The 57329-nt window shown below is 65.2% G+C and carries 46 protein-coding genes, 1 tRNA gene and 1 pseudogene (1 of these 48 running past the window's edge); 23 read left to right on the forward strand and 25 right to left on the reverse strand.

Going from position 1 to position 57329, the window contains the following annotated elements; all coding sequences use genetic code 11:
- Positions 1-20 precede the first annotated feature (20 nt).
- Entirely contained in the window at positions 21-1625 is a 1605-nt protein-coding gene (rtcR, locus tag OXR00_RS18020) for an RNA repair transcriptional activator RtcR (protein WP_267389608.1), read from the reverse strand.
- Between the two features lie 256 nt (positions 1626-1881).
- Here rtcR and OXR00_RS18025 point away from each other — a divergent pair, with 256 nt between their 5' ends.
- Entirely contained in the window at positions 1882-3105 is a 1224-nt protein-coding gene (locus tag OXR00_RS18025; RefSeq protein WP_267389609.1) for an RtcB family protein, read from the forward strand.
- A 27-nt stretch (positions 3106-3132) separates the two neighbouring features.
- Positions 3133-4149: an RNA 3'-terminal phosphate cyclase gene (gene rtcA, locus OXR00_RS18030; RefSeq protein ID WP_267389610.1), complete on the forward strand. Its 1017-nt coding sequence runs from the start codon at positions 3133-3135 to the stop codon at positions 4147-4149.
- Positions 4150-4268: 119 nt separating this feature from the next.
- On the opposite strand, the gene OXR00_RS18035 is transcribed toward rtcA, so the two are convergent.
- The 6 genes from OXR00_RS18035 to OXR00_RS18060 all read right to left on the reverse strand — a co-directional run bounded on the left by OXR00_RS18035 (position 4269) and on the right by OXR00_RS18060 (position 10346).
- Positions 4269-5264 carry a nuclease gene (locus OXR00_RS18035; RefSeq protein WP_267389611.1) on the reverse strand — a complete coding sequence of 332 codons (996 nt, stop codon included), beginning with the start codon at positions 5262-5264 and terminating at the stop codon, positions 4269-4271.
- A gap of 40 nt (positions 5265-5304) precedes the next feature.
- On the reverse strand, positions 5305-6405 hold the full coding sequence (locus OXR00_RS18040) for a YdcF family protein (RefSeq protein ID WP_267389612.1): 1101 nt from the start codon (positions 6403-6405) through the stop codon (positions 5305-5307).
- Between the two features lie 35 nt (positions 6406-6440).
- The gene (locus OXR00_RS18045; protein WP_267389613.1) at positions 6441-9074 is read right to left on the reverse strand and encodes a TonB-dependent receptor; all 2634 of its coding nucleotides are present in this window, start codon (positions 9072-9074) and stop codon (positions 6441-6443) included.
- 180 nt (positions 9075-9254) lie between these two features.
- Complete coding sequence (locus tag OXR00_RS18050; protein ID WP_267389614.1) at positions 9255-9500, reverse strand: hypothetical protein; 246 nt, start codon at positions 9498-9500, stop codon at positions 9255-9257.
- Between the two features lie 24 nt (positions 9501-9524).
- Entirely contained in the window at positions 9525-9818 is a 294-nt protein-coding gene (locus tag OXR00_RS18055) for a hypothetical protein (protein WP_267389615.1), read from the reverse strand.
- Positions 9819-9833: 15 nt separating this feature from the next.
- A complete protein-coding gene (locus OXR00_RS18060; protein WP_267389616.1) occupies positions 9834-10346 on the reverse strand; it encodes an inorganic phosphate transporter in 513 nt (170 codons plus the stop codon).
- Positions 10347-10697: 351 nt separating this feature from the next.
- Here OXR00_RS18060 and OXR00_RS18065 point away from each other — a divergent pair, with 351 nt between their 5' ends.
- The 3 genes from OXR00_RS18065 (at position 10698) to OXR00_RS18075 (ending at position 15624) form a co-directional block, all read left to right on the forward strand.
- Entirely contained in the window at positions 10698-10979 is a 282-nt protein-coding gene (locus OXR00_RS18065; RefSeq protein WP_267389617.1) for a DNA/RNA non-specific endonuclease, read from the forward strand.
- A 932-nt stretch (positions 10980-11911) separates the two neighbouring features.
- Entirely contained in the window at positions 11912-14296 is a 2385-nt protein-coding gene (locus OXR00_RS18070) for a TonB-dependent receptor (RefSeq protein ID WP_267389618.1), read from the forward strand.
- Positions 14297-14298: 2 nt separating this feature from the next.
- Complete coding sequence (locus tag OXR00_RS18075) at positions 14299-15624, forward strand: ectonucleotide pyrophosphatase/phosphodiesterase (RefSeq protein ID WP_267389619.1); 1326 nt, start codon at positions 14299-14301, stop codon at positions 15622-15624.
- A gap of 288 nt (positions 15625-15912) precedes the next feature.
- Here OXR00_RS18075 and OXR00_RS18080 read toward each other — a convergent pair whose 3' ends face one another.
- Both OXR00_RS18080 and OXR00_RS18085 read right to left on the reverse strand, forming a co-directional pair.
- Positions 15913-17244: a glycoside-pentoside-hexuronide (GPH):cation symporter gene (locus tag OXR00_RS18080; protein ID WP_242153415.1), complete on the reverse strand. Its 1332-nt coding sequence runs from the start codon at positions 17242-17244 to the stop codon at positions 15913-15915.
- Positions 17245-17258: 14 nt separating this feature from the next.
- On the reverse strand, positions 17259-18281 hold the full coding sequence (locus OXR00_RS18085; protein ID WP_267389620.1) for an aromatic ring-hydroxylating dioxygenase subunit alpha: 1023 nt from the start codon (positions 18279-18281) through the stop codon (positions 17259-17261).
- Between the two features lie 52 nt (positions 18282-18333).
- On the opposite strand from OXR00_RS18085, the gene OXR00_RS18090 reads away from it, so the two are divergent.
- The gene (locus OXR00_RS18090; protein WP_267389621.1) at positions 18334-18966 is read left to right on the forward strand and encodes a TetR/AcrR family transcriptional regulator; all 633 of its coding nucleotides are present in this window, start codon (positions 18334-18336) and stop codon (positions 18964-18966) included.
- Positions 18967-19182: 216 nt separating this feature from the next.
- Here the strand turns inward: OXR00_RS18090 and OXR00_RS18095 are convergent, their stop codons facing one another.
- Positions 19183-19569: a hypothetical protein gene (locus OXR00_RS18095; protein WP_267389623.1), complete on the reverse strand. Its 387-nt coding sequence runs from the start codon at positions 19567-19569 to the stop codon at positions 19183-19185.
- A gap of 10 nt (positions 19570-19579) precedes the next feature.
- Between OXR00_RS18095 and OXR00_RS18100 the strand changes: the two are divergent.
- Together OXR00_RS18100 and OXR00_RS18105 are read left to right on the forward strand one after the other, a co-directional pair.
- Positions 19580-20521: pseudogene (locus OXR00_RS18100) on the forward strand (OB-fold nucleic acid binding domain-containing protein); the annotation flags it as partial.
- Positions 20518-20805, forward strand: a complete 288-nt coding sequence (locus OXR00_RS18105; protein WP_267389624.1) for a hypothetical protein — start codon at positions 20518-20520, stop codon at positions 20803-20805. The pseudogene OXR00_RS18100 and the gene OXR00_RS18105, both read left to right, overlap by 4 nt.
- Positions 20806-21151: 346 nt before the next feature.
- On the opposite strand, the gene OXR00_RS18110 is transcribed toward OXR00_RS18105, so the two are convergent.
- From OXR00_RS18110 to OXR00_RS18125, 4 genes are all read right to left on the reverse strand, one after another.
- Positions 21152-22036 carry an alpha/beta hydrolase gene (locus tag OXR00_RS18110; RefSeq protein WP_267389625.1) on the reverse strand — a complete coding sequence of 295 codons (885 nt, stop codon included), beginning with the start codon at positions 22034-22036 and terminating at the stop codon, positions 21152-21154.
- A gap of 132 nt (positions 22037-22168) precedes the next feature.
- Positions 22169-24919, reverse strand: coding sequence for a [protein-PII] uridylyltransferase (locus OXR00_RS18115; protein ID WP_267389626.1), 2751 nt, complete (start codon positions 24917-24919; stop codon positions 22169-22171).
- Positions 24920-24971: 52 nt separating this feature from the next.
- Complete coding sequence (gene mutS, locus OXR00_RS18120) at positions 24972-27542, reverse strand: DNA mismatch repair protein MutS (RefSeq protein WP_267389656.1); 2571 nt, start codon at positions 27540-27542, stop codon at positions 24972-24974.
- A gap of 59 nt (positions 27543-27601) precedes the next feature.
- Complete coding sequence (locus OXR00_RS18125; RefSeq protein WP_267389627.1) at positions 27602-28354, reverse strand: SDR family oxidoreductase; 753 nt, start codon at positions 28352-28354, stop codon at positions 27602-27604.
- A 94-nt stretch (positions 28355-28448) separates the two neighbouring features.
- Between OXR00_RS18125 and OXR00_RS18130 the strand changes: the two genes are divergently transcribed.
- Both OXR00_RS18130 and OXR00_RS18135 read left to right on the forward strand, forming a co-directional pair.
- Positions 28449-28832: a helix-turn-helix domain-containing protein gene (locus OXR00_RS18130; RefSeq protein WP_267389628.1), complete on the forward strand. Its 384-nt coding sequence runs from the start codon at positions 28449-28451 to the stop codon at positions 28830-28832.
- A 60-nt stretch (positions 28833-28892) separates the two neighbouring features.
- Positions 28893-31151, forward strand: coding sequence for an NADP-dependent malic enzyme (locus OXR00_RS18135; RefSeq protein ID WP_267389629.1), 2259 nt, complete (start codon positions 28893-28895; stop codon positions 31149-31151).
- 89 nt (positions 31152-31240) lie between these two features.
- Here the strand turns inward: OXR00_RS18135 and OXR00_RS18140 are convergent, their stop codons facing one another.
- Entirely contained in the window at positions 31241-31699 is a 459-nt protein-coding gene (locus tag OXR00_RS18140) for a hypothetical protein (protein WP_267389630.1), read from the reverse strand.
- Positions 31700-31902: 203 nt separating this feature from the next.
- Between OXR00_RS18140 and OXR00_RS18145 the strand changes: the two genes are divergently transcribed.
- Positions 31903-32451, forward strand: coding sequence for a CHAP domain-containing protein (locus tag OXR00_RS18145; protein WP_242153382.1), 549 nt, complete (start codon positions 31903-31905; stop codon positions 32449-32451).
- A gap of 79 nt (positions 32452-32530) precedes the next feature.
- On the opposite strand, the gene msrB is transcribed toward OXR00_RS18145, so the two are convergent.
- The 3 genes from msrB to OXR00_RS18160 form a co-directional block, all read right to left on the reverse strand.
- The gene (gene msrB / locus OXR00_RS18150) at positions 32531-33016 is read right to left on the reverse strand and encodes a peptide-methionine (R)-S-oxide reductase MsrB (protein WP_242153379.1); all 486 of its coding nucleotides are present in this window, start codon (positions 33014-33016) and stop codon (positions 32531-32533) included.
- Positions 33017-33088: 72 nt separating this feature from the next.
- Positions 33089-34351, reverse strand: coding sequence for an ABC transporter permease (locus tag OXR00_RS18155; RefSeq protein WP_267389632.1), 1263 nt, complete (start codon positions 34349-34351; stop codon positions 33089-33091).
- The gene (locus tag OXR00_RS18160) at positions 34348-35283 is read right to left on the reverse strand and encodes an ATP-binding cassette domain-containing protein (RefSeq protein WP_267389633.1); all 936 of its coding nucleotides are present in this window, start codon (positions 35281-35283) and stop codon (positions 34348-34350) included. The genes OXR00_RS18155 and OXR00_RS18160 overlap by 4 nt, the downstream gene beginning before the upstream one ends.
- A 54-nt stretch (positions 35284-35337) precedes the next feature.
- Between OXR00_RS18160 and queG the strand changes: the two genes are divergently transcribed.
- A complete protein-coding gene (gene queG / locus OXR00_RS18165; RefSeq protein WP_267389634.1) occupies positions 35338-36462 on the forward strand; it encodes a tRNA epoxyqueuosine(34) reductase QueG in 1125 nt (374 codons plus the stop codon).
- Between the two features lie 13 nt (positions 36463-36475).
- On the opposite strand, the gene OXR00_RS18170 is transcribed toward queG, so the two are convergent.
- Entirely contained in the window at positions 36476-36901 is a 426-nt protein-coding gene (locus tag OXR00_RS18170) for a hypothetical protein (protein WP_267389635.1), read from the reverse strand.
- A gap of 50 nt (positions 36902-36951) precedes the next feature.
- Here OXR00_RS18170 and OXR00_RS18175 point away from each other — a divergent pair, with 50 nt between their 5' ends.
- Both OXR00_RS18175 and OXR00_RS18180 read left to right on the forward strand, forming a co-directional pair.
- Positions 36952-37230, forward strand: a complete 279-nt coding sequence (locus tag OXR00_RS18175) for a hypothetical protein (RefSeq protein WP_242153364.1) — start codon at positions 36952-36954, stop codon at positions 37228-37230.
- Positions 37227-38984: a hypothetical protein gene (locus OXR00_RS18180; protein WP_267389636.1), complete on the forward strand. Its 1758-nt coding sequence runs from the start codon at positions 37227-37229 to the stop codon at positions 38982-38984. The genes OXR00_RS18175 and OXR00_RS18180 overlap by 4 nt, the downstream gene beginning before the upstream one ends.
- An 18-nt stretch (positions 38985-39002) precedes the next feature.
- Here the strand turns inward: OXR00_RS18180 and OXR00_RS18185 are convergent, their stop codons facing one another.
- Positions 39003-40220, reverse strand: a complete 1218-nt coding sequence (locus OXR00_RS18185) for a UbiH/UbiF/VisC/COQ6 family ubiquinone biosynthesis hydroxylase (protein WP_267389637.1) — start codon at positions 40218-40220, stop codon at positions 39003-39005.
- A 123-nt stretch (positions 40221-40343) separates the two neighbouring features.
- Between OXR00_RS18185 and OXR00_RS18190 the strand changes: the two genes are divergently transcribed.
- From OXR00_RS18190 to aguB, 6 genes are all read left to right on the forward strand, one after another.
- Positions 40344-42683, forward strand: coding sequence for a DNA translocase FtsK (locus tag OXR00_RS18190; protein WP_267389638.1), 2340 nt, complete (start codon positions 40344-40346; stop codon positions 42681-42683).
- 85 nt (positions 42684-42768) lie between these two features.
- On the forward strand, positions 42769-43377 hold the full coding sequence (locus OXR00_RS18195) for an outer membrane lipoprotein carrier protein LolA (protein WP_267389639.1): 609 nt from the start codon (positions 42769-42771) through the stop codon (positions 43375-43377).
- Positions 43378-43645: 268 nt separating this feature from the next.
- The gene (locus OXR00_RS18200; RefSeq protein ID WP_267389640.1) at positions 43646-44452 is read left to right on the forward strand and encodes an exodeoxyribonuclease III; all 807 of its coding nucleotides are present in this window, start codon (positions 43646-43648) and stop codon (positions 44450-44452) included.
- Entirely contained in the window at positions 44449-45510 is a 1062-nt protein-coding gene (gene ribA, locus OXR00_RS18205; protein WP_267389641.1) for a GTP cyclohydrolase II, read from the forward strand. The genes OXR00_RS18200 and ribA overlap by 4 nt, the downstream gene beginning before the upstream one ends.
- Positions 45511-45570: 60 nt before the next feature.
- Positions 45571-46365 (forward strand): EcsC family protein, encoded by a 795-nt coding sequence (locus tag OXR00_RS18210; RefSeq protein WP_267389642.1) that lies wholly within the window; start codon positions 45571-45573, stop codon positions 46363-46365.
- A 68-nt stretch (positions 46366-46433) separates the two neighbouring features.
- Positions 46434-47282 carry an N-carbamoylputrescine amidase gene (gene aguB, locus OXR00_RS18215; RefSeq protein ID WP_267389643.1) on the forward strand — a complete coding sequence of 283 codons (849 nt, stop codon included), beginning with the start codon at positions 46434-46436 and terminating at the stop codon, positions 47280-47282.
- A 293-nt stretch (positions 47283-47575) separates the two neighbouring features.
- Here aguB and OXR00_RS18220 read toward each other — a convergent pair whose 3' ends face one another.
- Positions 47576-48274, reverse strand: coding sequence for a uracil-DNA glycosylase (locus OXR00_RS18220; protein WP_267389657.1), 699 nt, complete (start codon positions 48272-48274; stop codon positions 47576-47578).
- 25 nt (positions 48275-48299) lie between these two features.
- Between OXR00_RS18220 and folK the strand changes: the two genes are divergently transcribed.
- The 3 genes from folK to OXR00_RS18235 all read left to right on the forward strand — a co-directional run bounded on the left by folK (position 48300) and on the right by OXR00_RS18235 (position 51159).
- Positions 48300-48791 (forward strand): 2-amino-4-hydroxy-6-hydroxymethyldihydropteridine diphosphokinase, encoded by a 492-nt coding sequence (gene folK, locus OXR00_RS18225; protein WP_267389644.1) that lies wholly within the window; start codon positions 48300-48302, stop codon positions 48789-48791.
- Between the two features lie 16 nt (positions 48792-48807).
- A tRNA-Lys gene (locus OXR00_RS18230) sits at positions 48808-48883 on the forward strand.
- Positions 48884-49026: 143 nt separating this feature from the next.
- The gene (locus tag OXR00_RS18235; RefSeq protein WP_267389645.1) at positions 49027-51159 is read left to right on the forward strand and encodes a TonB-dependent receptor; all 2133 of its coding nucleotides are present in this window, start codon (positions 49027-49029) and stop codon (positions 51157-51159) included.
- On the opposite strand, the gene OXR00_RS18240 is transcribed toward OXR00_RS18235, so the two are convergent.
- The 4 genes in view from OXR00_RS18240 to OXR00_RS18255 are tightly spaced (at most 44 nt apart) and all read right to left on the reverse strand, a layout consistent with a single transcriptional unit that may run on beyond the window.
- Positions 51156-51527 carry a tRNA-binding protein gene (locus OXR00_RS18240; RefSeq protein WP_267389646.1) on the reverse strand — a complete coding sequence of 124 codons (372 nt, stop codon included), beginning with the start codon at positions 51525-51527 and terminating at the stop codon, positions 51156-51158. The genes OXR00_RS18235 and OXR00_RS18240 overlap by 4 nt on opposite strands.
- Positions 51527-52198: a glutathione S-transferase family protein gene (locus tag OXR00_RS18245; protein ID WP_242153331.1), complete on the reverse strand. Its 672-nt coding sequence runs from the start codon at positions 52196-52198 to the stop codon at positions 51527-51529. The genes OXR00_RS18240 and OXR00_RS18245 overlap by 1 nt, the downstream gene beginning before the upstream one ends.
- A gap of 44 nt (positions 52199-52242) precedes the next feature.
- Complete coding sequence (gene gltB, locus OXR00_RS18250) at positions 52243-56754, reverse strand: glutamate synthase large subunit (RefSeq protein ID WP_267389647.1); 4512 nt, start codon at positions 56752-56754, stop codon at positions 52243-52245.
- Positions 56751-57329, reverse strand: the 3' portion of a protein-coding gene (locus tag OXR00_RS18255; protein ID WP_267389648.1) for a DUF2059 domain-containing protein. The gene runs 63 nt beyond the window's last position; only the last 579 of its 642 coding nucleotides appear in the window; the start codon falls outside the window, past its right edge — the gene reads right to left on this strand; its stop codon occupies positions 56751-56753. The genes gltB and OXR00_RS18255 overlap by 4 nt, the downstream gene beginning before the upstream one ends.

A 57329-nucleotide genomic window follows, 5' to 3' on the forward strand; every position in this document is an offset into this window, starting at 1 on the left:
CGAGTGGCCGCGTCTGATGCTTATTGGCGAACTTGCGCTCGATCACGCAGTTCCTGCCATGTCAGGTTAAACCGCTGAAGGTACTTGCGCAGGCGGTCGGCATCGTTGGAGGACGCGCGCTTCGCCAGCGACGCGGCGAACAGCGTGCGGCCGGCTTCGGAGAGCGAGCGGCTGCGTCGGCAGATCTCCACGACGTGGGCCAGCTGAACACGGTCGAACGGATCAAGCGTCCCGACGCGGTCTGGCGACAGTACTTCGACCAACCCGTCGTCCGGTGCCGATCCAACCGACCACAGCCGCTTCAGGCGGATAACCTCCGCCTCGACGCAAGTGGCGTCGATGCGGCCTTTCGGGCTGAACGTTGCCATGCGGGTCACGCTGGAGGCGAGATCGCGAAAGTTGCCGGTCCAGCGCGCGTCGGGGCCTCCCGCAAAGGCGAGATAGCGATCGCGTGCCTCTTTATTGAAGGTGACGCGTGTGCCCTCGCGCTCAGCGAAGCGGTCGAGTTCGTAATCGAGATTGGGCGCGATATCCTCACGCCGATCGACGAGGCCTGGCAGCGTGAAGGTCCATAGGTTGAGGCGGGCGTAGAGGTCGTCACGAAAACGGCCCTCCGCGACGGCCTGCGAGAGGTCGCGATTGGTGCCCGCGATGAGCTGGAAGTCGGACCCGGCCTCCTTGTCGGCACCGACTGGTAGAAATCTCTTGTCCTCGATCGCGCGCAGAATGGTGGCTTGCTCGTCCAGCCCGAGCTCGCCGATCTCGTCGAGGAACAGCATGCCACCGTCCGCCGTGCGCAGCAGCCCGGCGCGGTCGGCGGCGGCGCCGGTGAACGCGCCTCGCTTGTGCCCGAAGAGCGCCGACATAGCGCTGTCGCCACGCAGCGTCGCGCAGTTCACCTCGACGAAGGCGCCTTTTACCTGATGCTTCAGCCGCTTCAGATCATAGATGCGCCGGGCCAGCTGGCTCTTCCCAGCACCCGTCGGTCCCATCAGCAGCACCGGTGAGCGGCTGCGGGTCGCGACCTGCTCGATCTCGTCAATCATGGCGTTGAACACGGCGCTTCGCGTCTCAATGCCGGACTTTAGAAACGATGTGCTCTCCGCGCTCGCGGCGGCGAAGCGCGTCGCGATGCTGTCGTAGCGCGACAGGTCGAGGTCGATCGCGTTCCACGTCCCTGCCGGCTCGGCCGTTCCTCGTCGGGGCTGCGTCTGGAGCAGACGGCCGGGCAGGTAATGCGCCTCGGTCAGGAGGAAGAGGCAGATTTGGGCGACGTGAGTGCCGGTGGTGATGTGGACGAGATAGTCCTCCGCCTCAGGATCGAACGGCCAGCCGCGAGCGAAGTCGAGCAGCTTGCCGTAAACCTCCTCGAAATCCCATGGATCGGCGAAGTCGATCAGGTGCGGCTCGACGCGCGTTTCGGGAGAGACCGACGCAATGTCCCGCGCGACGAAGTCGGCAAGCCGCTGGTGCGGGGTGCCGTGGATGAGGACGAAACGATCGATCCGCAGATCCTCATGCATGGCGAGGCCCACGGACGGCCGCCACTTGTTCCAGCGGGAGGCGTCGTGCTTGCTGCCATCCAGCGTGGAACCAAGGAATCCGATCACTACCAGCGGCTTCATGGTTATACGATAGGATAAGTCGATATCCCTGTCACTCATATTTATTATCGGCCAAAGAATAGCAGTATGCTGGTCCCAAAAACAATGTGGATAAATTACAGGCTCTTAGTCAAAATTTGGTGCAGACACCGGAAGTTGGCACAACCGATGCTGTGGAGATCGCGTCGGATCGAATGGTATCGAGCAGTCCGACAACGCGGCCGGGGCGGCTGGAATCAGCCAGTCGCCCCAAACGCAGAGATCACCGGAGGCAAACATGATCGCGAACTATGATGTCCAGACCGTCGAGGGCGGCGTCCCGATCAAGATGTGGACGCGCGGCGTCCCGGTCGATGACAAGGCGCGGGTGCAGCTCGCGTCGGCGGCGAAGATGCCGTTCGTGTTCAAGCACGTCGCCGTCATGCCCGACGTCCATGTCGGCATCGGTGCAACCGTCGGTTCGGTCATCGCGACCAAAGGCGCAGTGATCCCGGCAGCGGTTGGCGTCGACATCGGCTGCGGCATGATGGCGGCGCGGACGAGCCTGATGGCGAGCGACCTGCCCGATAATCTGGAAGGCGTGCGCGCCGCGATCGAGCGGGCGGTGCCCGTCGGCCGCGATGTGAAGATGGGCAAGCGCGATCCCGGGTCGTGGGGTGATCCGCCCGTCGAGATCGTAGAGGCCTGGGCGACGCTCGCTGGCCGGTTTGGGCAGATCGTCGCCAAGTATCCGAAGCTGGCCAAGACCAACAACCTGGTCCATCTCGGCACGCTGGGGACAGGCAATCACTTCATTGAGGTTTGCCTAGATACCGAGCAGCGCGTTTGGGTGATGCTTCACTCGGGTTCGCGCGGCGTCGGCAACGCGATCGGCACCTTTTTCATCGAGCTGGCGAAGCAGGATATGCGCAAGTGGTTCCTGAACCTTCCCGACGAGGATCTCGCCTATTTCCCGGAAGGAACCGAACACTTCGACGACTATGTCGAGGCGGTCGGCTGGGCGCAGGACTATGCGGCGCTAAACCGGCGGATGATGATGACAAACGTGATACGCGCCATACGCGGCGTCATCGCCAAGCCGTTCGACGCGGAGCTTGAGGCCATCAACTGCCATCACAACTACGTTCGCCGGGAGAACCACTTCGGCCAGAACGTGCTCGTCACCCGCAAGGGTGCGGTGCGCGCGGCGGAAGGCGTGATGGGGATCATCCCGGGCTCGATGGGCGCCAAGTCGTTCATCGTGCGCGGCCTTGGCAACAGGGAGTCGTTCGACAGTTGCTCGCACGGCGCTGGTCGGGTGATGAGCCGGACGCAGGCGAAGCGCGAAGTCACGGTGGCGGAGCACGTCGCCGCGACCGCAGGCGTAGCCTGCCGCAAGGACGAGGGGGTGATCGACGAGAGTCCCCGCGCCTACAAGCCGATCGAGGCGGTGATGGCGGCGCAGGCCGATCTCGTCGAGATCGTCCACACACTGAAGCAGGTGGTGTGCGTCAAGGGCTGACGCACACCACCCAATGCGAGACAGAATATGATCGAGATCGATGGTTCGAAAGGGGAAGGCGGCGGACAGGTGGTGCGCAACGCGTGCGCGCTGGCGCTCGTCACGGGTACACCGTTCCGGATCACCAACGTGAGGGGCGGCCGTGAGAAGCCAGGGCTGATGCGCCAGCACGTCACCGCGATCGAGGCGGCATGCGCGATCGGCGGAGCTGAATGCGAAGGGCTGACCGTTGGCGCGTCGGCGGTAACCTTCCGCCCCGGTCCGGTCGCGCCGGGCGAATACCACTTCGCCGTTGGCACTGCGGGATCGACGGGCCTGGTACTTCAGACAGTGCTGATGCCACTGGCGATCTCGAATGCGCCGTCGCGGTTGGTGCTCGAAGGCGGCACGCACAACATGCTGGCACCGCCATTCGATTTCATCGCCCGTAGCTTCTTGCCGATCATCGACCGGATGGGGCCTACCGTTACAGCGCGGTTGGTGCGGCCCGGCTTCTACCCGCGTGGCGGCGGACGGATCGAGGTGGACATCACGCCAGCGCCGCTAAGGTCTATCGACTGCCTCGATCGAGGCGCACCGCTCACCCGGTCAGCGTTGGCAATGTTCGCGGCCATCCCGCCCGGCGTCGCCGATCGCGAGATCGCGACCGCGAAGAAACTGCTCGCCGACTGGTCGGAGGAGGCGTTCGCGGTCCGCGAACTGCCCGAGAGCCAGGGTCCGGGCAACATCCTGCTGCTGGAAGCCGCTTTCGAACAGGTGACGGAGGTGGTCAGCGGCTTTGGTAAGCTCGGCGTATCGGCGGAACGGGTCGCGCAGACGGCAGCGGCCCGAATGGCAGGCTATCTCGCCTCCGACGCGTTCGCCGGGCCGTACCTGGCGGATCAGCTGCTGCTGCCATTCGCCCTCGCCGGCGGCGGCAGCTTTACGACCGTCAAGCCGAGTCAGCACAGCTTGACCGCCGCGGCGGTGATTGAGCTCTTTCTCGAAAAGCGCTGCGTCTTCACGCAGCAGCCCTCAGGCACTCACCTCGTGGAGGTGCGATAAGCTACTTTATAGTCAGCTGAACAAATGGCCGGAGTTGGAACGGCGAGATTCGGCCTCGGGTGTCGGCAATTGGGTCTTCTGCACGAGCGATCTTTCGGAAGATCAACACGCGCACATGATCAGTTCGGATCGACCTTAGCCGGGGCGGAACCCGTCGTAGGATCATACCCAGGTGTTTGTGGATCCAGTGGGTTCGCCAAGTTGGCATCGATGGCCTGAGACTCGCTCCAGGCGCGCGCAATCATATCACGCAGCATTGATGCACCTGCCGCGGTTGTTGCATAGACAAGTGCGCGTGCATCGGGGTCGCTCTGCCTGCTGAATGATCCTCGCTTATCGAGCTGGTACACCGTTTCCATATGATCGCCCGCCGCGTTGAGGTAGGAAAGCACTGCGTCGAATAAGTCTCCTTCTTCGTGCGAGCGCGGCGCCATGTGTTGGCGCACATCACCTTCGGTGAGATCGATCAATTTGACATAAGCCGTTTCGAAGCGAGCGTGTATGCTTCCGTCGGCAGTGTAGCCGTGGGGATTAAGCCCCCGCCATCCGTCGCTGTTCATCGTGTCGTGAAGCGGTTGAGATCCATCTCCGACATAGTGACCAAGTCGGATCACATCGAATGCACAGATCTGTTCCAGAAACTTCGCGTTCTGCGCCTCGCCGTTCGCACGCGCGGTGCGAAGCTGGCGCATGTCGGCGACAAGGTGGCCGTATTGCTCCATGATCGCGAACGGGAGCGTGCCCGTCCAGCGAACGTTGATCCAAGCCGCCGATGCAGGATCACTGTGCAAGAGGCGTTGATTTTCGCGGTAAAGCGCCAGCAGGAAAGCATAGCGTGACCGGGGAAGAGGCTTGAGGAAGGCGAAGCGCTCGCGGAACCAGCCGTGGTTGGGGTCCTCCTCGATTTTGGAAAAGGGCTCTGACGCGTTACGCCAGCCATCCGGGATGGTGGAAGACGCAGCGATATAGTCCGAGTAGGCGCGTAGGAAGATCGGTCCATCAGCCGGCAGCGCAGCGATCGCCGCGCGGTCGATCGCGGAATGCGCCTGATGACCCCAGCCAAAGGCTGGCGATGCTGACAGTGCCGTGAGAAGGAGGGCGAGGCGCTTTATCATGGTTGCTCCTGCGTAAGGGGTCCTTGGCGTTGAGCAGCGCTCACGGATCGAGCGGGTCTAAAGGGTCGACCCGCAGCGAAGCGGTGGAGGGCAGGAACTCCACCTGATTTGGCGATAGACGCGCGCCGATGCGACCGGGCTGGTAGCCGAGTTCTATCTGGTTACGCTGCGCGAACTTTGCGCTCTCGATATAGCGGCTTTGGTCGATATTGGTTGAGATTAGCGCCGGCTGATCAAGCGGAGCGCCCAATGCGGCGAGCCGCCGCGTGGCGTTCCGTAGGTTTGTGGTGGTATGCCGCGCATAGGGCTCGATGATGATCGCTTCCGCTGGCACCCCGAAGCGATCCTGAATGGCGCGGGCCATTTCAACAGCCTCCACCTGACGCGTTCTGCGCGGATGGACCGATCCCCCAGAGAATAGCACAAATGGGGCCAAGCCGCTTCTCCACAGCGTCGCCGCCATCTGGACGTTGAGCTTGCCAAGCGCACTGAGCGGCGTGGAAAGGTCCTCGGGTCCGATACCGGGTACGATGATCGCGGTGTACTTATACCGTGACCAAGTGAGCGTCTTGGCGCGTACCGTTGCCGCAGCGTTGAAGCGTGGCTCAAGCGGCTCGAACGCGGCAGCGTCGTCGCGATCGTTGGCGTCGAGCAGGGCAAGCGCAAGCCCGACGCTAGGATCGAGCATGGTCGCCGAGGCATTGAGCTCGGCTTCGGCAAGCGCAACAGCAGCCGAGGCATTTGCGGTGGCGCGCTCAGGATCGGGTCCATCAATCTCGGGGTAGCGCGGTGCCGCGCCCTGACCGTATACGCTCAAAATAGCGTTGATGCCTGCGACCTCACGCAGAATTGCAAAACGCGCGCTGTCTTCACGGACTGTCCGAATGCCGCTTTGCTCGGCCGCGCTACCGAGAGTATCGCGCTCGGCGTCACTCCAGCGTGCTGCCTGAAGCACGCAGCGCGGATCGCTTTTGCACGCGACGATCCGCTGGCGCCGCTGCGCCAGCATCGCGGTGATCGACTTGGCCCGATGATTGCGCGGCCAGATCGACAGCGTCGGGAAAAGCCGTTCGGAAAGCGCCGCGATCATCCTGTCCGACACGCCGGCGCCATTCGGCGGAGCCGCCGCGATCGTCAGCATCGCGCAAGCGCTTAGGATGTCTTTGTATAGACTGCTTACCATGATTTGGTCAGCACGAAGCGGAAGTTGCGCCCGAACAATGGACGCCCATAGACCGCGACCGCCGTACCTTGGCCGAACGCGTCGCTTCGGGTGTTTCCTTCGGTCAGTCCGTGATTATTGGTGACGTTGTCGCCCACCACCTGGAACTGCCAAGAACCACGAGTGTAGTTGAAACCCACGCCGAGCGTCTGATAGGCGGGCAGTTCGGTGGAGTTCAGATAATCGACATATTCACGACCGACAAAGTTCATTGTGCCATAGAGGTCGAACAGGTTCGGCCCACTCTCAAAGTGAAGCTTCGGCATGACATGACCGTATAGCTTCGGCTCGCGTATGATCTGCTTGCCAGCGACCGCGATGGTCTGGGAGGGTTGGCTGGGATTGTAAAGATTATCATATTGCGGATCGGCGAAGGTGATCGCCCCACTCACCGAGAACCAGCGTACCGGCTCCACGTTCGCGTCAACCTCGACACCCTTGCTTACTGCCTTGCCGATGAAAGGCACGTTTGTGGTGTATTGCGTGGTTGGGTCCGGATAGGAGCCGTTGAGCGGATTGAACTGCGTGTAGTAGCCGGTGGCATACACGTAGTTATGCCCGAATGAAGCCTTCAGGCCGAGCTCGTACTCATTCGCCTTGGTGTAGGTCGGGGTCGGCGTGGTGCTGAAGGCGGTTCCGGCAGTAGGTGGCACCTCGATATGACTGGCGCGGCCATAGGCCCCGAGATGGCGCGTGAAATCGTAGTTGAGACCAGCGGTCCAGTTGGTCACCTGTGGGCTCAGACGGAATTGGTAGGCGTTGCCCGTTAGTGCCATGACAGTGTTGGCCAGCGTTCCGGTCAACAACGTGTTCGTAACCGTTTTTGTGAAGTCTTCAAAGCCATTGTAGCTGTACCATTCATGCCGAATGCCGCCGTCTAGCCTTAGACCGGACGTGATTTCCCAGGTATCGTTGGCGTAGATCGCAAACATTTTCGCATCGACCTTGCCGATACCCAAGGCATTTGTGCCGGGCAATGCGCCGTTGTTCGTGACCTTGCCCAGTATCGCACCGCTTGCCGAATACGCGAGGAGGTCGAGCCGGGCAGGTTGGCCTTGCACTTGGATCAGGTACTGCTGGTAAAGCTGATACTGTGTATCGCCATAGAAGGAGGTGTACGCACCGACTTTCACGTCATGCGTACCGAAGCCGGTGGCGAACTTGTGGGTGACGCTAAGATCGCCCTGCACTGAGTAAAAGCTTGAGTCCGCTGCGCGATACTGCGCTGGCATCACCAGTCCGGATTGGCCGTACGGATTATAGGCGGTGTTCGTCCCGGCGATGACATAGCCAAGATGATCAACAGCGCCGAACGCCTTGGCCGCCGCCGCACGGTAGGTTGCCGCGAAGGCATTCGCATCGCTGGGATTGGTAGTGGAATACAGAGCGTCGAAGGTGTTTTTGCCTTTCGTTGCACCACCTTTGAAGCTGACCAGCCAATCGTCGAAATCACCTTGATACTGAACACCAAGATTGCCGTAAACCATATGCCGGCCATCGGCGAGATCGCGGTTTACACTACGCAATGCGCCATTGGGATCCTGATAGCTAAGCGTTACGTCGCGGAAGGACGGCGAGTTGGTCGTACCCGTGAAGTAGTTGAGCCACGGGTTCAGCGACTGCGATGGGTTGGCGGGGTTTGCGATTGGAATTGGCAAATAGAAGACGTTGTGATCGTTGAGGTAATTGCCCGTCACCTTCACAAAGCCGTTGGCGAAATCATGTTTGATGTTCGCACGGATCTGGCCGCCGCGATCATTGGGGAACCCGTTGTCGCGATATCCGTCGCTGTAGCGCAGAAAGCCGCCGATCGCATAATAGGTGTCGTGGCCAAGCGGGCCGGACTGCATGACATCGCCGCGATACAAACCGATGTCGCCAATCGTCAGTTGTGCCTTGCCGCGTGGCGTGTCGGTGCCGCTGACGGTGATGTTGTTGACGATGCCAGCTGCTTCCGAAGCATAGATCGGCGCTGGGCCACCCTGCACGACCTCGACCCGGTCGGTCATGAGGTCGTAACGATTCATCCCGTCGCCTGCGTTGAAAAAATATCCATCGACCTCATGGTAGAGTGGCAGGCCGTCTTGCTGGAAGATCAACAGGCCACGGTCTGTTGGAATGCCGCGCAGCCGGGTAATGTTCTGCACCTCGCCGCCGGTCGTCTCGACATGGATACCCGGCAGGGTGCCGAGCAGATCCGCAAAGCTTTTCGGAGCGAGCAGCTTCACGTCCGTCTGCGAAAGCGAGTTGATCTCGTATGAAACGCCGAACCGCCGCTGGGCACGGGCCGAACCGGTCACGATGATGTCATTCCCCGCAGCGCCGTTGGGGTCTGCCGCTTGGGGATCGGTCAAGCTGGGCGCGGCCGCAGTGTCAGACGTGGAGGCGGAAACTGATCCGGCAGGCGCCTGCGTCGCGAGCTGTGCTGAAGCAGGCGCGGTAGTAGCAAACACACTCAAAGCGACGCCGCCAGTCCAGATTGTTCTTCGCATTGAATTTTCCCCGCTGGGCAGCGATCCGCTGCTGCTGGTCGCCCCGCTAGGCAGGCTTGGTGACAGTATGAATACTGCCGCGGAAAAAGCGGCCATCCGAATGCCCTCAGTTGGATCGTAGCGGAAGGCGCGGCAGCTAAACCATATGATCACGGAGACGGTTGCGAGCGGCAACCGGCCATAGTGAGGCCGACCGTGCGTATATGAAGCTTTTGCTCTCTGCCGAAGCCCTCAATCAGCTAGGAGGCCAAAACGGCCGCTCCATCTCACACAGCGCTATCGAATTAGGAGATTCGCAGCCCCGATGCCGTCGCTTACCCACCACGGCACATAGTTCACCAGCCCGGTGAGATCCTTCTGAAGTGCCTTCGCGGTCGCTTGCTCAGTCTTGGATGCGTTTCCAGCCTTGTTTTCGCCGACCGTTTTCAGCTCGGCGATGACCCGGTTGGTATCTGCGCGTAGCCGTACGCGCTTGTCATGCGGCACCGCGCTCAAGCGCGTGACGCCCTTCATCAGCACCATCGCATCAGTAGCGGCGTTGAGGCCTTAGGCCTTCTTGCTGCTTCCATCCTTTGCAATGAGCGACGTCGCGCTCGCAAACTGGGGCAGGATGCCAGCAACCTTGCCCGGCGCAAGATCCTCGTTGATTGCAAAGGTGAACGGCGCAAGCCCGATGACGGTCAACATGATCAGGCCGATGCTTTTCTGACCATCGTTGCTGCCGTGGGAGAACGAAACGCCGGTGCAGGTGCCAATCAGAATGGCCCGCATCCACCATACCGGTGGGGTGTCGCCCTCCGGCGGCTCGTAGAGGTGCTGGTCTTTGAACAGGAGCCGCACCAGGCGGAACAGCAGTCACGCAAGCGCAAAGCCAAGCACCGGCGAAACAAGCAATGCTTCGAGCACTTTGAGGATCTGCGACCAATCGACGCCTTCGTGCAGCGGACGCGAGCGTCGCAGGGTGGAGGCGATCGAGACGCGGACAAGAGACCCGATCAATGCATGGCTACTGGAGTTGGGTATGCCCAGCGCCCAGGTGCCGACATTCCAAAGCAGCGACGTTATGAACAAGGCGGCAAGCATTCCGATCGCCGGGTCGCCATTCGGCGGGGTCAACACCTCGGGCGGCAGGATTTCCACAAGGGCGTAAGCGACCGCGGTACCGCCGACCATGACGCCCATAAAGTTCATCAGACCGGACCAAACCACCGCCTGAACCGGCTTGAGGGAGTTGGTGTAGATGACGGTCGCGACGGCGTTCGCGGTATCGTGAAATCCATTCGAAAACTCGAACACAAGCACGAGTACCAGGCAGGCGCCGAGAAGCACCAAAGCAAGCGACGACCCAAGCGGTACGGCAGCGAACATCGGCATGTTCCTTTTGCCGGGTTAGAATGCCTGGCGATCCTCTCTGGGCCGGCAACATGACAGGCTGGTTTCACTCCAGACGATCGCCGTCACCAAGACAGCGGTAGCGGTTCTCATTCTTTTCGCAGAGATGAACAATCGACTGAGATCGAGTAGCGATTAGTCAACTACTTAAGAGGCCGCCTGGACCTTGTCTCTCCGTATAACCAATGCGTCGGGGGCGCCGCAGCGTCCGTCCTCATCATGTCGGGAAATGCTGCTGAGGGCGCACCTTCATTTATGTGTAAATGATAGGAGCGGACCAAAAAAATCTCCAGTCGGGTGACACGCGTGCGTGCATTATCGCGGGACATGCTTGCGCCGGGCGACCCGAGGCAGGACTTTGGTACCGGCGTCGTTCAGTACCCAGAAACGTTCTGGAAAGTCGTCGCGGTCAGCGCAAATGACAGCGTGGGGCATATCCTGCGGATCTATGCTTTCCTGCTTAGTCAAAAAGACGTCATCGATCGCTTCGGAATCGAGTTCGCTCCTGGCGAGTACGCCCGGTACCAGATCCCGCTTGCACATATCTCGGAACTCACTGGCGTGATCTTCGACCCACAGTTGCTCATCGCTGACACGAAGCCCGCTTGAGGAAACCTGCCGCCGGCGGATTGAGGCCGTAGCAATTAGCTCGAATGTCAGTCCCCATGATTAATAGGCGGTTGGGCGCCGGATTGGAGTAGAAGCTTTCACATGATCGAGGATGACGATCATCTCGCGGGCCTCAGCTTCTGTCGCGAAATGAACATCCAGCCAACGTTTGGCTCCGCAGGCGTAGATGCCCTAACGGCCGGCGAGATCTGCTTCAGGTCGTTGATGGGCTTCGTATCGAGTTTTGCTGGCCATGCAGCCGCTTAGACAGCAAGCGTGGGGACATCACAAACGGGTGCAGGAAAACAGTAGAGAGGCCGTAACTTCCGACAGCAAGTGCCGCTTGGGTGTGCTGGCGGAGCAGAGAAACATCGAATATTTCCAGGCGCCGCGCAGATGAGCGATGATGCGGCAAAGTGTCCTACCATCATCATCAGCGTTGCTGCCAAGGGTTGGCATGCGTGTATCAATTGAGGCGGGTGCCGTGCTCGGATTTCCTGTCTGGCGATAATTAGGCCGCCTTAGCTGCTCGGACGCGCTGCACTTTCTCTTGATAAACAGACGTCCGAAGTTGAGAGACTACAAAAGGCTTACAAAAGTCGGTTTGTGGGTCACCTCGCCAGCCGATGTGCACCGTCTTGGCCGCACGCTCCCACGTCATCGCAACGAGGCGGCAGCGATGTTGTAAGCTCTGCAAGCGCGCCGGGTCACTCTGCAAAGGAGTCTGCAAAGCTTGTTGCTATCTGGGAACCGCTAAAGCGTCTTGTTCAAGGCGGCGCTGGCTGGGTTCTTCTATGTACGGTGGGCGCCGCCCTAGCAGCTTCCATTTATCGTGAGACGTGCGTCATCACAGCGTAATATGCCCGTCTCCAGCATGTCATGTCCCGCCGCCAATGGGCCTGCGACGCCGAAGCGGCGCAAAGGGGCTCACCATGAGAATCGCTGTTCGACTTTTGACCGGCATCGCGCTTGCAGCCATCATCGCGCCTCTCTCAGCCGAAGCGCAGGAAAATTCGGTTGTGGGGCCCGTCGTGGCGGCAACGAATGACACAAGTCCCGAACCGGCTGGCACAGCGCCACCGGGTGACGACATCGTCGTGCTCGGCTTTGGGCAAAGCCGTCAGGTGCAGAGCGTAAACGCCGCCGACATCGCGCGGCTGACGCCTGGCTCCAGCCCGCTGAAGGCGATCGAGAAACTGCCTGGCGTCAACTTCCAGGCGGCCGATCCGTTCGGTGCTTATGAATGGGCGGTGCGCATCTCACTGCGCGGGTTCAACCAGAATCAGCTCGGCTTTACGCTCGACGGCGTTCCGCTCGGCGACATGAGCTACGGCAACGTCAACGGCCTACACATCAGCCGCGCGATCATCTCCGAGAACGTCGCGCGCACCGAAGTCGCGCAAGGCGCTGGCGCGCTCGGCACCGCTTCCACCAGCAACCTCGGCGGCACGATCGAGTTCTTCAGCGCGATGCCGCATGCGACGCCCGCGATCACCGGCAGCGGCACCTATGGCTCCGACAACACCTACCGCGCCTACGCACGGCTCGACAGCGGCGACATAGGCCACGGACTGAGTGGTTACGTCAGCTACGGCTATCTCACCACGGACAAGTGGAAGGGCTACGGCACGCAGCGCCAGCATCAGGCAAACGCGAAGATTGTCGAAGATCTCGGTCCGCTCGGCAGCATTTCAGGATTCTTCAATTTTTCAGATCGTCGCGAGCAGGATTATCAGGATCTCAGCTACGACATCATCGCGCGCCGGGGCCTCCGTGACGACAATATCGCCAACGATTACCCGCTCGCGTTACGCATCGCCAAGGTTTACCAGAACCAGGTTGCGGCGGCATCCAAGGCGGCGCTGCCTTGGGCTGGGGTCGGCACGACCTTCCCGACCAGGTTCGGCACAGTGGACGACGCCTATTACGATGCCGGCGGTCTGCGCCGTGATTACCTTGGCGGCGTGACGTTCGACGCGCATCTCACGCCTGCGTTGGCCCTGAAGACCACTACCTATTACCATCAAAACAAGGGGCAGGGTTCGTGGATAACGCCATACTCGCCCACGTCGGTCGGCGCGCTCAACCAGGATGGGTCGGTCATCACCGCGCCGAGCCCACTGGGTTTTCGCACAACGGAGTACAGCATCAAGCGCTTCGGCGGCATCGGCACGCTCTCCTACGAAACAGGCGCGAACCGCATCGAACTGGGCGGCTGGTACGAGAATAACGATTTCACGCAGGCGCGCCGTTTCTACGGAATGACCGACAGCGCGACGCCGAACCGTGATACGCTGGCATTCCAGCGCAACGCGTATGCGACCCAGTGGGATGGGAAATACAATACCGAGACGCTGCAATACCACGTCGAGGATACGCTGCGGCTGTTCGACGACCGGCTTACCGTGAACGGCGGCTGGAAGGGCGTGTACGTCGTCAACCGCGCGGTGATGCTCGGTGACACGACGTCGCCGCTCGCCACCGGGAGGATTACCGCGCGTGATCTCTTTCAGCCACAGGCGGGCGTGGTGTTCAAGGTGACGCCGCAGACAGAAGTGTTCGCCGACTACACTGAGAACATGCGGGCTTTTGTCTCCTCGGCGACGACCGGTCCGTTCTCAACCACACAGGCCGGGTTTAACGCAATTCGTGACCAATTGAAGCCGGAACGCTCGAAGACGGCGGAGGGCGGCTTGCGCTTCCGCGAGGGGCCGTTTCAGGCGTCGGCGGTCGGCTACTATGTCGATTTCACCAACCGCCTTCTCGCCTTTGCCAATGGTGCAGGTATCATCGGCAATCCGGCGACGCTAAACAACGTCGGCGCCGTCCACACCTATGGTGCGGAATTGTCGGCAAATTACCGCGTGTTCACGCCGCTGTCGCTGTTCGCCAGCTATTCGTACAATCATTCGACTTACGCCGACGACGTTCGCAGCTCGAGCGGCGCGCTGCTGGTTGCGACCGAGGGCAAGAGAGTCGTCGACACGCCGGAACACATGGTCAAGGGCGAGGTTGTCTATGAGCAATACGGCGTCACCGCGCGCGTCGGCGCGGATTACATGAGCAAGCGCTACTTCACCTATCTCAACGATGAAGCGGTGCCCGCCCGCGTGCTGGTGGATGCGAGCATAGGCTATCGGTTCGCGGGCGAAGGAGTGCTGCACGGCATCGCCATCGAGGGCAGCGTGACCAACCTAACAGACAAGAAATATATCGGTACGGTCGGATCAAACGGCTTCACCGCCAGCGGCGACAACCAGACGTTGCTCGCCGGCGCGCCTCGACAGTTCTTCATCTCCCTGAAGAAAGGTTTCTAGCGATGTTCCGACCCAAATGGACGTGGATATTGGCCTCGCTGCTGTGGTCAGCCAGCAGCGCGCACGCGTCGCCGGTGGTAATGATTTCGCTCGACGGGCTTCGGCCCGACGATGTGACGCAAGCTGAGGCACGTGGGATCAAGGTGCCGCATTTGCGAGCCCTGCTCGCCGAGGGTGCGCACGCTGAAGGCGTCATTGGCGTCCTGCCGACCCTGACATACCCTAGCCACACCACTCTCATCACCGGGGTGGCGCCGCTCGAACACGGCATCTCCAATAACTTGACCTTTGATCCGCAGGCGAAGAACCAGCAAGGCTGGTACTGGTACGGCAGCGACATTCGCGTGACGACACTGTGGCAGGCTGCGCACCAGGCTGGTCTGCGTACCGCCAGTATTCATTGGCCGGTCACAGTCGGCGCATCGGGGATCGACGAAAATCTGCCCCAAATCTGGCGGACGGGCATGCCAGACGACACGAAACTGATGAACGCGCTTGCGACGCCGGGACTTCTCAACCGGTTGGAGGCAACGCTCGGCACGTACGAACCAGGCATCGATGAAAGTGTCGACGGCGACGCTGTGCGTGTTAAATTCGCGCAGGCAATCCTCGCCGATCGTCCGGCTTTCACCACGATCTACTTGGCCGGGATCGATCATGAAGAGCATCGCAGCGGCCCGGGTTCGCCTGCGGCGAACGCGACCATCGAACGTACCGATACGCTGGTCGGCGCGCTCGTCGCCTCCGCGCGCGCTGCGATGCCGGATGTGACGATAGTGGTCGTATCGGACCATGGCTTTCTTCCCGTCGCGACGGACATCAATCTATTCGCGCCCTTTGTGGAAGCGGGGCTGATTACGATCGGCAAGGAGGGCAAGGTCGAGTCGTGGCAGGCAGAGCCATGGATTGCAGGAGGCACCGCAACCATTGTCCTCGCCCATCCCGAGGATGCAGCGACGCGGGCGCGCGTCGCGACACTCGTCAGGCGGCTGGCGGCCGATCCACGCTATCACATCGCGCAGGTGCTCGACGCAGACGAGACGCACCGCCGCGGCGGCCCCGGCGAGGCCGCCTTCATGATTGCAATGCAACCGGGGTACGAAACCGGCCGTGACCCGGCCGCGCCGCTTGCCCAGCCTTCCGTCTACAAAGGGATGCACGGTTATCTTCCCGATGTGCCTGCGATGCGTTCGACGTTGATCGTCGCTGGGCCTTCCTTGATCCGCCATGGCGATCTTGGTGTCATCGACATGCGCGCCGTCGCGCCTTCGATCGCACATGTCCTTGGTGTGACGTTATCGGCGGCACGGTTGCCGTTGGTATTCTAAAGCCGGCCTTTCGGGCCAGGTTTTATCTCCACCACCTCAAACCGTTCCGTGCTGGTTTTTAGAATGCTTGATTCCGGACGTTCAAGCGACATGAACGGGCGACCGGAATTGGGAAGCGAAAATCGTGCCGCCAATGTCTGCAACTGGGTCCGTTGCGCCGGAGGGCAGGGGAAAGGCAGCTACTCTACGTCAGCCGACCAATACCGGACGTTCCGCAGGCGCCCATTATCGGGCGTTCGGACACGAAGACATTCTGCCTGCAACCTGCCGCCTGATCAGAAGCGTGTTTCAAGCATCAGACTGCTTGCCGGTGAGCAGCAGTATGTTGAGGCTGATTGCAAGCGCCGGGCCGCCATAGAACAGCCAAGTAATCGCGGATCGAACGCCCTCGCTCACATCGCCAGGCACATAGCCCGTCCAACCCAAGACATAGGCCGTCAGTGCGCTGCCCAACGCGAGCCCGATCTTCACGCCGAAGCTGACGCTGGCGACCAGAAGCCCGTCATCGCGCGTGCCGAAGCGTAGCGCCTGTCCCTCGGCGGCATCTGCGATGTTGACGAAGATCGCGGTGCTCTGAAAGCCGCTCCAGACGTTACAGAGTAGAAATGCCGCAGTGAATGCCTGAGCCGAACCCTGTACGGCATAGCTTACGCCGAGCAGAACCAGCGCCATGCCCAAACTCGCTATATTGGCAGTGCGCACGCCCCATTTCTGAAAAACCGGTCCGGCCAGCGCGCCGCCCACAAGGATCGCCACCGACAGCAGCGGCAGTAGTATGCCGATCAGCTGCGGTTGTCGCAGCACGTCCTTTGCAAAATAGATCAGGCTGGCGACCGTGACACTGATCCGCACGAACAACAGCACCGCCGATCCGAACGCCCGTCGCCATGCCCGATTGCCGAACATCCGCGCCAGCGAGACGCGCAGCGAAGTAGCGGGTTGCCCAGTATCGAGGGCCGGCCGCTCCCGGCACGACAGGAATGTTGCCAACATCAACAGCACCATCGCGCCGGCCATGACCGCCGCAGCAGTACCGAAGCCACCCTTCTCCGCGCCACCAGCCGCCGTCACGATCGGCAGCGTCGCGCCATATACGACGATCGAACCCAGTGATCCGGCGACCGCGCGGATGCTGCCGAGTTGCACGCGCTCCTTTTGCTCCGCCGTAATCAACGGCATCAGTGCGTTGTAAGGCACGTACACGAGCGAATACAGCAACCCCAGCAGGGTGAACGTGCCGTACGCATACAGCAGTTTGGTACCGAGCGAGGCGGCGGGGACGGTAAAGGTTAGCACCAGGCCGATCGCGAACGGTATGCACGCGAACAAGAGGAACGGCCGCGCCTTTCCCCAGCGGCTGCTCGATCGATCCACGATCAGACCGACGATCGGATCGAATACCGCGTCCAACGTCCGCGTCACCAACATCAGCGTGCCGAGTGCCGCGACCGGCAGCAGCGCGACATCGGTATAATAGACCAGCAGGAAACCGGTGACGAACGTCCATCCGAGGTTTGCGCCGACCTCCCCCGCCCCGTATCCGAGTTTTTCTGACCATGTCAGCGGACGTGGCGCTGCGCCGCCCGTCGCGCCGTGTTTGTTGGGCGGTGAATTCGTCATGGTGGCCACCGCTGCTATTCCGCCGCGAGCGGTTCGGCGCCGGCCTGTTCCGCGCGACGGAGCTTCATCAGACGTCGGCGAGCGCGGATGCCGGCAGCGTCGACGTTGAGGATAACGGGCTTCCAGTCCCAGAAATCCCTGTCGCCCATCGTCCGCTGAATCCATTCCAACATCGGGCGGTCTTCATCCTCGAACACCTGATTGGCGAGCGCTTCGCTTTCGTCTCCAGGGTCGCGGGTATAGAAATAATGCGAGCTGGTCGCGGTTTCGGGGGTGATGATGTGCGGGTTGATCATACCGGGGAACGGCGCGGCTTCGCGCGGCGTGCCGGCGTGGGTGAAGCCGATATGTAGCAGCATCGATGCCGGCGCGTGCCAGCGCATGTCGATCCATTCGTCCAGTCGCGTGTTCGCCGGCAGATGCTCCAGCCACGCGGGGCGAATCGTATTGAACATCGACCATCGCGACCAGATCGCGCCGTCCGCCGTCTCCTCGGCGTCGTACTGGCCGGCGAAGATCTTACCCTCGGTGCGGAAGCTTTCGGGATGGATGAATTCGACGTGGCTGAGGTCGAGCAGGTTGTCGCTGATGATCTCGTAATTGGCGCCGAAGTTCATGCGCCCGCGCACGATCGGCTTGGGGTCATCGAGCGCGGCGAAATTCGGGATCAGGCTATCGTCGGCCTGATCGGCGTCGCCGGGCCAGAACCAGATCACGCCATAGCGGCCGACCGCCGGATAGGTCTTCACACGCGCATGTGGCGGGATCAGGTCCGAAAACGGATTGCGCGTGCACTGCCCAGCCGCGTTGAACTCAAGGCCATGATACGGGCAGGCGATCGTGTCGCCACTGCGTTGCCCCTTGTGCAGCGGAGCAAGGCGGTGCGGGCAGCGATCTGACATCATCACATAGCCGCCATCTTCCTTGCGGTAGATCAGCATCGGCTCGTCGAGCAACGTCCGCGGCAGCCGTGCATCGCCGACGACCTCTTCTTCCCAAGCCGCCATGTACCAAAGGTTGCGTACGTAGTCTGCCATCGCCACTCTCCCAGTTCTTATCGAATCGACACCAGAAGGTTTAGATAGCAGAATGAGCGTTCCAAAAAAAGCGGCGATCAGTCGTAAACCGGAAGTCGTGAAAGCGCGCATTCTCGATGCCGCGCAGGCGGAGTTCATGGCGGCGGGCTATGCAGGCGCCAGCACCAACCGGATTTTGGAACTGTTCGGCGGGTCCAAGCCGACGATGTTCCGGCATTATCCTACCAAGCGGGAGATGTTTCAGGCGGTCGTAGCGCGCATTGCCGCACGCTGGAGCAGTGAAATCGACTGGCAGCATATTGACAGCGAGGTGCCGGCAGAGTGGCTGCGCGGGTTCGGCGGCATGGCACTGCGGTGGATTTTGGGAGAGGACAATATTTTCGTCGGCCGCATGGCAATTGCCGAAGGTGAGGCTTTTCCGGAAGTCGCAGACATCTACCGCAGCCTTGCAGTCGATCCAATCGAAGCGGTTCTGTCTGCACGCCTTGAAACGTGGACCCGGGCGGGAACGCTGGATTGCGCATCGCCGCAACGCGACGCGGTCGCCTTTCTCGATCTCACATTGTCTGGAATGGTAAGCCGTGCGCTTTACGGCGTTTCGAGGCGGCCTGACGACGCATCGCTCGACACGCATGTCGATTTTGCTACCGACCTGTTTCTGCACGGTCGGCTCGCACGATCGTGAAAGCACGAACTATGCCCGGCCGAACCTTTGCGCAAATCCATGACGAAAATTGCAGGAATTGCCGGCTGTCGCGCTGCGGTAGGGCTCAAGGTAAAGGTCCAGCGACGGAGCGGGCGTGCCGATACTTGTTGTTCAGCACGCTATGTCCCGCAGCAATGCGACGTATCGTGTGCCCGCGCCCGAAGCCCGGCGGCCCGCGCTGTCTCGGGCGTCTGGTCACGGTATGATCCTCAGCCCGTGCCGCACGTTGAGAGCGTGCTCGAACAGGGTCCTGCCGGCCGCCTTGCTGTTCGCAGCGAAGTTGTTCTGGAGCGCGAAGTAGATCGCATCTACCGCTGCGGGATCGTCTCGCGCGGCACCGGCTGCCTGCGCGGCCACGGAAAGCCGACGGAGGTCCTCCGACATGCCCTGGCCGATAAGCACTTCGAGAGCGGCACCATCGGGTCCGAGCATCGCCGACAGCGCTGACGAGATATTGGGCGCCTGTATGATCCAGGATACCTGGGACAGATCGAAGGCCGTCCTCAGCCCCGCGTCGTAGAGGCGGCCGTTACGCTCGGCGTCCATCATGTCCGCGAGCGCGAGAAGCGGTTCCGCGGCCAATTCGGCGTCGCCTTGCGTCAACGCCAGCCGCTGGGACTGCACGCTCGAGCGCACGGGTGGGAAGTACCTCGCTGTACGGCTCGGCCTGCGGCAGATCCGCGGCCTCTCCAACAAGGACGGCGCCGCTATGGTGGGTGCACGCGGCACGGGGTCTTTCGAGAGCGTCGAGGACGTCTGGCAACGGTCGGGCGTGCCGCGAGCTTCAATCGAAAAGCTAGCCGATGGCGATGCGTTTCACGCCTTCGGCAACGACCGACGGCAGGGATTGTGGAAGGTGCGCGGCCTGGGCGAGGCACCGCTGCCGCTGTTCGCGGCGGCTGACCGCGCAGCGGACAGCATCAGCGCGGAAGGGATCGAGCCCGACGTGTCATTGCGGCCGCTGACCGACGGTCGAGAGGTCATCGAGGACTATCGCGCGCTCCAGCTCTCGCTGCGTGCGCACCCGCTGACCTTCGTCCGCGACGAGCTCGCGCGCAGGGGTGTCACCCGTTGCGCGGATCTCGCCAACATCCGCGATGGGCGCCATGTCGAGGTCGCCGGGATCATCCTCGTCCGGCAGAAGCCTGGCAGCGCCAAGGGCGTGCTCTTCATCACCATCGAGGACGAGACCGGGATCGCCAACGGCATCCTCTGGCCCGACCGCTTTGAAGCGCAGCGCCGCACCGTGATGTCGGCGTCTATGATCGGGATGAAGGGCCGGGTGCAGAAGGAGGGCGAGGTGATCCACGTCATCTGCGACCGGATCATCGATCATGGCGATCTGCTGCACAGGGTTGGCGAGATGTCGTTCCCGCACCGCACCGGAGGTGGCGACGGTGCGCGCCATGCTGGGGCGCCGGACCGCGGCGACAAGGGCTGGAGCCCGGAGCCGCGCAATTGCTACTGGCCCCCCCACGCCGACGGCCTGGATCCGGAGGAGGTCGTGCGGTTCAAGTCGCACGATTTCCGATGAGCGCGTTGTCGCGGCGCCAGCGCATCGTCATCGCCTGCTCCGTGTTCGTGCTACGTGAAGGCGTTACCCGCTGCGCCGACGGCCGTGTCGACACGATGCATGTGCGACTGGCGCTCTCCTGTCTGCTGCCGCACTGCGCGGAGAGGTGGCCGCTGGCGCTGTACTGGGATGCGGCTGCACAGGAGAACGAAATAGGCCGCGCACAGGGCGTCACCGCCGCCTTAAACGGGATCGTTCGGCAGCTGCGGCGCGCCGGCTGCTACGAGGATGTGGCGCCGGTTTGATCCCGATCGGCGACCGACCCTCGTGCGTTTGCGTGACAATTCTCATGTGCGGCGATGCTAAAGGCAGCAGAGGTATCACTTACGCCGCTTATCCCAGGCGAGGTCAAGCATGCCGGATGCTTACCAAACGAAGGTGCTTCACAAAAACGCATGAGAGAGCGGCGGCGAACGCTCTTCTAACCGTTCTACCCCAAGCTAACATATTGTTTAATAAGGAACGCCAGAGCGGCTCTTAACCGTTTTTCGCAGGTTCGCCGTGATTTAGCTAAGCGAAATCACGTATGCGAACCGCTCGGCCGGCATCGCAAGGCGATGGCCGACGGCGCGGCTTTGCCGCGACGTGTTCTCAGCAAAAACGCCGAAGATGCGCGACGGTCGCGTCGGCGACCGCATCCGGCGCCTCTCGCGCGGGAAAGTGCCCAACCCCTGCCAACACCAACCGCGCGTAGTGGCCCGCAAACCCATCCGCCTGTGCCTCCGACTCACTCGGCGGATCGCAGCGATCGTCACCACCCTGGATCAGCAGCGTCGGCACGCGCAATCGCTCGGTCGCAGCGATCGCCGCGCGTTCGGCGGCGTAGCGCGGGTCGAGCGGTTCGCTGCCCCAGCGGTAGCGATAGCCGTGTAGCGTGATCGCCACCCAGTCCGGATTGCGGAAGCTCTCCGCCGCCGTGGCAAAGGTGGCCTCGTCGAACCAGCCGGGAGGGCTCCACGTGTCCCACTGCGCGCGCGCGAAGCCGATCGGATCGGCGGCGACCTTCGCCGCGCCCGCGTCCGACGTCATCAGCCACTGGTACCACCAGCGTGCACTCTGCGCGAAGTCGGGCACCACGAAGTGGCCGTGCGGCGTGTAGCCGATCGCCAGCACCACGCCGGCGGCGATCCGCTCCGGCGCGATGGCGCTCAGCGCGTAGGCGGTGCGCCCACCCCAATCATGCCCAAGCACCGCGAATCGATCGATGCCAAGCGCATCGGCGAGATCGAGCGCATCGCGGGCAAGCGCGGCGGCGCTACCATCGCGCGGCGCAGCCGCGTCGAGGAAGCGGGTCGGCCCGAAGCCGCGCAACCACGGCGCAATCCAGCGATAGCCCGCCGCCTCGATTGCGGGCGTTACCGCCGCCCAGCCGTCCGGCGCATCGGGCCAGCCGTGTAGCAGCAGGACGGGCAAGCCGCCCGCCGGGCCGCCGCTGGTGTAGGCGATGTCGAGCGTGTCGGTACGGATGCGATCCATGCGGGCTCCTGCTGCCGTTCGGAACGAAAGGCAGGGCGGGCAACGCATGTGTTGCCTGCGCGGTTGCGCCGTGTGCGTCGGCCAAACCCCGGCGCGTAGCAGCGGCTAACGCTTGGCCGGCGGACCGTCCCGTCACGCCGCCGTGCGCAGCGTCTCCCCTTGCGCGGCGGTGAGCAGGCGCCGTTCGATGCCGCGCAGCTTGGTGGTGCTGGCGATCTTGTCCCCGGTCAGATCGGTCAGGTAGAAGGTATCGACCGCGCGCTCTCCATACGTCGCGACGTGCGCGGAGTGGATCGTCACCTTCGAGTCGAACAGTGCGTGGGCAAGCTGGTGCAGCAGCGCCGGCCGGTCGCGCGCGTTGACCTCAATTACGGTGAAGCGGTTCGACGCCTTGTTCTCGATCAGCACGTTGGGTGCGATCGGGAATGCCGACGCACGGGGGCGGGACAGCGGTTTTGCGAGCAGCTTGTCGACCAGCCGCCCGCGTGCCGCCAGCGCGTCCTCGATGCCGTTGCGCAGCCGCTTCAACTGGGTCTCGTCGTCAAACGGCGCGCCCACCGGGTCCTGCACGACGAAATTGTCGAGCGCCATGCCGTCGCGGGTGGTGTGGATCCGCGCGTCGATGATGTTGCCGCCAGCCAGGCTGATCGCGCCGGCGATGCGGTAGAACAGCCCGGGATGATCGGCGGCATAGACGGTGACGAGCGTGGCGCCGCGCGCGATGTCAGGCCGCGTATCGATCGAAAGCTGCGCCGTGCCGGCGCGTTCGATCAGCCGCGCGTTCTGGACGAGCACCTCGTCCGGCTCGGCCACCCAATAGGGATCGGGCATGCGCTTGAGCAGCGTGGCGAAACGCGTCTCGTCCCAGCCGAGCGCCTCGCGCAGCGCGGCCTGTTTGGCGGCGATGCGTTCCTCGCGGCCCTTCTGCTTATGCCCGAGCCGCAGCACTTCCTCGGCGGACTCATACAAAGCGGTCAGCAATTGCCGCTTCCAGCTGTTCCACACCCCCGGCCCGACCGCGCGGATATCGACCACCGTCAGCAGCAGCAGCAGCCGCAGCCGCTCCGCGCTCTGCACCGTCTCGGCATAATCGAGGATGGTCTTGAAGTCGGACAGGTCGCGTTTGAAGGCGGTCGCGCTCATCAGCAGATGGTGACGCACCAGCCACGCCACCGTCTCGGTCTCCGCCTCGGTGAGGCCGAAACGCGGGCATAGCCGGTGCGCGACCTCGGCACCCAGCACCGAATGGTCGCCGCCGCGCCCCTTGGCGATGTCGTGCAGCAGCACCGCGACGTACAGCGCGCGCCGCGACACGATCTGCGCGAACACCGCGCTGGCGAGCGGGTGATCCTCGTCGAGCGTCTTGTTCTCGATGCGCGACAGCAGGCCGATTGCACGGATGGTATGCTCGTCGACGGTGTAATGGTGGTACATGTCGAACTGCATCTGCGCGACGACGCGGCCGAAATCGGGAATGAAGCGGCCGAACACGCCCGCCTCGTTCATCCAGCGCAGCACCGTCTCCGGATCGCGCGGGGAGGTCAGCACGTCGAGGAACAGCGCGTTGGCGCGTGGGGCGGCGCGAAAGTCATCGACCAGCTTGGCGTCGCGCGCGGCGACGCGCATCGTCAGCGGGTGGACCTCCATGCCGTGCAGGTCGGCGAGTGCGAACAACTCGATCAGCCGCACCGGATCGGCCTGGAAGAAGTCGTCGGCGGGGATCGCCAGCCGCCCGCGATCGACGGTGAAGCCGTGCAGCTTGCGCGGGGACCGGCGGCCCAGCATCGGCAGCCCGAAGCGTTTGCCGCGTGCCGCGAACTTCTCGTCGAGATGCGCGAGGAACACCCCGGTCAGATCGCCGACGCGCTTCGCCTGGATGAAGTAATATTGCATGAACCGCTCGACCTTGGATTTGCCCGGCCGGTCAGCGAACCGCATCCGCCGCGCGATCTCGGTCTGCATGTCGAAGGTAAGGCGATCCTCGGCGCGGCGTGCGATGCTGTGCAGGTGGCAACGCACCGCCCACAGGAAATTCTCGGCGCGGTTGAACTGGCGGTACTCGGCGCGGCTGAGCAGCCCGGCCTCGACCAGTTCGCCCGGCTCGGACACATTATAGGCGTATTTGCCGATCCAGAAGAGCGTGTGGAGGTCGCGTAGCCCCCCCTTGGCCTCCTTTACGTTGGGCTCGACCGCGTAGCGGGTGTCGCCCATCCGCTTGTGGCGGGCGTTGCGCTCATCGAGCTTCTCGGTGATGAAGGTGCGCACCGTATCGGCCTGCACCTCGGTCTTGAAGCGGTGCGCGGCCTCGTCATACAGCGTTTGATCGCCCCACACGTAGCGCGCCTCCAGCAGCGCGGTACGGATCGTCACGTCGGCCTTGGCCTGGCGCACCATTTCGTCGAGCGAGCGGCTGGAATGGCCGACCTTCAGCCCGAGATCCCACAGCGCATACAGCATCGTCTCGATCACCCGCTCGGCCCAGGCAGTCTGCTTCCAGGGGGTAAGAAAGCCGATATCGACGTCCGAGTAGGGCGCCATCTCGCCGCGGCCATAGCCGCCGACCGCGATGATGGTGAGCCGCTCGGCTGCCGTCGGGTTATGCGCCGGGTAGAGCCGCTGCGTGGTGAAATCATGCAGCAGGCGGACGATCTGATCGACCAGGAACGCCTGCGCGGCGGCGATCTCCAGTCCGCGTGAGGGATGTTCGATCAGCCGCCGACCGATCTCCGCGCGGCCCGCGTCGAGCGCCGCCTTGAGAAGGGCGGTGGCGGTGCCGCGTAGAGCGATCGGTTCGGTCCCCTCCAGGGCGGCGAGCGCATCGGCGAGCGCGCGTCGATCGATGATCGCGCGGCGTTGCGGCAGAGAGTCGAAACGGCTGGGCATGGGCAGGAGATAGGGCAGGCGCGGGCGCGCGTCATCTCCCCATCGTCCGCGCTCAGAGCAGCCCTTTGAGGCGGTAGAGCTGCTCCAGCGCCTCGCGCGGGGTGAGCGCGTCGGTGTCGATCGCGGCGAGCGCCTCGCGCAAGGTGTCGGCAGGCGGTGCCTCCTCGATGCGGGCGGCGGCGAATAGCGGCAGGTCGTCCAGCCCCGCCGCGATGCCGCCGGTCTTCGCGCGACCCGCCTCCAGCTTCGCCAGCACCGCCTTCGCGCGCGACAGCGTGGCCGGCGAGAGGCCCGCCAGCCGCGCCACCGCAAGGCCGTAGCTGCGATCAGCCGGCCCCTCGCTTACCTCGTGCAGCAGGACGAGGTCGCCCTTCCACTCGCGCGCGCGGACGTGGTGGAGCGTCAGCGCGTCGCAGCGTTCCGCCAGCCGGGTCAGTTCGTGGTAATGCGTCGCGAACAGGCAGCGGCAGCGATTGTCCTCATGGATCGCCTCCACCACCGCCCAGGCGATCGCGAGGCCATCATAGGTCGAGGTGCCGCGACCCACTTCGTCGAGAATCACGAAGCTGCGCGGTGTCGCCTGCGCGAGAATGGCGGCGGTCTCGACCATCTCGACCATGAAGGTGGAGCGCCCGCGCGCGAGATTGTCCGATGCGCCGACGCGGCTGAACAGCCGGTCGACCAGCCCGAGCGTGGCCGACGTCGCGGGCACATAGGCACCCGCCTGCGCCAGCACCGCGATCAGCGCGTTCTGGCGCAGGAAGGTCGATTTGCCGCCCATGTTCGGGCCGGTCACCAGCCACAGCCGCGAATCCTCCGACAGCCGGCAATCGTTGGCGACGAAGCGGTCGCCGCGTTTCGCCAAGGCATCCTCGACCACAGGGTGCCGGCCGCCAGCGATATCGAAACAGGCGTGATCGACCAATGTCGGTCGCACCCAGCCACCCTCGCAGGCACGCTCGGCGAGCCCGGCCGAAGCGTCGAGCCGGGCGAGCGCATCGGCGGTGGCGGCGATGGCCTCGCGCCTGGCGAGGGCGGCGTGAGTCAGATCCTCCAGATGGGACGCTTCCGCCGCCAGCGCGTGGGCACCGGCCTGCGACACCTTCACTGCCACCTCGTGCAGTTCGGGCGCGTTGAAGCGCACGACGCCCGCCAGCGTCTGGCGGTGGGTGAAACCGCTGTCCGGCGCCATCAGCGTGTCCGCCACTCGCGCCGCCACTTCGATATGATAGCCGAGGACGCCGTTGTGCTTGATCTTGAGCGCGACGATGCCGGTGCGTGAACGATAGTCCGCCTCCAGCGCTGCGATCGCGCGCCGGCCGCCCGCGCCGGCGTCGCGCAGATCGTCCAGCGCGGCGTCATAACCCGCCGCGATATAGCCGCCGTCCGACGCATCGACCGGTGGCATCGGTATCAGCGCGCGCGTGAACAGGTCGATCAACGCACCATGCCCGCGCAGGCGCGGGGCGAGATCGGCGAGCAGCGCGGGCGGCCGTTCGATGCCCCCCAGCTTCTCGCCAAGCGACCATGCCCCGTTAAGCCCGTCTCGCAACTGGCCAAGATCACGCGGGGAGCCGCGCCCCGCCGCGATCCGCCCTAGCGCGCGACCGATATCGGGCAGTGCGCGCAGAGTGGCGCGCAGGCTCTCGCGCAAGCCGCCGTCCTCGCACAGCAACTGCACCAGATCGAGCCGCGCCTCGATCTCTTGCCGATCCACCAACGGCGCGCCGAGATCGGCGGCAAGCGCGCGTGCGCCCGCGCCAGTGACGGTGCGATCGACCGCATCGAGCAGGCTGCCCTTGCGCGCGCCCGCCGTGGTGCAGGTCAGTTCGAGGCTGTCACGGGTGGCGGCGTCGATCGCCATCGCTCCCGCGCTCTGGCGCAGCACCGGCGGCCTAAGGAACGGCAGCGCGCCCTTGGCGGTATGGTCGAGATACGCGACCAACCCACCCGCCGCCGCCAGTGCGGCGCGATCGAACTGGCCGAACCCGTCGAGCGTTGCCACGCCGTACAGGTCGCGCAGCCGCGCCTTGCCGCGCGTGCTGTCGAACCCGGACTTGGGCCGCAGCGATGTCGCCATGTCGGCGAATGCGCTGTCCTCGGCGGCGATGGTCTCGGCTGGCCCGAGCCGCGCGAGTTCGGTGGCGAGGTTGGCGGCGCTCGTCTCGATCAACTCGAACCGCCCGGTCGATACGTCCGCCGCCGCCAGCGCGACGCCGCCGCCCGCTTCCCCGATCGCCACGCACCAGTTCGCCGCGCGCGCGTCGAGCAGCGCTTCCTCGGTCAGCGTACCGGCGGTGACGACACGCACGATGCCGCGCGCGACCAAGGCTTTCGATCCGCCGCGTTTCTTGGCTTCGGCCGGTGTCTCGGTCTGTTCGGCGATGGCGACGCGGTGCCCGGCCTTGATGAGCCGTGCGAGGTAATTCTCGGCGGCATGGACCGGCACGCCGCACATCGGGATCGCCTGCCCGCCATGCTCGCCGCGCGCGGTCAGCGCGATGTCGAGGCACGCGGCGGCGATCTTCGCGTCGTCGAAGAACATCTCGAAGAAATCGCCCATCCGGTAGAACAGCAGGCAATCCTGCGCCTCCGCCTTCAGGCTAAGATACTGCGCCATCATCGGCGTGGGGGCGGCGGGTTCGGTCACACCCACGCCGATAGGGGTTCGCGGCTATCGGCTCAATGCTGCTGGTTGATTGTCGCGAAGGTCTGGTCGTACCGCCCTTCGCGTTCGGCGTTGCGCAGGAACTTGACCCGCTCGACCGTGTTCTCCGGCCCCTGCGGATGCGCCTCCAGCAATGCCATCGTCTCGGCGATATAAGCGTCGAGCGGCATCGAATTGGGGTTCTCGGCATGGCCGGGCATCAGATCGGTGGCGACGGCGGGCGGCGCGATCTCGATCACGTCGATGCCGATCGGCTCCAGTTGCGCGCGCAGGGACTGGCTCCAGCTATGGATCGCCGCCTTCGTCGCGCAGTAGGTGGCGGTCGCCGCCATCGGCACGAAGGCGAGGCCGGACGACACCGTCAGGATCGCGGCGTTGGGCTGTGCGCGCAGGTGCGGCAGCAGCGCGGCGGTCAGCCGGATCGGGCCGAGCAGGTTGGTCGCGATCGTCGCCTCCGCCGTGTCGAGCGCGAAGCCGTCGGCAAGCAGATCCTCCGCCTGCATGATGCCGGCATTGTGGATCACGACGTTGAGCGCCGGATGCGCGGCGGTCACGCTCTCCACGAACGGCGTGATCGCCGTCGCATCGGCGACGTCGAGCTGCGCGATCGCGATCCCCGGCACCTCGGCGGCAAGCGCTTCGAGCGGTTCGAGCCGCCGGCCTGCGACGATCACCGCGTTGCCGCGCTGGTGCAGCGCGATCGCCAGCGCGCGACCGATGCCCGATCCGCCGCCAGTGATGAGTATAGTGTTGCCGGTGATGTCCATGCTGCGTCTCCTTGCTTGGTGGACACGATGTAGCGTGCCGCTTACCGATGGGAAGTAAGCACCGAAAGGTGCGGTACTTACCGCGAGGGAACCGATGGACGCGCCGCTCTGCCACCCCGACCTCGATCCGCGCGTCGAGGCGCTCGTCACCGACGTGATCGGCCGAGTTGCCGACAAATGGACGATGATCGTTCTGGAGGCGCTCACCCAGCATCCCGTGCTGCGCTTCTCCGAACTCGCCAAGGAGGTGAGCGGCATCAGCCAGAAGATGCTGACCCAGACGGTGCGCGCGATGGAGCGCGACGGGTTGGTGATCCGCACCGTCCGTCCGGTGATCCCGCCGCATGTCGATTACCGGCTAACCGATCTCGGCCACAGCCTCAGCGAGGCGTTCTGCGGCGTATGGCTGTGGGCGGAGGCGAACGTCGACCGGATCGATCGCGCGCGGCAAGACTTTGACACGCGCAAACTGGGATAGCGGCGTTCCCTTTCCCAGCAAGTGACACTAAGGCGGAACCATCCGGAGAGAGCCTGCGCCATGTCGAACGAATCCAACGTCCAGTTTTCCGAACGCGAAGCCCTGCTGTTCCATTCGGAAGGACGCCCCGGCAAGATCGAGATCATCGCCTCCAAGCCGATGGCGACGCAGCGCGACCTCGCGCTCGCCTATTCGCCCGGCGTCGCCGTGCCGGTGCTGGCGATCGCGCGCGATCCGTCGCTGGCCTATGATTACACCGCCAAGGGCAATCTCGTCGCGGTGATCTCGAACGGCACCGCAATCCTGGGTCTCGGCAATCTCGGTGCGCTCGCCTCCAAGCCGGTGATGGAAGGCAAGGCGGTGCTGTTCAAACGCTTCGCCGACGTCGATTCGATCGATCTTGAATTGAAGACCGAGGACGTCGACCGCTTCATCGACGCGGTCGAGCTGATGGAGCCGAGCTTCGGCGGCATCAACCTTGAGGACATCAAGGGGCCGGAGTGTTTCATCATCGAGCAGACGCTGCGCGAGCGGATGAACATCCCCGTCTTCCACGACGACCAGCACGGCACCGCGATCATCGCCGCCGCAGGCCTCATCAACGCGCTGTTCCTCACCGGCCGTGACATCAAGACTGTCAAAATGGTGATTAACGGCGCCGGTGCCGCCGCGATCGCCTGCGCCGGCCTCATCAAGGCGATGGGGCTGCCCGGCGAGAACCTAATCATGTGCGATCTCGGCGGCGTGATCTATCAGGGCCGTGAAGGCGTCAACCAATGGCAGTCGGCGCACGCCGCGATCACCGAGGCGCGCACGCTTGAACAGGCGCTCGACGGCGCGGACGTATTCATCGGCCTGTCGGCGGCGGGCGCGCTGCCGGCGGAATATCTCGCCAAGATGGCACCCCGGCCGATCATCTTCGCGATGGCCAACCCGGACCCGGAGATCACCCCGCCCGACGCCAAGCGGGCGCGCCCCGACGTCATCATCGCCACCGGCCGCTCGGACTATCCGAACCAGGTCAACAACGTGCTGTGCTTCCCGTTCATCTTCCGCGGCGCGCTCGACGTGCGCGCGACGACGATCAACGACGAGATGAAGCTTGCCGCCGCGCAGGCGCTGGCCGCGCTCGCCCGCCAGCAGGTCGCCGAGGAGGTGCAGCAGGCATACGGCGTCAAGCACAGCTTCGGCCCGGACTATATCATCCCCGCGCCGTTCGACCCACGCCTGATGGAGATCGTGCCGGTCGCCGTCGCCAAGGCGGCGATGGATTCGGGCGTCGCCACCAAGCCGATCCTCGATATCGACGCCTATCGCCAGACGCTGAAGGCACGGCTCAACCCGACCACCTCGGTGCTGACGCTCGCCTATGAGGGCGCGCGCGCGCACCCGAAGCGGGTGCTGTTCGCAGAAGGCGAGGAGGAGACGGTGCTGCGCGCCGCGATCGCGTTCAAGGACGGCGGTTATGGCGTGCCGGTGCTGGTCGGCCGCGATGACGTGCCCGACCGGCTGCGTGCGCTCGGCGTCACCGATCCAGAAACGTACGAACTGCACAACAGCCGTAATTCGCCGCTGGTGCCGCGTATGGTCGACTTCCTGTACGCGCGCCTCCAGCGGCGCGGCTTCCTGCGGCGTGATTGCGAACGGATGATCAACCAGGATCGCAACATCTTCGGCGCGGTGCTGCTCCAGCTCGGCGAGGCCGATGCGATGATCACCGGCACGACGCGGACCTATGCGCAGACGATGCGCGAGATCCGCCGCGTGATCGATCCGGTCGCCGGTCGGACGCCGTTCGGCATTCACCTCATGGTCGGCCAGACGCACACCGTTTTTCTCGCCGACACCACCGTCAACGAACGGCCGAGTGCGATTGAACTCGCCGACATCGCCGAGGATACCGCGCAGGTCGCGCGCCGCATGGGGCATGAGCCGCGCGTGGCGTTCCTCAGCTATTCGACGTTCGGCAACCCCGGCGGCGTGTTCCTCGACAATATCCGCGATGCGGTGAAGGTGCTCGACGAACGCAAGGTCAGCTTCGAATATGAAGGCGAGATGGCAGCGGACGTCGCGCTCAACCCCAAGCAGCTCGCCAATTTCCCGTTCGCGCGGCTGTCCGGCCCGGCCAACGTGCTGGTGATGCCGGGCCTGCAATCCGCCAACATCTCCGCCAAGCTGCTGCGCGAACTCGGCGGCGATGCGGTGATCGGGCCGATGCTGGTCGGCATGGAGAAGAGCGTGCAGATCGCGCCGATGACCTCGACCGCGAGCGAACTGGTGACGCTTGCGGTGCTGGCGGCGGGCGGCATCGCACGCTGACCCCGGTTCGTGCGCAACGGCGATGCGTAGCGTCGTGAGCGCCGGACGTACGCGGTGGGTGTGGTCAGGTAGCGTCGCGGCGGCGGCGCTTAGCCGGCGCGCGCCTGCACGAACGCGCTTGACACCCACCCTGATTTGCACGGGCCGGTGTAACCGCGCGCAGTAGCGATCGGGGCATCGACGCCGCAGTCGGCGGCACCGCCGCCGGCGGGCGGCACAACCACCCCCTGCCACCGCTGATCGAGCGAGTGCGAGCATAGCAGCAGCGCGGTTCCGTTGGTCAGCCGCGCGACTTCGCTCGCCTCGGTGAAGGGCGCCGCGCGCAGCGAGAGATACGACTCATTCGTCGGCGACAGATTGACCACGACGCCCGACCCTGCGCAGGCGGCGAACGCGGCGCCACCTTCGCCGATCCGTACCGGCTGCACGCCAGGGGAAAGCTGCGCCTCCTGCTCGCCGGCGTTGTAGATCGCATCGGCATCACCCGACGATCCGCGCGATGAACACGTGAGGAGGAGCAGGCACAGGACCGGCGCTAGGGCTTTCATATCCGTGATTCTACAGGGTTTCCCGCGATCTGGCGAGCACAGACGCGTGCCAGGCGCGCCGAAGCGCGGTGCCGAGAGGCAGTCATCGCCGGTGAAACACGCTTCGTCCTAAAAGGTTCCACGATGAGATGCAGATGGGTTTTCTTTATAACCGCGACCTGCTCAATAGCCTCATCGAAGCCAAATGACCTTTGGGGGGTCGCATGAAATTCCAAGTACTTGCAGCGCGTTTTGCGCTGGTGTTGACGTGCGCCCTGACGATGGCGGCCCCGGCAGCGGCTCAGTTCTGGCAATGCGCTCCCTATGCCCGCAGCATTTCGGGTATTGAAATCCGCGGCAACGCGAACACCTGGTGGTCGCAGGCCGCCGGCCGTTACGAGCGTGGCCGTGCGCCGAAGGTCGGCGCGGTCCTCGCGTTCTCCTCGACCAGCCACATGCGGATGGGTCATGTCGCGATGGTCAGCGCGGTCGTTAACGATCGCGAAGTTCTGCTCACCCACGCTAATTGGTCGCGTCGCGGGGGTATCGAAACCAACGTTCGCGCGGTCGACGTGTCGGCCAATGGCGACTGGAGCATGGTCAAGGTCTGGTACGGTCCGCAGCACGGTCTTGGCACCAGCGCCTACCCGACCAAGGGCTTCATCTATTCGGATCATCCCGGCCATGGCGACACCGCCGAGCCCGACACGGATATGCCGAAGATGACGCTGGCCAGCGCCACCACGTCGCCGACCAACACCGCCGACTTCTAAACCTTTCCCCCCAAAGGCTTACCAAAACGCCCTCCCGTCGGCAGCGACAGGAGGGCGTTTTCGTATCTCGCGAAGGCGATCAGGCGGGTTTGAAGGTCAGCGCCACGCCGTTCATGCAATAGCGCTTGCCGGTCGGCGGCGGGCCGTCGTCGAACACGTGGCCGAGGTGGCCGCCGCAGCGGCTGCAATGCACTTCCGTCCGCGACATGCCGAGCGATCCGTCGTTGCGCGTCCGCACCGCGCCCGGCAGCGGTGCCCAAAAGCTGGGCCAGCCGGTGCCGCTGTCGAATTTGGTCTTCGAGGCAAACGCGGCCTGTGCGCAGCCGGCGCAGGCGAAGGTGCCGTGGCGATGTTCGTTGTTGAGCGGGCTGGTGAACGGACGTTCGGTGCCTTCGTGGCGAAGCACGTTGTATGCGGCGGGCGAAAGCTTCGCCTTCCACTGCGCATCGCTCATCGTCACGGCGAAATGCTCCGGCGGACCCGCCACTGCGCCGCGACATCCGAACAACAGGAACGCCGCCGCACCCGAGGCGGAGAGCGTCAGGAAACTTCTGCGATCGTACACCGCTTGCAATCCTCTTTGCCAATGACGTCAGGCATATAGGTACGCGCGGTGGTAATACACGGATGCAGCCGGTTACAGCCCGCGCGTGGCGTCGGAAACGGCTTCTGCTACTGCTGCGGACCGGCTCTTGAACCAACTGCCGCTACCCGATTGCAGCACGCCACGCCGGAATGCGCGCGCGCCGAGCGTGATCGCGATCGCGACCCACAAAGCCTGCCACGCAAGCGCGAGCAGATGCGGCCAGATGTCGGCGAAGTTCGCGGCATGCGCTGCCATCGCGAACGGCGAGCTGAACGGGAAGATCTCGGCGAAGCGTGTCACCCAGCCATCGTGGCCGCCCGCCGCGCGCAGCGCGAGGCTGAACATCAGCACCTGCACGATGGTGATCGGCAGCGACAGCATCTGGAGCTCGCGCGGGGTGGTCGCCTGCGCACCGACGCCGAGGAATACCGCGCCGAGCAGCATGTACGCCATCGCGAAATAGGCGAAGAACAACGGCACGAACAGCGGCAGGCCGATCGCGGGGCCGATTTCGCCCAACCCGCCTGCCATGGTGGCGGGCAGGATGGCGGTGATCTGGCTGGCGAGCGTTCCCCAGAAGCCTACGAACAGCACCGCCGACCCGAACATGCCGAGCAGCTTGCCGAAGAACACCGCCTCCAAGGGCACGGCGGCGGCGAGGATTTCGACCACCTTGTTGTTGCGCTCCTCCGCCATCGTGCCGACCGCCTGACCGGACAGCAGCAGCGACAGGAAGAAGATGCCGAACACGCTGAAGAACGCCGCCTGACTGTGCCCGCCCGAGGAGGCGCGCGCGCGCGCCACGCTGGTGAAGGTCGCGGTGCTGACCGGCGCGGTGCCGGTGCGATCCGCGCGCAGCGTGCCTTCGGCAAGCTCGGCGAGGTAGCGCGAATCGCCACGTCCTTGCCCGCCGTAGAGGATCTTTGGCGCGGCAAGGTCGCCGTACAGCGCTGCCGTGGTGTCCGGGCCGGCGCCGGAGAAGGCGCGGCGCGCCTGCGCCTGCGGGTCCGCGCCGGGCGTATCGAAGGTCAGCACCGGCGGTTGGTCGGAGCGGCCGAACAATTTGCGTAAGCGCGCATCGGTCGCCCGCATTGCCGCCTGCTGCTGCGGCGCGACGATTGCGACGATCCGCGCCTTCTCCGCCGCGCTGGTCGCCATCGAGGAGGCGCCGAGACCGCCGATCAGCCCGAACGACAGCATGATGACCGGCGACAGCAGGAACAGCAGGAAGGTCGGCGTGAACACCGTCGCCACGAAATCGCGGCGGGCGATGGTCAGCGTCTGGCGGACGATCCGGTTGGAATTGGCGCTCATGCCACCGTCTCCTGCTTGCCCTCTGCCGCCGCCGCGCCGACGATCCGCACGAACGCATCGTGCAGGCCGGGTCGTTCGATCGACAGGCCGGCGATGCCGTAACCGCCATCGATCAGCCGCCGCAGCGCCGCCTCGACGCCGCCGTCCGGCACCGGGAAACGCCAGCCGTCGTCGCCGTGGACGGCGCCCTCCGGCAGATGCGCGGCAAGGTCGGGGCCGTCACGATCCGGCACGTAATGCGCGCGCATCGGCAGTAGCCCACGCGCTTGTGCGACGGTGCCCTCGAAACGGTGCTTGCCGCCGGCAATAATGACGAGACGGTCGCACAGCCGTTCGGCATGCGCCATGACGTGGGTGGACATCACGATCGTCGCGCCGCGATCCCGCTCGGCAAGGATCAGTGCTTCCAGGCGCTCCTGGTTGACCGGGTCCAGGCCGGAGAACGGTTCATCCAAGACGAGCAATTCCGGCTGGTGCACCACGGAGCCGAGCAACTGGACGAGCTGCGCCATGCCCTTGGAAAGCTTTCGGATCTTCGTATCGGCGGCGTAGCCGAGGCCGGCGTTCTCCATCAATCCTACCGCGCGTTTTCGACCGGTCTTGAGGTCCAGGCCGCGCAGCGCCCCCATGAAGGCGATCGCATCCTTGGCGCGCATCGCGGGATAGAGCCCGCGTTCCTCGGGTAGATAGCCGACACGGTCGCTGGCATCGCGCGGGTGGCTGTGGCCGAGCAGGGTCCGCTTGCCGCCATCGGGTTCGATGATGCCGAGCAGCATGCGCAGCGTCGTCGTCTTGCCCGCGCCGTTCGGGCCGAGCACGCCGTAGATCGCACCGCCGGGCACGCTCACGTCGACGCCGTCGACCACGTGCTTGCCACCGAAGTTCTTTACGAGCCCACTCGCGCTGATCGCCAGATCGCCTGCCACTTGCATCCTTCCGTGCACACGCGGTTTCCGCGCGCCGCTGCATCGTGGTAGCGGGCATCGATGCGCGAACACAAGCAGCTAACAGCCAGACTGAAGGCGAAGGCGGCGGAGCTGGGTTTCGCCGCCTGCGGAGTCGCGCAGGCCGACATCTCGCCGCGCGTGGGCGAGCGGTTGCACGCGTGGCTCGCCGAGGGGATGCACGGCGACATGCTGTGGATGGCGGAGCGGGCCGGGCAACGTGAAAGTCCGGGCGCGCTGTGGCCGGAGGTGCGGAGCGTTATCGCCTTGGGGATGAGCTACGCACCGGCTACGGACCCATTGGCGCTAGCCGACGAGGGGCAAATCGGGCGTATCTCGGTCTATGCGCAGGGCAGCGACTATCACGATGTCGTCAAGCGTGCGCTAAAGGCACTGGCGCGCTGGCTGGTGGCGGAGGCGCCGGGCGCGGACGTTAAGGTGTTCGTCGATACCGCGCCGGTGATGGAGAAGCCGCTTGCCGAGGCGGCGGGACTCGGCTGGCAGGGCAAGCACACCAATATCGTCAGTCGCAACGGCGGAAGCTGGCTATTCCTGGGCGCGATCTACACCACGCTCGATCTGGTGCCCGATGCACCGGGTGGGAACGCTTGCGGCTCATGCGACGCCTGCCAGCGCGCTTGCCCGACCGATGCGTTTCCCGCGCCCTATCGGCTCGATGCGCGGCGGTGCATCTCGTACCTCACGATCGAACATGCCGGACCGATCCCGGTCGCGTTCCGTGAAAGGATCGGCAACCGCATCTACGGTTGCGATGATTGCCTCGCGGTCTGCCCGTGGAACAAATTCGCGCAGAGTGCCGCCGCCAATCGCGCCTTCCTGCCGCGCGCGGAGCTGGTCGCGCCAGCGCTCGCCGATCTGCTGTGCCTGAGCGATGCGGACTTCCGCACGGTGTTCGCAGGATCGCCGATCAAGCGGATCGGGCGGGACCGGATGGTGCGCAACTGCCTGATCGCGGCGGGGAACAGCGGCTCGAGGGCGCTGGTGGTGCCGGTGACGCGGTTGCTGGACGACCCTTCTCCGGTTGTACGCGGCGCGGCGGTGTGGGCACTCGGGCGGCTTGATGGCGCGCGGGCCGGGGCGGAGCGGACAGTCCGCGCGGCGGGCGAGGCGGATCCGGGTGTTTGCGCGGAATGGGCGGCGATCTGACGATCGCGCGCCTTCAGCTCCCCGCGTAGATCTCGACGACCAGCGCGCGCGCGACCGCCGGCTCGGCGCCGTGCAGCGCGGTGGTGAGGTCGTGCGCGAGTTGCTCGGCGTTCACCGCTTCGGCGGGGGAGGCGTAGAGGCGCGAAAATTCATTGCCGGCGCTGGTTGCTACCGCGCGCAGTTGCGGGGCCTGCGCCGCCAGCCGCGCCGCGCCGGCTGCGTCGCTGGCTTGCAACACCAGCTTGAAGCGCAGCTTGCCCGAGATGCGATCGGCATCGACGATCGGTACGGTGATGCTGTCCATCGGCACGAGGTTCTGCGTGTTGCCCGCAGCTTTCTCGCCACCTGACGCGGCGGCACTCTGCGGAAGCAGAGCCGCGGCGAGGGTGAGGATGGGCAGTTTGATCCGCAACGTAGAACTCCATTCGGCGCGCAGCATCGCTGCGCCGTTACCCTCCTATAATAGCATCAAAAGCAGGATGTCGTTCGATGAGCCGTGACCAGAAACCAGGCAAGGTGCGCCATGTCGGCGCGGTGCAGGAGCGTCGCCAAAGCGATGCCGCCGCCCAGCCGAATGCCGGCGCCGGTGCGACGAACGGCGGTGGGGCGGGGGCGACTGCTGCCGGGTCTGCTGCCGCCGATGCGGCCACGCCTGCAGCCAAAGGTGGCGGCATGGGAATGATCGCCATCGTGTTGTTTCTGGTGTTCGCCGGCGTCGGTGGCGGCGGTATCGTCGCGCTCGCGCCTGTTCTGGGATTGTGGCCATGAAGCGCGCGCTTCGCTTCGCCGCGCTGCTGCTCGGCAGCGCGAGTGCCGTCGCAGCGGGCGCGGTCACGGCGGGCGTGCCGGTGGCGCGACTGCCGGGGTTCGCGGCGGTGCTCGCCAATGCCGCCGTGCCGGCCGGGCCGGGTGGTTGGCAGGTGATTGACGGCGAAAAACTGCGCAGCGAACTGGTGCGCGGTGGTCGTGCCGGGCGGCAGGCGGCGCGCTGGGACATGGCGCGCAGCTTCCTCGGCCGGGCGCGTGGGGCGGAGGCGCTCGGTGTGCTCGAGGTGATGCAGCAGGATGATCCCGATCTCGCGCTCGTGCCTGCGTTCCTGCTCGCCAAAGGTGCGGCGCTGACCTTGCTCGATCGCCCGGTCGAGGGGCTGGCCGCGCTGAATGCGCCGATGCTGGCGGACAATGCGGAGGCCTGCGCGTGGCGGTTGCGGCTGTTCGCCGCGCAGAACACCATGGGTGATGCCGCGCTGGCGCAGGTCGGCTGCGCGCTGCCGGCGATGCAGGCGCGGGCGGGCGGCGCACGGCGACCGTTCGTGCTGGCGGTCGCATCCGCCGCGCTTCAGCAGAACCAGCCGCAGCGCGCGCTGCACTGGCTGGGGATGCTCGGCGACGGCGATGTCCAGGCCAATCTGCTGCGCGGGCAGGCGTTATATGCCAGCGGCGACGCGCAGAACGCCCGGCTGCGGCTGGCGCGCGTAGAGCAGGCCGGCACCGAGGAACAGCGCATCGATGCCAAGCTGAGCGGGATCGAGGCGGCGGTGGCGCATGGCCAGACCTCGCCGGCGATGGTGAAACAGATCGACCAGATCCGATTCGAATGGCGCGGCGGCGATATCGAGGAGCGCGCGCTGCGGGTCGGCTACAAGCTGGCCGGTGCATCGGGCGATCTGCGCGGCGAACTGTCAAGCGGTGCGCCGTTGATCCGCTATTTCGCGATCGGCAAGGATGCCGGGCCGATGCTCGCGCAGTTGCAGGCAGCACTCGGCACCGCGATCGCGCCGGACAGCAAGCTGTCGACCGGCGACGCCGCCGGGCTGTTCTGGGACTACCGCGATTTGGCACCAGGTGGGGCGGCGGGCGATGCGATGCTCAACCAGCTTGCCGGGCGGTTGCAGGCGGCGGGGCTGTTCGAGCGCGCGGGCGATCTGCTCGCCTATCAGATGAATTCGCGCGCGCAGGATATCGAGAAGGGGCCGGTGTCGGTGCGGGTGGCGAGCCTCTACATCCTTGCCGGCAAGCCCGACCGTGCGCTGAAGGCGTTGCGCGATACCGCCGCGCCGCCCTATCCCGACGACATGCGCTACGCCCGGCAGCGGGTCGAGGCGGTGGCGTTGTTCCAGCTCGGCCATCCTGATCAGGCGATGGCGGTGCTCGACACGGTGCCGGGGTCGGAAGGGATCAAGTCCGAAGTGGCGTGGCAGAGCCGCGACTGGACGACGCTTGCCGACGCCAAGGTGGGCGCCGCGCGCGGCACGCTCGCGCCCGTCGATCAGGCGCTGGTGCTCAGGCGCGCCGTGGCGCTGGGGATGCTCGGGCGCGAGCCGGACCTAGCCCGGCTACGCGCGCAATATGTCGGGGGCTTTCGCGGCACGGCGGCGGCGGCGTCCTTCGATCTGCTCACTCAGCCGGTCGGCAAGCTGACGCCCAATACGATCGCCAAGGCGATGGCGGCGATCCCGGCGGCAAGCCCGGCGGGGGATCTGGCGGATCTGTTCGCCGCCAGGGGAGCGCTGTCGAGCTAGGCGAAGACGCGGAACAGGCTAGACCATCATCCCTTGCAACAGCTTGGGCACATCGCCGCTTTCGCCCCGCGCTTCCGCCATGAAGCGATTCTTCAGCGGCGGCAGCCGGTCGACCGCCGCCAGCCCGAACCGCCGCGCCGCGTTGGCGGTCTTGCCGGGAATGCCGAACAGGCGGGTCAGCCCATCGGTGGCGGCGGCGACCATGAACGTGTCGAGGCTGCGCCAGCGTTCGTATCGCGCGAGCAATTGCGGATCGCCGAGATCGAGCCCGGTGCGCTTGCCCTCGACCAGCACCTCGACCAATGTCGCGACATCGCGGAAGCCGACGTTGACGCCTTGCCCGGCAATCGGGTGGATGCCGTGCGCCGCATCGCCGACCAGCGCGAGCCGCTCGGCGGTGATGGTCGCGGCATGGTGGAAGCCTAATGGATAGCTCCAGCGGTTGCCGAGCGGCCCGAGACGGCCGAGGAAGCCGCCCATCTTCTTGTCGCATTCGGCAAGGAAGCCGCGTTCGGACAGCTTGACCATGCCCGGCGCCTCATGCCGCTTGACCGACCATACAATCGCCGAGCGATGCCCTTCGGCATCATCGTTGAGCGGCAGAATCGCGAACGGCCCCTGCGGGTAGAAAATCTCGAACGCGATGTTCTCGTGGCTATGTTCGTGGTGCAGCGAGGTGACGATCGCGCTGTGGTCGTACTGCCAGCACGCCACCTTCAGCCCCGCCGATTCGCGTGTCGGCGAGTTGCGGCCCTCCGCCGCGATCAGCAGCGGCGCGCGGATCACGTCGCCCGAATCGAGCGTGACGGTTACACCGTGCGCGTCGCGGACGGTGGAGACCGCGCGCGTCTTCATCCGCACCTCGACGCCCGGCGCGGCTTGTGCCGCCTCGAACAAGGCGCGGCGCAGCAGCCGGTTCTCGAACATCGTGCCGAGCGCGGTTTCGCCGTCTTGCGGGGTGAAGTCGAGTTTGCCGGGATCGAGCCCGTCGCTCACCCGGATGCCCTGGATCGGGCAGCCAGCCCCCGCCAGCCGATCGAGTACGCCGATCGCGCCGAGCATCCGATGCGGTGCGCTCGCGATCGCCGAGGCGCGCCCGTCGAAGCCGGCGGCGAGGATGACCTCGGGATCGGCGATGTCGATGACGATCGCGCCGAGGCCATGCGCCGACAGGGCGACGGCCAGCGCGCTGCCGACCAGCCCGCCGCCCAGAATGATGACGTCTGCTTGGTTCATGTGCGTTGATGTAGCGCCTGGGCGGCGATGCGCCAGACCTTCCGTGTCCGCTGCCCGCAAACTTGACGCCGCACCCCACACGCGCGATGATGGAACCAACAGCGCACATTCAGGGAACTTATCATGGCGAGCCGCGTGCAGCCGCCGCTTTGGCGTGAAACGGTGAAGGCGGGCGCGATGCGCAGCAGCCGGGTGATCGGCGCCATGGCGATCGTGCTTGGGCTGATCGCATTTGTGGTCGCGCTGGCGAGCTATCATTCGGGTGATCCGTCGTTCAACACCGCTTCTGCAGGACCGGCGCGCAACTGGCTGGGGCCGGTGGGGGCGTGGGCGGCGGACATCACGCTGTTCCTGTTCGGGCCGATCGTCGTGCTGATGATGCCGGTGATGGTGCTGATCGCGATGCGGCTGTGGCGTGACGTGCCGGTTGGGCGCTGGCGGCTGATGCTGCTGCTCGCGACCTCGGGCGTGATGCTGATGGGGACGACGCTGGCGCTGATTTCGGCGACGGCGGTGCTGTGGCTCCCGGCCGGCTTCGGGGGTCTCGCCGGGCTGACGCTCGCCGACCTGATCCGCTTCGCGCTCGGCTTCATCCCGAACCAGCAGGCGATGCTATGGACGGCGCGCGGCGTCGGTACGCTGGTGGGGCTGGGCGGGCTGGCCTGCTGGGCATCGAGCTTCGTCGTCGGGCTGGATGGGGCGACGATCAAGCGCCCGCTCAGGGCACTCGCCGACTTGCGTGAGCGCTCGGCCGAGCGCGCGTTCGCGGCGGACGACGATGACGAGTTTTACGAGGTTGAGGACCGGCGCCGCGCCACCCCGGACGCGCCGCGCATTACCGTGCCGCGCGCGGTCGCCGCGCCGGACGAGCGGCCCGCGCCGGTCATCAGCGATCGCACGATGGCGGCGGTAGCGGCACCGCGCCCGAAGGCGCAGCAGACCTCGTTCGACCTCGGCGACAGCTCGCAACTGCCGTCGATCGACCTGCTCAAGCCAGCACCCGCGCCGACGGGCGGGCCGATCGACAAGGCCGCGCTGGAACGCAATGCCCGGCTGCTCGAGTCGGTGCTCGACGATTTCCACGTGAAGGGCTCGATCGTCAACGTGCGGCCCGGGCCAGTGGTGACGATGTACGAGCTGGAGCCGGCGCCGGGCATCAAGGCCAACCGCGTCATCCAGTTGGCCGACGATATCGCGCGCAACATGTCGGCGATTTCCGCGCGTGTCGCTACCATTCCGGGCCGTACCGTGATCGGCATCGAATTGCCCAACGCGCGGCGCGAAATGGTAGGCCTGCGCGAACTAATCGAGGCGATCGAGGACGAGCCGGGCGGTCTGCCGCTGGTGCTCGGCAAGAATATCGCCGGTGACGCGGTGATCGCCAATCTGGCGCCGATGCCGCATCTGCTCGTCGCGGGTACCACCGGCTCGGGCAAGTCGGTCGGTCTCAACAGCATGATCTTGTCGCTGTTGTACCGGCTGCGACCCGACCAGTGCCGCATGATCATGATCGATCCGAAGATGCTCGAACTGAGCATGTACGAGGATATCCCGCACCTGCTGTCCCCCGTCGTCACCGATCCCGCCAAGGCGGTGCGTGCGCTGAAATGGGCGGTCGAGCAGATGGAGGATCGCTACCGGCAGATGTCGTCGGTTGGCGTGCGCTCTCTCGCCAGCTTCAACGACAAGGTGCGCGCCGCCAAGGCCAAAGGGCAACCGCTCGGGCGGAAAGTGCAGACCGGTTACGACCCCGATACGGGCGCGCCGACCTATGAGGAGGAGACGCTCGACTATCAGATCCTGCCGCAGATCGTCATCATCGTCGACGAGCTGGCCGATCTGATGATGACCGCCGGCAAAGAGGTCGAGTTCCTGATCCAGCGGCTCGCGCAGAAGGCGCGTGCAGCCGGGCTCCACCTCATCATGGCGACGCAGCGGCCGTCGGTCGATGTCATCACCGGCGTCATCAAGGCGAACCTGCCGACGCGGATTTCCTTCCACGTCACCTCCAAGATCGATTCGCGCACCATCCTTGGGGAGCAAGGCGCGGAGCAACTGCTCGGCAAGGGCGACATGCTCTACATGCCCGGCGGCAAGGGCATCGTCCGCGTCCACGGTCCGTTCGTGTCGGACGACGAGGTGCATGCGGTCGCCGACCACTGGCGCTCGCAGGGGCGGCCTGACTATATCTCCTCGGTCACCGAGGAACCGGCGGAGAGCTTCGCGATGGACGGCGCGCCCGCCGGCGAGGATTCGGCGGAGGACCAGCAGTATCGCAGCGCGATCCAGCTGGTGTGCGAGAGCCAGAAGGCATCGACCTCGTGGCTGCAACGCCAGCTTCGCATCGGCTACAATTCGGCGGCGCGGCTGATCGAGCGGATGGAGAAGGACGGCATCGTCGGCCGCCCCGACCATGTCGGTCGCCGCGAGGTGCTGCGCGACCGCGAGGGACAGCCGGTCTGATCCGCTGAACAACGCCTGCCTCATGCGTTAACAGCGGGTTCAAGCCGCGCCAGCTAGGTGCGGTCCCCGATTTCAGGAGTTCCCCATGATCCGTTCGTCGGCTTGGGCGCTGTTCGCCGCGCCTGCCCTTCTTGCCGCCGCGCCCGCAAGCACCGAACTCGCGCAAGTGCAGCAGCACCTGCGCGCGATGAAGACGATGACCGCCGATTTCGCCCAGACCGACCGCAATGGCAAAGTGGTGACCGGCACGCTGACGCTGAAGCAGCCGGGCAAGATCCGCTTCCAGTATCAGAAGGGTGTTCCGATCCTGATCGTCGGTGACGGCAAGGCGCTGACCTTCATCGACTATTCGGTACGGCAGGTGCAACGCTGGCCGATCGGGTCGACGCCACTTGGCATCGTGCTCAACCCCGACAAGGACATCAGCGGCATCGCCCATGTTGTCGATACGGGTGATCCACGCATCGTCTCGGTCGACGCGAGCGACCCGAAGCACCCGGAGTTCGGGCGGATCAACATGGTCTTCATCCGCGACGCGGCGGCACCGGCGGGGCTGCGGCTGGAAGGCTGGGTCGCGCTCGATTCGCAGAGCAACCGCACGACCGTCCGCTTCTCCAACCAGCATTTCAATGTTCCGGTCAGCGACGGGATGTTCCGCTGGAACGATCCACGCAGCAAATCTCCGAAAGGCTGACGGTGACGCAAATGTCATCCAAATCGCCTAAGTTTTGTCGTTCCCGTTCATAGTGGCGACAGGTTCGCGCGCCTAAACGGGCGATGCGGTTGCGGGGACCTTGAGATTCCCCCTGTTGCTTAAGGCTCCGCTCCCCGCCTGCGTGACGAACGCCGGTCGGCCCTCGCTCCATGCCCCCGGAGCGAGGGCCTTTTGGTTTCTGGTGACGCGCGCAGCACACCGGCGTGGCCTACTGGCGCGGGGCTGACGGCGTCGCTACATCCCCGCAATGATTTCGACTGCTGCCGATACGCTGAAGATCGTTTCCTGGAACATCAATTCGGTGCGGTTCCGCATCGAAATTGTCGAACAGTTCCTCCGCGAAGTGTCGCCCGACATCCTGTGTCTGCAGGAGACCAAGGTGATCGACGGCGATTTCCCGACCGCGCCGTTCAAGGCGCTCGGCTACAAGCACATCACCTTGCACGGCCAGCGCATGCACCACGGCGTCGCGATCATCAGCCGCGTGCCGCTGGTCGAGGACGACCGGTTCGACTGGCAGGCCAACCGCGAGGCACGTCACGTTGGCGTGCGGCTGGAAAACGGCATGCGGATCGAAAACGTGTACGTGCCAGCGGGCGGCGACGTGCCGGACCGGGAGGTGAACGCCAAGTTCGGGCAGAAGCTCGACTTCGTTGAGCGCATGATCGCCTGGTCACAGGGCTTGAGCGCGCCGACGCTGCTGGTGGGCGATTTCAACATCGCGCCGCTGCCGTCGGACGTGTGGGGGCACAAGCAACTGCTCAACACGGTCAGCCATACGCCCATCGAGGTCGATGCGCTGGAACGGCTGCGCGCGTCGAATAGCTGGGTCGATCTCGGCCGGCACTTCTATCCTGCGCCGGCGCGGCTGCATACGTGGTGGAGCTATCGCTCGCCCGATTTCACCGTCAACGATCGCGGGCGGCGGCTCGATCACATGTGGGCGACCGCCGACGTTGCCGCCAAGGCGGTGTCGCACACCGTGTTCGAGGGCTGCCGCAGCTGGCTGAAACCATCCGACCACGTACCGATCATGACCGAGTTTCGCGCATGAGCGACGCGAGGGCAACCGCGATGGCGATCGACGCGCTCCGGCGTGGCTGGCCGATCGCGATCCGGGGCGCGGACGGTATGCTCGCGCTGCTGCCGATCGAAACCGCCGATCCGGCACGGCTCGCGGCGTTCGATCCCGCCGGCAGCGCGCCGGTGCTGCTCAGTGCCGGGCGGGCGATGACGCTGAAGCTCGCCAACCAGCGCGCGGCGGCAGCGCCCGACGCGCCGGTGCTGGTGGAGCGCGTGGCCTGGCTCGACTTTGCCACCGCGACGGCGCTGGCCGATCCGCAGCTCGATCTTGGCACGCCGCTGAAGGGGCCGTTCCGCGCCATCCCGGTTGCGCAGACGCAGGCGGCGGGCGCGGCGCTGACGCTGGCGCGGATCGCGGGAATGCTGCCGGCGTTCTTCGCGGCGGCGGACGGATCGGCCGCGCTGACCATCACGCCGGACGATATCGCGTGCCATGAGGATGCCTCCCGGCTGACCGTCGCCACCCATGCGCGCCTGCCGGTGGCGGGTGCGGAGCAGGCCGAGGTCTACGCGTTCCGCACGCCCGAGATGCCGGGCGAGCATGTCGCGCTGGTGATCGGGACGCCGCATGGCCGGCCGCCGTTGGTGCGTCTGCACAGCGAATGCCTGACCGGCGACGTGCTCGGCAGCTTGAAGTGCGATTGCGGGCCGCAGCTTGATGCCGCGATCGCCGCGATCCAGGCGAGCGGCTGGGGCATCCTGCTGTACCTGCGGCAGGAGGGGCGCGGCATCGGCCTCATCAACAAGCTGCGCGCCTATGCATTGCAGGATCAGGGGTTCGACACCGTCGATGCCAACACGCGGCTCGGTTTCGCTGTCGATTCGCGGAATTTCGCGGTGGCGGCGCGCATGCTGACGCTGCTCGGGCAGGACCGGGTGCGACTGCTCACCAACAACCCGGAGAAGGTCGCGCAGCTCGAGGCGGCGGGGGTTACCGTGGTCGAGCGCGTGCCGCATGTGCTGCCATCCAACCCGCACAACGCACAGTATCTCGCCACCAAGCGCGACCGCACCGGACACCAGTTCTGAGGCGCTTCGCCGGTTCGGTGCGTTGTGCGCGCGGTACCGGTAATAACGGGGATGGTGACGATGGACGAGCGCGACCTCGGTAACGCCTGCGCAGGGCTGGACGCCGACGTGATGGCGGAACTGCGCGCGATTGCCGATCGCTACCGGACCGCGAACGGGCTGTTGATGCGGCTTGCCGGTTGGGCCGGGCAGCGCGCCGAACGTGTCACTGCGCGATTGCCTGCGGTGGTGCAGACGGCAATCGGCGAGGCCGCCACGCTGGCGCTTCGGCAGAGTTATGCGGTCGCCTTCGCGACGCAAGGGGCGGCGGAAGGATCGGTGCCGTCGCGCGCGCTGCGGCGCCTGCGGGGCGAGGTCGCGCACCGTGTCGCGACCGGGATCAGCGGCGCGCTCGGCGGTTTCGGCGGAATGGCGACGACGCTGGTTGATCTGCCGGTGACGACGACGCTGATCCTGCGCTCGGTCCAGCAGATCGCGCGCGATTATGGCGAGGATCTTACCGATCCGGCGGTGAAGGCGCAGTGCGTCGCGGTGTTTGCGCTCGGCGGTCCGCTTCCCGAGGACGATGCGGCGGAGGCCGGGTTGTTCGCCAGCCGGCTCGCGCTTGGTGGCAAGGCGCTGGCGGAGATCATCCGGGCGGCGGCGCCGCGCTTCGGCGTCGTGCTGGGGGAAAAGGCGTTGGCGCAGGCGACCCCGCTGTTCGGCGCATTGGCGGGCGGCGCGATCAACCCGATCTTCACCGGCTATTACCAGGCGATGGCGCATGTCCACTTCCGCCTGCGCCGGCTGGAGCGCGATACCGATCCTGAGCAGGTGCGCGCCTGTTTCGAGCGGATCCTGCGCGCCAGCGGCTGAGCTTTCCCTTACAATCGCGCCGGTCACACACCATTTCCGCGCCGGCTATGAGCGGCTAAGGGATGGCTATGACCGAAATCACCGTGGCTGCGCTGCAGCTGAGCTTCAGCAACGATATCGACGCCAATATCGCGCATGTTTCAGACCTCGTCCGCGAGGCGGCGAGCAGGGGGGCGCAGGTGATCCTGCCGCCCGAACTGTTCGAGGGCGAGTATTTCTGCCGGGTCGAGGACGAGGGGCTGTTCGCCACCGCCAAGCCGACCGACCAGCACAAATCGGTGCAGGCGATGCGCAAGCTCGCCGCCGAGCTGGGCGTGTACATCCCGACCAGCTTCTTCGAGGCGGATGGCCCGCACCATTACAATTCGCTGGCGATGATCGACCCGGACGGCGCGGTGATGGGCGTGTACCGCAAAAGCCACATCCCCGATGGCCCCGGCTATGAGGAGAAGTTCTACTTCCGCCCCGGCAACACCGGTTTCAAGGTGTGGCCCGGCCCGCAGGCGACGCTTGGCGTGGGGGTATGCTGGGACCAATGGTATCCCGAAACCGCGCGCGCGATGATGCTGATGGGGGCGGAGCTGCTGTTCTACCCGACCGCGATCGGCAGCGAGCCGCATGACACCGATCTCGATACGTCGCGGTTGTGGCGGCGCGCGATGGTCGGCCATGCCGTTTCCAACGTGGTGCCGGTGGTGGCGTCGAACCGGATCGGGACCGAGCATGGCCAGACCTTCTACGGGCACAGCTTCATCTGCGACGAGCGTGGCGACATGCTCGCCGAGTTCGGCGCGGGCGAGACCGGTGTGCTCACCGCGACACTTGATCTCGACCGGGTGAAGCGCCACCGCGCTGCCTTCGGTTTCTTCCGTGATCGCCGGCCGGAGTTGTACGGGCGACTGGTGCAGGACATTTGATCCGCATCAATTCCGATTGCGCAACTATGGATGCATTTTTTGCACTTGCGAGGAACCGTGCTGCGGTGCACAAAGAGTGTGCCTTTCAGGCATCCTCTCCTAAAACTTTTACGGCCGGGCTTGTCCCGGCCTTTTTTTTTGATTTCGACTCGGCTAGGCAAAACCCGTCGTAGCGCCAACCAACTAGAAAATGTCCTGGGGAGGATGCCGCCGGTAAAACCGGCATGGCGATACGATAGCGCGGAGGATCGAGCGAGGGTGCTCTCCTCCGCGTTCGTGGTGGGGCTGGCAGGTCAGCCCACGTCGCGAAGGGCGATGGCCCGCGCGAACACCGCCTCGAACATCTCCGACGTCAGTTTGCCGGTGTTCTGATTATAGCGCGAGCAGTGATAGCTATCGATCAGTACGCGCCCGTCCGGCATGCGGTGTTCGGCGCCGTGTGCGAAGGGCGCTTTGGGCAAGCGTCCGCCCAGTACCTTTACCGCCGACTGGTGCGCGATCTGTCCAAGTGCGACGAACACGCGTGCGTTCGGCAGTGCGGCGACCTGATCTTCTAGGAAGGCGCGGCAGGTGCGGATTTCCTCCGGGGTCGGCTTGTTCTCCGGTGGCAGGCATTTGACCGCGTTGAGGATCATCGCCCCGTCCAGCGCGAGCGTATCACCCGGCTTGCCTTCATAAACGCCGCTGGCGAGGCCGAACTTGGTGAGTGTGTCGTACAACAGCGCACCCGCCGAATCGCCGGTAAAGGCGCGGCCGGTGCGATTCGCGCCGTGCTTGCCAGGGGCGAGGCCGATGATCCCTAGCCATGCCGCCGCATCGCCGAACGCGGGAACGGGCGCGTTCCACCATGTCGGATATTCCGCGCGAAGCGCATCGCGCACGGTGACAAGACGCGGGCAGCGCGGGCAATCGTGCGGCGGTTCGGTCGCGGCCAGCGGGCTGGGCGGAGCGATAGGCTCTGGATTCGGAAGCGGGGGGCTTGGGGGCAACATGCGGCTGGCGTAGGCGGGTGTCGCCATGCCGACAAGCTACGCCATCGCCATCGGTTCGAACCGCAGCGGCCGCCACGGCCGGCCGGAGGCGGAGGTGCGCGCCGCCATCGCCGCACTTGGCGCGCTGGGGCAGGTGACCGCCACCGCGCCGATCTTCGACACCGCGCCGCTCGGGCCATCGTCGCGGCGATTCGCCAACAGCGCGGCGCTGCTCGAAACGTCGCTCGACCCGCCGGCGCTGCTCGCCGCGCTGAAACGAATCGAGCGCGCGTTCGGTCGCCGGCGGGGGCGGCGGTGGGGGGCGCGGGTGATCGACCTGGATATCGTGCTGTGGAGCGGTGGCGCGTGGACGCAGCGTGACCTCGTCATCCCGCATCCGGCCTTCCGCATCCGCCGCTTCGTGCTCGATCCGCTGGTCGCCATCGCGCCCTCATGGCGCGACCCGCGCACCGGCCACAGCATCCGCCAGCTCGCCGCCCGCGCACGCAAGGTTGACCGCAGGCCCGCGCACCCCTAACGCGCGTCCTTCGGTCGGGCTCGTAGCTCAGTCGGTAGAGCAACGGACTTTTAATCTGTAGGTCCCGGGTTCGAATCCCGGCGAGCCCACCACCGACAACAGCCGGTTCAGCTTCCCGCAAGCATCGAACCGGCAACGGGAGACGTCTGTGGATCGTGCCCGGGAGGCTTGACGATCCGGAGACTTTACATCGTATCGTCCTGGCGCGAGCGCGCTAACCGGAGCCTCCCTGTCCATGCTCTTTCGCACCCTGCTGCTGAGCGGCGCGACGCTGCTGTCCATCCCTGCCTTCGCCGAGGATGCACCCGCCCCGCAGCAGCCGCCCGCTGCCGCGACCGCCCCCACCTCGCCGGTGCCGAAGGATATCGTCGTCACCGGTCGGCTCGACGCGGCGCGCGCCTCGATCCAGCCGAGCCTGGGTGCGACGACCTATTCGATCTCCAACGCGACGATCCAGGCGCTGCCGGGCGGCGACAACCAGCAGCTCAACCAGATCCTGCTGCAATTGCCCGGCGTCTCGCAGGACGGGGCGGGGCAGCTCCACGTCCGCGACGACCACGCCAACCTGCAATATCGCATCAACGGCACGATCCTGCCCGAAGGCATCGCCGTGTTCGGCCAGACGCTGTCGCCACGGCTGGTCGACCGATTCGATCTGCGCACCGGCGCCTTGCCCGCGCAATATGGCCTGCGCACCGCCGGCATCATCGACATCACCACCAAGAGCGGGTTCGAGAATGGCGGCGAGCTGTCGTTGTACGGCGGCAGTCGCGGCACGATCGAGCCGAGCGTGGAATATGGCGGCAAGACCGGCAGCACCAATTACTTCGTGACCGCCAGCTATCGCCACAACGACCTCGGCATCGAATCGGTTGATGGCAGCACCGACGCCTTGCACGACCAAACCAACCAGTATCAGGGCTTCGTCTACCTCGATCACACGATCGACGACGGCAATCGCGTCTCGCTGATCGGCGGCTATTCGGACCAGCGATTCCAGATTCCAAATCCGCGCGGGCTGCACCCGGATGCGGGCTATTCGGTGGGCGGCGTCAGCGATTTCCTAAGCGACGATCTCGACGAACGCCAGCACGAGCGTACTGCGTTCGGCATCCTCAGCCTGCTACACGACGCCGGGCCGGTAACGCTGCAGGGCTCGCTGTTCGCGCGCTATTCGTCGCTGCAATATACCCCCGACGTGCTCGGCGAGCTGCTGTTCAACGGCATCGCCCAGGCGGCCAAGAAGCAGGATTTCACCACCGGCATCCAGATGGAGGGCGTGTACCGGCTGAGCGGCGCGCATACGCTGCGCGGCGGTTTCGTCATCACCCGCGATCACGGCATCAGCCGCACCACCACGCAGGTGTTCCCGGTCGATGCGCAAGGCGCGCAGACCGGTCAGCCGATCGCCATCGCCGACAACGGTTCCGCCACCGAGATGACGTACAGCGTCTACCTTCAGGACGAATGGCAGCCGATCGACCATATCACGATCAACTTCGGTGGCCGCTTCGACCATTACGACGGCTATCGCAGCGAGCAGCAGTTCTCCCCGCGCGTCAACGCAGTATGGGCGCCGGGTGGCGGCTTCACCATCCACGGCGGCTATGCGCGCTACTTCTCGCCCGCGCCGTTCGCCAACGTCGCCACCACCACCATCGCCAAGTTCGTCGGTTCCAGCGCCGAGGCGCCGGGCAGCTTCGGCGACGTACCTTTCGCCGAGCGGCAGGATTATTTCGACATCGGTGCCGAGCAGAAGATCGGACCCGTAACGATTGGCGTCGATGGCTATCACCGCCGCTCGCGAAATTTGCTCGACGAGGGGCAGTTCGGCGCGCCGATCATCCTCACTCCGTTCAACTATCGGCACGGGCGGATCGATGGGATCGAGGGGAACGTCAGCTATACCCACCATGGCTGGCTGGTGTACGGCAACATCGCGCATGCCGAGGCGAAGGGCACCGACATCAGCTCGGGGCAGTTCAACTTCGACCCCGCCGATCTCGCCACGATCAGCCGGCAGTACATCTATCTCGATCACGACCAGACCTGGACGGGGTCGGGCGGCGCATCCTACCGGTTCGATCGCGGCTTCCTGCACGACAGTAAGCTGGCGGCGAGCATGATCTACGGCTCGGGCCTGCGCCGCGACGGCGCGGTGCCCAACGGCGGCAAGCTGCCGGGCTATGCGGTGTTCAACATCAGCGCGAGCCACAAGTTCACCGGCCCGGGCATAGAGGTGCGCGCCGACGTGTTCAACCTGTTCGACCATGTCTACGAAATCCGCGACGGATCGGGTGTCGGCGTGGGTGCGCCGCAATATGGTCAGCGGCGCGGGTTCTTCTTCGGGATCAGCAAGAGCATCTAGAACAGCCGCCCGCCGTTGGGGACGCCTGCGGTGGGCGTCACCAGCACGACCTTGCCGTCCGCATCCGGGAAGCCGAGCGTCAGCACCTCGGACAAAAACTTGCCGATCTGGCGCGGCGGGAAATTGACCACCGCGGCGACCTGCCGGCCGGGCAGATCGGCGAGCGTGTAATGTTCGGTGATCTGCGCGGAGGATTTGCGCAGGCCGATCACTGCGCCGAAATCGATCACCAGCTTGAACGCGGGCTTGCGCGCCTCCGGGAAGGGCAGCGCCTCGACGATCGTGCCGACACGGATATCGACGGCGAGGAAATCGTCGAAGCCGATCGTCGGCGCGGGCAAGGCGGCGGGATCGTGCGTGACGTGCATCAGAAATCGGGATCGTCGTAATGTGGGGTCGGCTGGATGCCGTCCATCCGCTCGGACAGTAGCGGGCGGAAGCTCGGCCGGCTTTTCAGCCCGCGATACCAGCGCGCGGTCTGTTCGTGGTTCTTCCAGTCGATGCCGCCGAGATAATCGACCACCGAAATCTGCGCCGCCGCCGCCAGATCGGCGAGCGTCATGGTCGATCCCGCCATCCAGTTGTTATGGTCGAGCAGGTAATCGGTATAATCGAGGTGGCGCACCGCCGCGCGCATCGCCTCGCGAAGCACCTTCGAATCGGGCGACTGGCGCGTGACGAGTCGCTTCTCCATGCGTTCGTGAAGCAGCGGCGCGGTGATATCTGCGAAAAATTGCGAATCGAACCATGCGACCTGCCGGCGAATCTCGGCACGATATGTGGCGGGACCGGAGATCATCGCAGACTTCTCGATCGTCTCCTCGAAATATTCGCAGATCGCCATCGAATCGATCAACAGGATGCTGCGGGTCGCATCGGTCATTACCGGCACCTGGCCGGCCGGGTTCATGTCGATGAACTCGTCACGCCGCTGCCACGGCGATTCGCGCACCAGCTCATAGCCGATGCCCTTCTCGCCCAGCAGCAGGCGGATTTTACGGGAAAACGGGCAGAGCGGAAATTGATAGAGTTGCCACATGCCGCCCGTGTAGCGGGGCGGCATGTGGACCGGAAGGCTCTAAACTACTCCGCCGCCTCAAGGCTCTCGCGATCGTCGAGCGGCTGGGCGAGGCGCGAGAGCATTTCCTTGGGCACGACCTGCCAGAAATGCTCGATCACGCGGCCCCAATCGTCGAGCAGCGCGCCCGACCATTTGCTGTCGGTGGCGGCGTGGTGTGCACGGACATGGCCGAGCAGCACCGATTCCCAGTGCGAGGACGCGAGCCGGTTCCAGGTGATGTTCTCCGGGTTGGCGCGGCGTTCGAAGCTGCCGTCGGGATCGTAGACGAACGCCATGCCGCCGGTCATGCCAGCACCGAAGTTGGTGCCGACCGCACCCAGCACCACCGCCATGCCGCCGGTCATATACTCGCAGCCATTGGCGCCGCAGCCTTCCACCACCACAATCGCACCGGAATTGCGCACTGCGAAGCGCTCGCCCGCCTGGCCTGCCGCGTACAGTTTGCCCGAGGTCGCGCCGTACAGCACGGTGTTGCCGATGATGGTGTTCTCGTTCGATTTGAGCGGGGAGGACACCACCGGGCGCAGCGCGATGATGCCGCCCGACAGCCCCTTGCCGACGTAATCGTTGGCATCGCCGAACACTTCGAGCGTGATGCCCTTGCACAGGAACGCGCCGAGGCTCTGCCCCGCCGAGCCGCGCAGGCGGATATGGACATGCCCGTCCGCCAAGGCGTCCATGCCGTAGGTGCGGGTGATCTCGCTCGACAGGCGGGTGCCGACCGCACGGTGCGTGTTGCGCACCGAATAGGTGAGCTGCATCTTCTCGCGGCGCGAGAACACGGCGGCGGCATCCTTGATGATCTGCGCATCGAGGCTGTCCGGCACGTCGTTGCGGAAGGTGCTGAGGCTGAAGCGCCGCTCGAAATCGTCCGCGTCGACCTTGGCTAGGATCGGGTTGAGGTCGAGATCGTCGAGATGTTCTGCGCCACGGCTGACCTGACGGAGCAGTTCGGTACGGCCGATCACCTCGTCGAGGCTTTTCACGCCCAGCCGCGCGAGAATGTCGCGGACTTCCTCGGCGATGAAGGTCATCAGGTTGATGACCTTTTCGGGCGTGCCGGTGAACTTCGCACGCAGGCGCTCGTCCTGCACGCACACGCCGACCGGGCAGGTGTTCGAATGGCACTGGCGCACCATGATGCAGCCCATCGCCACCAGCGATAGCGTGCCGATGCCGAATTCTTCCGCACCCAGGATCGCGGCGATGACGATGTCGCGCCCGGTCTTGAGGCCGCCATCGGCACGCAGCTTGATCCGCCCGCGCAGACCGTTGAGGGTGAGCGTCTGATTGACTTCCGAGAGGCCCATCTCCCACGGCGTGCCGGCATATTTGATGCTGGTTTGCGGCGACGCGCCGGTGCCGCCGACATGGCCGGAGACGAGGATGACGTCGGCATGCGCCTTGGCCACGCCCGCCGCAACCGTGCCGATCCCGGCCGAAGAGACGAGCTTCACGCACACCCGCGCGCGCGGATTGATCTGCTTCAGATCGTAGATGAGCTGCGCGAGATCCTCGATCGAATAGATGTCGTGGTGCGGCGGCGGCGAGATCAGCGTCACGCCCGGAGTCGCGTGGCGTAACTTGGCGATGAACTCGGTCACCTTGAAGCCGGGAAGCTGCCCGCCTTCGCCGGGCTTGGCACCCTGCGCGACCTTGATCTCGATCTCGTCACAGGCGTTGAGATATTCCGCGGTCACGCCGAACCGGCCGCTCGCGATCTGCTTGACGCCGGAATTGGCGTTGTCGCCATTGGCATAGGGCGTGTAGCGCAGCTTGTCCTCGCCGCCCTCGCCCGACACCGCCTTGGCGCCGATCCGGTTCATGGCGATCGCCAACGTCTCGTGCGCCTCCGGGGAGAGCGCGCCGAGCGACATGCCCGGCGTTACGAAGCGCTTGCGAATTTCGGTGATCGCCTCGACCTGATCGACCGCGACACCCTCGTCCGGGTAATTGAACTGGAGCAGATCGCGCAGGTACACCGGCGGCAGTCCCTCTACCCCGCGCGAGAATTGCAGATAGGTCGAATAGCTGTCGGTCGCCACCGCCGATTGCAGCAGGTGCATCAACTGCGCGGAGTAAGCGTGCGTCTCGCCGGTATGGCGCTGGCGGTAGAAGCCGCCGATCGGCAGCGTCGCCACCGCCGAGTCGAACGCCGCATCATGGCGCAGCTTCGCATTGAGGTGGAGCGAGGCATAGCCTTCGCCCGAAATCTTGGCGGGCATGCCGGGGAAGAAGTCGTTGACCAGGCTGCGCGACAGCCCGACCGCCTCGAAATTATAGCCGCCGCGATAGCTGGAGATCACCGCGATCCCCATCTTCGACATGATCTTGAGCAGCCCCTCGTCGATGGCATGGCGATGGTTGGCGAGGCATTCGTCGAGGCTCAGCCCCTCGAACAGCCCGCGCGCGTGGCGGTCGACGATCGCGGCTTCGGCGAGATAGGCGTGCACGGTGGTCGCGCCAACGCCGATCAGCACCGCGTAATAATGCGTGTCGAGGCACTCCGAGGTCTGGATGTTGACGCTCGCGTAGGAGCGCAGGCCGCGCCGGACGAGGTGGGTGTGCACGGCAGCCGCCGCCAGCACGCCGGCGATGGCGATACGATCCTCTCCGACGTTGATGTCGGTGAGGAACAGTTCGCTCTTGCCCTCACGCACCGCCTGTTCTGCCTCAGTACGGATGCGCGCGATCGCGGCGCGCAGCGTCTCGGGGCCGCCACCGGTCGCAAAGGTGCAGTCGATCTCCGCCGCCTGCCGGCCGAAATGCGCCTTGAGCCGCGACCAGTCCACCCCGGTCAGCACTGGCGATTCGAGCACCAGCACGCCGTCGCGCCGACCCTCGGTATCGAGGATGTTGGCGAGATTGCCGAACCGCGTCTTGAGCGACATGACGTGGCGTTCGCGCAAGGGGTCGATCGGCGGATTGGTGACCTGGCTGAAGTTCTGGCGGAAGAACTGGCTGATCAGGCGCGGCTTGTCCGAAATGACCGCGAGCGGGGTATCGTCGCCCATCGAGCCGATCGCTTCCTTGCCGCCTTCCACCATCGGCGCGAGGATCAGCTCCATATCCTCAAGCGTCTGCCCGGCGGCGACCTGGCGGCGGGTGAGGTCGGCGCGGTCGAACCGCATGGTCGCATCGGCGGGCGCGGGCGGCAGATCGCCGACCGCGATGAAATTGCCGATCATCGCCGCATAATCGGCCTCGCCGGCGATCTGGTCCTTGATGGCGAGATCGTTGAACACGCGACCTTCATCGAGATCGACCGCGATCATCTGGCCCGGACCCATCCGCCCCTTCTCGACCACGGTCGATTCGGGCACCACCACCATGCCGCTTTCCGAACCGACGATCAGCAGACCGTCCGAGGTGCGGGTGTAGCGCAAGGGGCGCAGCGCGTTGCGATCGACGCCCGCCACCGCCCAGCGGCCATCGGTCATGGCGAGCGCGGCAGGGCCGTCCCACGGCTCCATCACGCTGGCGAAATATTTGTACATGTCGAGGTGGCTCCTGGGCATCTCGCCCTTCGGCCCCCACGCTTCCGGTACCAGCATCAGCTTGGCGGTGGGCGCATCGCGGCCCGAGCGCACTATCGCCTCGAACGTCGCGTCGAGCGCGGCGGTGTCGGAGGCGCCGGCCGGGATCACCGGCTTGATATCCTCGGAATGCTCGCCGAACGCGTTGGCGGCCATCTTGATCTCGTGGCTGAGCATCCAGTTCTTGTTGCCGCGAATCGTGTTGATCTCGCCATTGTGCGCGAGGCAACGGAACGGCTGCGCCAGCCACCATTGCGGGAAGGTGTTGGTCGAATAGCGCTGGTGGAAGATCGCCACGCGGCTTTCAAAGCGCTGGTCGGTCAGGTCCGGGTAGAACACCGACAGCGATTCGGCGAGGAACAGCCCCTTGTAGATGATCGACCGGCACGACAGCGAGCACACGTAGAAGCCGCTGATCTGCGCGGCGATCACCCGCTTTTCGATACGGCGGCGGACGAGGTAGAGATCCTTCTCGAACTCGGCGGCGCTCTGTTCGTCCGGCATCGGCCCGGCGATCATGATCTGCTCGATCTCGGGGCGGGTCGCCTGCGCCTTCTGGCCGATCACCGACACGTCGACCGGCACCTGCCGCCAGCCGTAGATCGTATAGCCCTGCTCGATGATCGCGCTTTCCACGATCGTGCGGCACGCCTCCTGCGCGCCGAGATCGGTGCGCGGCAGGAAGATCATGCCGACCGCTAGCCGGTTGGGCATCATGCGGTGGCCCGACGCGGTGACGGCATCGTCGAAGAACTTGATCGGCAGATCGACATGCAGGCCGGCACCGTCGCCGGTCTTGCCGTCGGCATCGACTGCGCCGCGATGCCACACCGCCTTCAGCGCATCGATCGCGGATTGCACGACGCGGCGCGACGGCTTGCCATCGGTTGCGGCGACGAGGCCGACGCCGCAGGCATCACCCTCGAACTCGGGGCGATACATGCCGTGCTCGGCGAGATAAGCGCGTTGGTCGGTCATGATGGTGCCTTCTGGTCGGCGGTTTCGGCCGCGGCCTTGGTCAAATAGCGGCGCAGGATGGCGCGTTTGCGGCCCTGCACGTCGGAAATGATCTGCGGGTAGAGATCGCCGTAGCGCTGCCCGACCGGCGTGCGGAAGAACCGCGTGATCTCGTCCATCTCCGCCACGGTGAAGCGCCGCGCGTAGACCGACTGGCTGGCCGCGATCACCTCGTCCAGAATGGCCGAAACGCTTTCGGCGAGCCGTGCGCGCATCGCCTCGCTCGGGTTGGCGATCGCGCGGCACGTCTGCAAGTTGCGCCCGTCGATCGCGCGCTGGAGGCATTCGTCCGCGACTTCGAGTTCGGCGGCGCGCAGACCTTCTTGAATCGTCACCGCCTGGCGTTCGCGAAAGCGGCTGGCGACGAGCAGCCGCGCGGCGGCGGCGCGACGCGCGTCCATGTCGAGGGGGGCAGGGGACTGCACCGCCGGCTGAGCTTGCGCCGGACGCGACGCCAGCGGTGAAGCCGTATGCTGGTCCGGTGTCATCACGCCGTCGAGACGGGTGGCGGAGGGGCGTGTCGGTGTCGGCCGCGA

Source organism: Sphingomonas sp. GC_Shp_3 (assembly GCF_026540945.1).
Classification (GTDB): Bacteria; Pseudomonadota; Alphaproteobacteria; order Sphingomonadales; family Sphingomonadaceae; genus Sphingomonas.

Bases quoted from the DNA above. Each gene is read 5' to 3' on its own strand.
- rtcR (WP_267389608.1), bottom strand. From the start codon at position 1,625: ATGAAGCCGCTGGTAGTGATCGGATTCCTTGGTTCCACGCTGGATGGC.
- OXR00_RS18025 (WP_267389609.1), top strand. From the start codon at position 1,882: ATGATCGCGAACTATGATGTCCAGACCGTCGAGGGCGGCGTCCCGATC.
- rtcA (WP_267389610.1), top strand. From the start codon at position 3,133: ATGATCGAGATCGATGGTTCGAAAGGGGAAGGCGGCGGACAGGTGGTG.
- OXR00_RS18035 (WP_267389611.1), bottom strand. From the start codon at position 5,264: ATGATAAAGCGCCTCGCCCTCCTTCTCACGGCACTGTCAGCATCGCCA.
- OXR00_RS18040 (WP_267389612.1), bottom strand. From the start codon at position 6,405: ATGCTGACGATCGCGGCGGCTCCGCCGAATGGCGCCGGCGTGTCGGAC.
- OXR00_RS18045 (WP_267389613.1), bottom strand. From the start codon at position 9,074: ATGGCCGCTTTTTCCGCGGCAGTATTCATACTGTCACCAAGCCTGCCT.
- OXR00_RS18050 (WP_267389614.1), bottom strand. From the start codon at position 9,500: ATGGTGCTGATGAAGGGCGTCACGCGCTTGAGCGCGGTGCCGCATGAC.
- OXR00_RS18060 (WP_267389616.1), bottom strand. From the start codon at position 10,346: ATGTTCGCTGCCGTACCGCTTGGGTCGTCGCTTGCTTTGGTGCTTCTC.
- OXR00_RS18065 (WP_267389617.1), top strand. From the start codon at position 10,698: ATGCTTGCGCCGGGCGACCCGAGGCAGGACTTTGGTACCGGCGTCGTT.
- OXR00_RS18070 (WP_267389618.1), top strand. From the start codon at position 11,912: ATGAGAATCGCTGTTCGACTTTTGACCGGCATCGCGCTTGCAGCCATC.
- OXR00_RS18075 (WP_267389619.1), top strand. From the start codon at position 14,299: ATGTTCCGACCCAAATGGACGTGGATATTGGCCTCGCTGCTGTGGTCA.
- OXR00_RS18080 (WP_242153415.1), bottom strand. From the start codon at position 17,244: ATGACGAATTCACCGCCCAACAAACACGGCGCGACGGGCGGCGCAGCG.
- OXR00_RS18085 (WP_267389620.1), bottom strand. From the start codon at position 18,281: ATGGCAGACTACGTACGCAACCTTTGGTACATGGCGGCTTGGGAAGAA.
- OXR00_RS18090 (WP_267389621.1), top strand. From the start codon at position 18,334: ATGAGCGTTCCAAAAAAAGCGGCGATCAGTCGTAAACCGGAAGTCGTG.
- OXR00_RS18105 (WP_267389624.1), top strand. From the start codon at position 20,518: ATGAGCGCGTTGTCGCGGCGCCAGCGCATCGTCATCGCCTGCTCCGTG.
- OXR00_RS18110 (WP_267389625.1), bottom strand. From the start codon at position 22,036: ATGGATCGCATCCGTACCGACACGCTCGACATCGCCTACACCAGCGGC.
- OXR00_RS18115 (WP_267389626.1), bottom strand. From the start codon at position 24,919: ATGCCCAGCCGTTTCGACTCTCTGCCGCAACGCCGCGCGATCATCGAT.
- mutS (WP_267389656.1), bottom strand. From the start codon at position 27,542: ATGATGGCGCAGTATCTTAGCCTGAAGGCGGAGGCGCAGGATTGCCTG.
- OXR00_RS18125 (WP_267389627.1), bottom strand. From the start codon at position 28,354: ATGGACATCACCGGCAACACTATACTCATCACTGGCGGCGGATCGGGC.
- OXR00_RS18130 (WP_267389628.1), top strand. From the start codon at position 28,449: ATGGACGCGCCGCTCTGCCACCCCGACCTCGATCCGCGCGTCGAGGCG.
- OXR00_RS18135 (WP_267389629.1), top strand. From the start codon at position 28,893: ATGTCGAACGAATCCAACGTCCAGTTTTCCGAACGCGAAGCCCTGCTG.
- OXR00_RS18140 (WP_267389630.1), bottom strand. From the start codon at position 31,699: ATGAAAGCCCTAGCGCCGGTCCTGTGCCTGCTCCTCCTCACGTGTTCA.
- OXR00_RS18145 (WP_242153382.1), top strand. From the start codon at position 31,903: ATGAAATTCCAAGTACTTGCAGCGCGTTTTGCGCTGGTGTTGACGTGC.
- OXR00_RS18155 (WP_267389632.1), bottom strand. From the start codon at position 34,351: ATGAGCGCCAATTCCAACCGGATCGTCCGCCAGACGCTGACCATCGCC.
- OXR00_RS18160 (WP_267389633.1), bottom strand. From the start codon at position 35,283: ATGCAAGTGGCAGGCGATCTGGCGATCAGCGCGAGTGGGCTCGTAAAG.
- queG (WP_267389634.1), top strand. From the start codon at position 35,338: ATGCGCGAACACAAGCAGCTAACAGCCAGACTGAAGGCGAAGGCGGCG.
- OXR00_RS18170 (WP_267389635.1), bottom strand. From the start codon at position 36,901: ATGCTGCGCGCCGAATGGAGTTCTACGTTGCGGATCAAACTGCCCATC.
- OXR00_RS18175 (WP_242153364.1), top strand. From the start codon at position 36,952: ATGAGCCGTGACCAGAAACCAGGCAAGGTGCGCCATGTCGGCGCGGTG.
- OXR00_RS18180 (WP_267389636.1), top strand. From the start codon at position 37,227: ATGAAGCGCGCGCTTCGCTTCGCCGCGCTGCTGCTCGGCAGCGCGAGT.
- OXR00_RS18185 (WP_267389637.1), bottom strand. From the start codon at position 40,220: ATGAACCAAGCAGACGTCATCATTCTGGGCGGCGGGCTGGTCGGCAGC.
- OXR00_RS18190 (WP_267389638.1), top strand. From the start codon at position 40,344: ATGGCGAGCCGCGTGCAGCCGCCGCTTTGGCGTGAAACGGTGAAGGCG.
- OXR00_RS18195 (WP_267389639.1), top strand. From the start codon at position 42,769: ATGATCCGTTCGTCGGCTTGGGCGCTGTTCGCCGCGCCTGCCCTTCTT.
- OXR00_RS18200 (WP_267389640.1), top strand. From the start codon at position 43,646: ATGATTTCGACTGCTGCCGATACGCTGAAGATCGTTTCCTGGAACATC.
- ribA (WP_267389641.1), top strand. From the start codon at position 44,449: ATGAGCGACGCGAGGGCAACCGCGATGGCGATCGACGCGCTCCGGCGT.
- OXR00_RS18210 (WP_267389642.1), top strand. From the start codon at position 45,571: ATGGACGAGCGCGACCTCGGTAACGCCTGCGCAGGGCTGGACGCCGAC.
- aguB (WP_267389643.1), top strand. From the start codon at position 46,434: ATGACCGAAATCACCGTGGCTGCGCTGCAGCTGAGCTTCAGCAACGAT.
- OXR00_RS18220 (WP_267389657.1), bottom strand. From the start codon at position 48,274: ATGTTGCCCCCAAGCCCCCCGCTTCCGAATCCAGAGCCTATCGCTCCG.
- folK (WP_267389644.1), top strand. From the start codon at position 48,300: ATGCCGACAAGCTACGCCATCGCCATCGGTTCGAACCGCAGCGGCCGC.
- OXR00_RS18235 (WP_267389645.1), top strand. From the start codon at position 49,027: ATGCTCTTTCGCACCCTGCTGCTGAGCGGCGCGACGCTGCTGTCCATC.
- OXR00_RS18240 (WP_267389646.1), bottom strand. From the start codon at position 51,527: ATGCACGTCACGCACGATCCCGCCGCCTTGCCCGCGCCGACGATCGGC.
- OXR00_RS18245 (WP_242153331.1), bottom strand. From the start codon at position 52,198: ATGTGGCAACTCTATCAATTTCCGCTCTGCCCGTTTTCCCGTAAAATC.
- gltB (WP_267389647.1), bottom strand. From the start codon at position 56,754: ATGACCGACCAACGCGCTTATCTCGCCGAGCACGGCATGTATCGCCCC.